The 44,178-nt window shown below is 71.7% G+C and carries 36 protein-coding genes and 1 pseudogene (1 of these 37 cut by a window edge); 17 read left to right on the top strand and 20 right to left on the bottom strand.

The annotated features are described in order from the left end of the window. Window positions 1-174, top strand: a 174-nt coding sequence (locus GA0115234_RS41530; protein WP_141718485.1) for a transposase, incomplete at its 5' end; no start/stop codon positions are given. Between the two features lie 117 nt (window positions 175-291). Here GA0115234_RS41530 and GA0115234_RS27415 read toward each other — a convergent pair. From GA0115234_RS27415 to GA0115234_RS27385, 6 genes and pseudogenes are all read right to left on the bottom strand, one after another. Further along, window positions 292-840 (bottom strand): annotated as a pseudogene (locus tag GA0115234_RS27415) (IS630 family transposase); the annotation flags it as partial. A gap of 800 nt (window positions 841-1,640) precedes the next feature. Then, the gene (locus GA0115234_RS27405) at window positions 1,641-2,135 is read right to left on the bottom strand and encodes an FBP domain-containing protein (protein ID WP_093547026.1); all 495 of its coding nucleotides are present in this window, start codon (window positions 2,133-2,135) and stop codon (window positions 1,641-1,643) included. 55 nt (window positions 2,136-2,190) lie between these two features. Then, window positions 2,191-2,691 (bottom strand): nucleotide triphosphate diphosphatase NUDT15, encoded by a 501-nt coding sequence (locus GA0115234_RS27400; protein ID WP_093547023.1) that lies wholly within the window; start codon window positions 2,689-2,691, stop codon window positions 2,191-2,193. A gap of 144 nt (window positions 2,692-2,835) precedes the next feature. Continuing rightward, complete coding sequence (locus tag GA0115234_RS27395; protein WP_093547021.1) at window positions 2,836-3,735, bottom strand: hypothetical protein; 900 nt, start codon at window positions 3,733-3,735, stop codon at window positions 2,836-2,838. Next, window positions 3,732-4,745, bottom strand: coding sequence for an SPFH domain-containing protein (locus tag GA0115234_RS27390; RefSeq protein WP_093547018.1), 1,014 nt, complete (start codon window positions 4,743-4,745; stop codon window positions 3,732-3,734). Before GA0115234_RS27390 ends, GA0115234_RS27395 begins: the two co-directional genes overlap by 4 nt. A gap of 254 nt (window positions 4,746-4,999) precedes the next feature. Next, complete coding sequence (locus GA0115234_RS27385) at window positions 5,000-5,623, bottom strand: TetR/AcrR family transcriptional regulator (protein WP_093547015.1); 624 nt, start codon at window positions 5,621-5,623, stop codon at window positions 5,000-5,002. A 162-nt stretch (window positions 5,624-5,785) separates the two neighbouring features. On the opposite strand from GA0115234_RS27385, the gene GA0115234_RS27380 reads away from it, so the two are divergent. Together GA0115234_RS27380 and GA0115234_RS27375 are read left to right on the top strand one after the other, a co-directional pair. Beyond that, on the top strand, window positions 5,786-6,667 hold the full coding sequence (locus tag GA0115234_RS27380; protein WP_093547012.1) for a phosphatase PAP2 family protein: 882 nt from the start codon (window positions 5,786-5,788) through the stop codon (window positions 6,665-6,667). Further along, entirely contained in the window at window positions 6,664-7,629 is a 966-nt protein-coding gene (locus GA0115234_RS27375; RefSeq protein ID WP_237541780.1) for a hypothetical protein, read from the top strand. Before GA0115234_RS27380 ends, GA0115234_RS27375 begins: the two co-directional genes overlap by 4 nt. A 74-nt stretch (window positions 7,630-7,703) precedes the next feature. On the opposite strand, the gene GA0115234_RS27370 is transcribed toward GA0115234_RS27375, so the two are convergent. Both GA0115234_RS27370 and GA0115234_RS27365 read right to left on the bottom strand, forming a co-directional pair. Further along, window positions 7,704-8,252, bottom strand: a complete 549-nt coding sequence (locus tag GA0115234_RS27370; RefSeq protein ID WP_093547009.1) for a PadR family transcriptional regulator — start codon at window positions 8,250-8,252, stop codon at window positions 7,704-7,706. Window positions 8,253-8,325: 73 nt separating this feature from the next. Further along, window positions 8,326-10,341, bottom strand: coding sequence for an NADPH-dependent 2,4-dienoyl-CoA reductase (locus tag GA0115234_RS27365; protein ID WP_093547006.1), 2,016 nt, complete (start codon window positions 10,339-10,341; stop codon window positions 8,326-8,328). A 239-nt stretch (window positions 10,342-10,580) separates the two neighbouring features. Here GA0115234_RS27365 and GA0115234_RS27360 point away from each other — a divergent pair, with 239 nt between their 5' ends. Next, window positions 10,581-11,108 (top strand): DoxX family protein, encoded by a 528-nt coding sequence (locus tag GA0115234_RS27360; protein ID WP_093547003.1) that lies wholly within the window; start codon window positions 10,581-10,583, stop codon window positions 11,106-11,108. A gap of 62 nt (window positions 11,109-11,170) precedes the next feature. On the opposite strand, the gene GA0115234_RS27355 is transcribed toward GA0115234_RS27360, so the two are convergent. From GA0115234_RS27355 to GA0115234_RS43800, 8 genes are all read right to left on the bottom strand, one after another. Then, window positions 11,171-12,787, bottom strand: coding sequence for a chitobiase/beta-hexosaminidase C-terminal domain-containing protein (locus tag GA0115234_RS27355; RefSeq protein WP_176729289.1), 1,617 nt, complete (start codon window positions 12,785-12,787; stop codon window positions 11,171-11,173). 214 nt (window positions 12,788-13,001) lie between these two features. Then, a complete protein-coding gene (locus GA0115234_RS27350) occupies window positions 13,002-14,651 on the bottom strand; it encodes an FAD-dependent oxidoreductase (protein ID WP_093546997.1) in 1,650 nt (549 codons plus the stop codon). Between the two features lie 28 nt (window positions 14,652-14,679). Further along, window positions 14,680-15,594: an AurF N-oxygenase family protein gene (locus GA0115234_RS27345; RefSeq protein WP_093546994.1), complete on the bottom strand. Its 915-nt coding sequence runs from the start codon at window positions 15,592-15,594 to the stop codon at window positions 14,680-14,682. A gap of 409 nt (window positions 15,595-16,003) precedes the next feature. Next, complete coding sequence (locus tag GA0115234_RS27340; protein WP_093546991.1) at window positions 16,004-17,119, bottom strand: hypothetical protein; 1,116 nt, start codon at window positions 17,117-17,119, stop codon at window positions 16,004-16,006. A 156-nt stretch (window positions 17,120-17,275) separates the two neighbouring features. Further along, window positions 17,276-17,548 carry a DNA-binding protein gene (locus GA0115234_RS27335; protein ID WP_093546988.1) on the bottom strand — a complete coding sequence of 91 codons (273 nt, stop codon included), beginning with the start codon at window positions 17,546-17,548 and terminating at the stop codon, window positions 17,276-17,278. Then, window positions 17,545-18,267, bottom strand: a complete 723-nt coding sequence (locus GA0115234_RS27330) for a hypothetical protein (RefSeq protein ID WP_176729288.1) — start codon at window positions 18,265-18,267, stop codon at window positions 17,545-17,547. Before GA0115234_RS27330 ends, GA0115234_RS27335 begins: the two co-directional genes overlap by 4 nt. A gap of 14 nt (window positions 18,268-18,281) precedes the next feature. Further along, complete coding sequence (locus tag GA0115234_RS27325; protein WP_237541778.1) at window positions 18,282-20,324, bottom strand: hypothetical protein; 2,043 nt, start codon at window positions 20,322-20,324, stop codon at window positions 18,282-18,284. Further along, window positions 20,314-20,697 carry a hypothetical protein gene (locus tag GA0115234_RS43800; protein ID WP_093546985.1) on the bottom strand — a complete coding sequence of 128 codons (384 nt, stop codon included), beginning with the start codon at window positions 20,695-20,697 and terminating at the stop codon, window positions 20,314-20,316. The genes GA0115234_RS27325 and GA0115234_RS43800 overlap by 11 nt, the downstream gene beginning before the upstream one ends. Window positions 20,698-21,032: 335 nt before the next feature. Here GA0115234_RS43800 and GA0115234_RS27315 point away from each other — a divergent pair, with 335 nt between their 5' ends. The 5 genes from GA0115234_RS27315 (at window position 21,033) to GA0115234_RS27295 (ending at window position 27,954) form a co-directional block, all read left to right on the top strand. After that, window positions 21,033-21,689 (top strand): Crp/Fnr family transcriptional regulator, encoded by a 657-nt coding sequence (locus tag GA0115234_RS27315; RefSeq protein WP_093546982.1) that lies wholly within the window; start codon window positions 21,033-21,035, stop codon window positions 21,687-21,689. Window positions 21,690-21,842: 153 nt separating this feature from the next. Continuing rightward, window positions 21,843-22,697 (top strand): hypothetical protein, encoded by an 855-nt coding sequence (locus GA0115234_RS27310; protein WP_093546979.1) that lies wholly within the window; start codon window positions 21,843-21,845, stop codon window positions 22,695-22,697. Window positions 22,698-22,833: 136 nt separating this feature from the next. Next, complete coding sequence (locus GA0115234_RS27305; RefSeq protein ID WP_093546975.1) at window positions 22,834-25,053, top strand: DUF7507 domain-containing protein; 2,220 nt, start codon at window positions 22,834-22,836, stop codon at window positions 25,051-25,053. A 252-nt stretch (window positions 25,054-25,305) separates the two neighbouring features. Next, window positions 25,306-27,117, top strand: coding sequence for a choice-of-anchor A family protein (locus GA0115234_RS27300; RefSeq protein ID WP_093546972.1), 1,812 nt, complete (start codon window positions 25,306-25,308; stop codon window positions 27,115-27,117). A 138-nt stretch (window positions 27,118-27,255) separates the two neighbouring features. Next, complete coding sequence (locus tag GA0115234_RS27295) at window positions 27,256-27,954, top strand: L,D-transpeptidase family protein (RefSeq protein ID WP_093547050.1); 699 nt, start codon at window positions 27,256-27,258, stop codon at window positions 27,952-27,954. A gap of 129 nt (window positions 27,955-28,083) precedes the next feature. Here GA0115234_RS27295 and GA0115234_RS27290 read toward each other — a convergent pair whose 3' ends face one another. Beyond that, the gene (locus GA0115234_RS27290) at window positions 28,084-28,884 is read right to left on the bottom strand and encodes an SAM-dependent methyltransferase (protein ID WP_093546969.1); all 801 of its coding nucleotides are present in this window, start codon (window positions 28,882-28,884) and stop codon (window positions 28,084-28,086) included. Window positions 28,885-29,355: 471 nt separating this feature from the next. Here GA0115234_RS27290 and GA0115234_RS27285 point away from each other — a divergent pair, with 471 nt between their 5' ends. Both GA0115234_RS27285 and GA0115234_RS27280 read left to right on the top strand, forming a co-directional pair. Beyond that, entirely contained in the window at window positions 29,356-33,399 is a 4,044-nt protein-coding gene (locus tag GA0115234_RS27285; RefSeq protein WP_093546966.1) for a Pls/PosA family non-ribosomal peptide synthetase, read from the top strand. Window positions 33,400-33,410: 11 nt separating this feature from the next. Next, a complete protein-coding gene (locus tag GA0115234_RS27280) occupies window positions 33,411-34,094 on the top strand; it encodes a BPL-N domain-containing protein (protein ID WP_093546963.1) in 684 nt (227 codons plus the stop codon). Window positions 34,095-34,257: 163 nt separating this feature from the next. Here the strand turns inward: GA0115234_RS27280 and GA0115234_RS27275 are convergent, their stop codons facing one another. After that, a complete protein-coding gene (locus tag GA0115234_RS27275; RefSeq protein WP_093546960.1) occupies window positions 34,258-34,455 on the bottom strand; it encodes a hypothetical protein in 198 nt (65 codons plus the stop codon). A gap of 148 nt (window positions 34,456-34,603) precedes the next feature. On the opposite strand from GA0115234_RS27275, the gene GA0115234_RS27270 reads away from it, so the two are divergent. Continuing rightward, window positions 34,604-35,281 (top strand): response regulator transcription factor, encoded by a 678-nt coding sequence (locus tag GA0115234_RS27270; protein WP_093547048.1) that lies wholly within the window; start codon window positions 34,604-34,606, stop codon window positions 35,279-35,281. 3 nt (window positions 35,282-35,284) lie between these two features. Further along, window positions 35,285-36,661 carry a HAMP domain-containing sensor histidine kinase gene (locus GA0115234_RS27265; RefSeq protein ID WP_176729287.1) on the top strand — a complete coding sequence of 459 codons (1,377 nt, stop codon included), beginning with the start codon at window positions 35,285-35,287 and terminating at the stop codon, window positions 36,659-36,661. A 17-nt stretch (window positions 36,662-36,678) separates the two neighbouring features. Here GA0115234_RS27265 and GA0115234_RS27260 read toward each other — a convergent pair whose 3' ends face one another. Together GA0115234_RS27260 and GA0115234_RS27255 are read right to left on the bottom strand one after the other, a co-directional pair. Continuing rightward, window positions 36,679-37,230, bottom strand: coding sequence for a MarR family winged helix-turn-helix transcriptional regulator (locus tag GA0115234_RS27260; RefSeq protein ID WP_093547044.1), 552 nt, complete (start codon window positions 37,228-37,230; stop codon window positions 36,679-36,681). Continuing rightward, window positions 37,227-39,491, bottom strand: a complete 2,265-nt coding sequence (locus tag GA0115234_RS27255) for an MFS transporter (protein ID WP_176729286.1) — start codon at window positions 39,489-39,491, stop codon at window positions 37,227-37,229. The genes GA0115234_RS27260 and GA0115234_RS27255 overlap by 4 nt, the downstream gene beginning before the upstream one ends. 206 nt (window positions 39,492-39,697) lie before the next feature. Here GA0115234_RS27255 and GA0115234_RS27250 point away from each other — a divergent pair, with 206 nt between their 5' ends. The 4 genes from GA0115234_RS27250 to GA0115234_RS27235 all read left to right on the top strand — a co-directional run. Beyond that, the gene (locus tag GA0115234_RS27250) at window positions 39,698-40,537 is read left to right on the top strand and encodes a helix-turn-helix domain-containing protein (protein WP_093546957.1); all 840 of its coding nucleotides are present in this window, start codon (window positions 39,698-39,700) and stop codon (window positions 40,535-40,537) included. Between the two features lie 164 nt (window positions 40,538-40,701). Beyond that, window positions 40,702-41,586, top strand: coding sequence for an ABC transporter ATP-binding protein (locus GA0115234_RS27245; protein WP_093546954.1), 885 nt, complete (start codon window positions 40,702-40,704; stop codon window positions 41,584-41,586). An 84-nt stretch (window positions 41,587-41,670) separates the two neighbouring features. After that, the gene (locus GA0115234_RS27240; protein ID WP_093546951.1) at window positions 41,671-42,735 is read left to right on the top strand and encodes an iron-siderophore ABC transporter substrate-binding protein; all 1,065 of its coding nucleotides are present in this window, start codon (window positions 41,671-41,673) and stop codon (window positions 42,733-42,735) included. 137 nt (window positions 42,736-42,872) lie between these two features. Beyond that, window positions 42,873-44,178 carry the 5' portion of an iron ABC transporter permease gene (locus GA0115234_RS27235; protein WP_093547041.1) on the top strand. Its footprint extends 764 nt past the window's final position, so the window shows 1,306 of its 2,070 coding nt (coding positions 1-1,306); it begins with the start codon at window positions 42,873-42,875; its stop codon lies beyond the right edge, outside the window.

Below are 44,178 nucleotides of genomic sequence, written 5' to 3'. Positions count from 1 at the left end.
AAACTACGGTGGCGCATCGAACACGACTACCGCGAGCTGAAGACCACCCTCGGACTCGACCACTTCGAAGGCCGCTCATTCACCGGCTGGCACCGCCACGTCACCCTCGTCACCGCCGCCCACCTGTTCCTGACCGAACAGCGGACCTGCCCAAAAGTCCCTGCCAGGGCCTGACCCTCTACCAGGCCCTGGACCTCCTCCAACATCTGCTGGCCACCTGGACCGGAACCTGCCCCACCTGCCGACAACCCACCCCATGGCAGCCCTACGACACCACCTAACAAAGCCCTACTAGTGTCCTGCGCCGGAGATTCTTCGACAGAAGCGGGCGAGGGAGTCGAGGATCTCCTCGGCCGTCTTGGTCCAGACGAACGGTGTTGGGTTTTCGTTCCACTCCTTGACCCACGCACGGATGTCGGCTTCCAGGGAACGCACGCTTTTGTGGGAGCCGCGGCGGATCTTCTGGTCGGCAAGGAAGCCGAACCACCTCTCCACCTGGTTGATCCAGGACGAACCGGTGGGGGTGAAGTGCAGGTGGAATCGGGGGTGTTTGGCCAGCCATGCCTTGATGGCCGGCGTCTTGTGGGTGCCATAGTTGTCGCAGATCAGGTGGATCTGGAGATGCCCAGGAACCTCCTTTTCGATCTTGATGAGGAACTTCTTGAACTCCGCTGCCCGGTGTCGACGGTGCAGCGAGGTGATGACTTCGCCGGTCGCGACGTCGAAGGCCGCGAAGAGGGTGGTCAGACCGTTACGGATGTAGTCGTGGGTACGCCGCTCGGGCATGCCCGGCATCATCGGCAGCACCGGCTGAGACCGGTCCAGCGCCTGGATCGGGCTGGAGTTTGTGGAACGCTGCGAGGCGTTGCCCAGCTGTCCGCGGCGCATGTCCAGCCAGGCTAGTCCGTCACAGCGGCGCCGAGCGGAGGATGAGGCTGTCTGTGGGCAGAGGCCACCGACAGCTCGGGCAGAGCCGCGCCACGGCTTCGCCGAATGGGACGTCGATCTGGTTCACGGAGGCGGCTGACCGCAGCGTGCGGCACTCGGGGCTTCCGTGGAGCTTGCCCTTGCCTGTCGCCGAGACGTGGCAGGTGATGAGGATGTCCCGGGTCGATCCCAGGGGAACCTCAGGTGTGAAGGGGGAACCGAGCGTGACGTGGCGAAGCTCGTCGCGAGTCGAGGACATGTCGGCAGGCTATGTGCAGGCACTGACAGTCCGCCGGTCAACCTGCCCTCTCCACCCTGCAGTGACCAGAGACGCCAGAGCGATCCTCACCGCCAGGACAGCGATCCTGGGGACCAGTTGGGGACCACACGGTACGCGCGGTGGTGCACGATGCATGCCTACACGCACAACTCGCGCCCGGATTAGATCCGCTATATCCAGAAAATACCCTTGACCCTTACTCCTGGGGGTCAAGGGGTCGCAGGTTCAAATCCTGTCGTCCCGACTCGAAAGAGTCGCAGGCAAGAGGCCGTATCGGAGATATCCGGCACGGCCTCTTGGTCATTTCCGGGATCGGGGGACAATGCCCCGTCGTCGTACCGTCGGAGCGCAAGCCCTGTTCCCGCCTGCTGAGTTGCTTGTCTCCGTGTGGTCCGGCGCACCGCTCGCGGGCGCGGTGCGCCGGATATCCGGGTCAGCCGTAGAGCTTGCCCAGAAACGCGTCGAGGTTGGTCCTGGTCCGCTCCACCTGCTCCTCCAGCGTCAGGCTCTCCTTGAAGCGGCCGCCGGACGCCGGGACCTTCTTGCCCCGGACGTACAGCGAGCAGGCGAGGTCGGTGCAGATGTACAGACCGACCGAATTGCCCTCGCGCCCGGCGGCGCCGGTCTTGCGGGCGGTCATCAGCGAGACGCCGTTCCCCGGGTGCGTGGTGAGGCACAGGGAGCACATGCTCCGGTGGAGGAAGCCACGCTGCTGGGAAGGGAAGCGGAGCGTCACGCCGATGAGTTCGCCGGCGCGTTCGGTGACGATGTAGCTGCGTCCGGGGGCGGAGAGATCCCGCCACCCCAGGAAGTCCAGATCGTCCCAGGGCAGCTCGTCGAGATCGCGGGGCAGTGGCAGCCGCTTCGCCTCCCCCTTGGAGCAGTTGATGAACGATGTGCGGATGTCCTGCTCAGTCACGGCCTTCATGCGAGGGACGCTAACTCTGCCTACGATGCCTAGACAAACGGTTAATGGGGCAAGGTTATGCGCCGTCCACGGCGTCCGCGATCATCAGCCGGTGGGCGGGCGGATGCTCGATCGAGAGGTCCGGCCGCCAGGCCGCGAGCACCTGGGCGGAGGGGGCGAACAACGGTCCCGGCAGGGCGTCGAGCCCGGTCCACTGCCAGGTGCTGATCAGATGGGGCTCGGTCACCCGCGGGCTCGCCGAGGCGATGGTCACCGCGGCGCCCATCGACACCCGGTTGATCCCCCCGACCACGTCGTGGAGCATGGCGAAGACCCGTACGTTCTCCGCGCCGACCTCCAGCCCCGTCTCCTCCCGCAGCTCGCGCACGGCGGCCTCGGCGATGGACTCATGGGTGGGGTCGACCTTGCCGCCGGGCAGCTCCCACGTCCCGCCGTGGTGCCTGCCGAGGAGGACCCGTCCCTGGTCGTCCTGGACGACGACGCCCACGCCGAGCGCCGCCTGGGCCTGCGGCGGGCGGGTGTTGCGGGAAGAGGTGTCCGAGCGGGTGGCCTGCATGGTGCTCCCTGTGATGTGCGCAGGTGGGGAGTGCCACGGGCGTGGGGCCCGGCACTCCGGTCGTACCCGGCAGCCTACGGACAGCCGTGTCGCCGCCCTCCGCGCGGGTCGCTCGCCTGGGCCTCGGCGCCTCGGGCCGGGAGGTCAGACGGTCAGGCGCAGCGAGTTCGCCGAGATGGCGAGCCGTACCGTCTGCCCCCAGGTCAGTTCCAGTGCGTCACTCTCCATTCCGTCGCCGAAGACCATCACCCGGTCGGACTCGACGGTGAGCCTCAGTCCCTGCCCGCTCCCCAGTTCGCCCGCGACCAGCGAGGTGCCGGTCGCGGGGGACGGCCAGGCCTCCCTGACGAACCAGAGGAGGCGCGGGTCGGTGGGGGCGGGGAGGGGGAGTTCGCTGCGGCGTTCCTGCCACAGCGAGCGGAGCCAGCCGGTGGCGCCGGTGCCGGTGCCGACCAGGACGCCGGAGGACGCCTGCGGTTCGGCGGCGGCGCCGGGGGCGTCCGGGCCGAGCCGGTAGCGGGCGGTCTGATGGCCGGGCGGGCCGAGGTAGATCTCGTTGAGCGCGAGGAGGCGCTGGGTGTCGTCGGCCACCGCCTCGACCATGGTGAGCTCGTCCGCCGTTCCGCCGGGGGACGCGGCCGCCCGGAGCAGGGCGGCCGCGTCCTGGGGACGGTGGCGGACGAGCACGCCCGGATTGCGTCCGGGGTCGGTGTCGATGCCCACGACGGGCTGGCCGGAGAGGTACTTGGCGGCGTTGGCGACCAGTCCGTCCTGCCCGACGACGACCACCACGTCCTCCGGGCCGAACAGGAAGCGGTCGAGGTCCGCGCGCTCCACCCGCGACTGGCGCCACTGCAGCGGTACGGCCGCCGCCACATCGGCCAGCGCCTGCCGGGTCTGCCCGTGCCGCCGCGCCACCTCGTCGATGGACCGGCCCCGGCTGGAGAGGAAGAAGGCGGCCTGTCCGTGCGTGCCGTGGCGAGCCAGCAACTCCTCGTACTCGGTGGTGCGGTGGACCAGTACCGCGCGCGGGGCGAGGCTCATGCCCGGGGCTCCGCGCCGGTGGCGCCGAGCTTGCTGAGCAGGCCGGTGAGTACATCGGGGGAGAGGGTGAGGCTGTCGATGCGCGGCAGGTTCTCGGCGAGCCGGGTCGCCGCCAGCGCGTGCAGCGTCGTGGCGTCCACCTCTCCGTGCACCCGCAGCCAGGCCGCCTGGGACTCGGCCCGCGCGGCGCCGACCTCGCGGGCGGCTTCGGCCTCGGCACGGGCCAGCCGCACCTTGCGTGCCGCTTCGGCCTCGGCCCGCACCCCGTCGGCCGCCGCGTGCTCCTCGGCCTCGCGGCGGGTGTTGGTGCCGCGCTGCTCGACCAACTGCTCCTCCCTGCGGGCCAGTTCGATCTGGCTGGCGAGCTCGTTCTCGGCGATGGCCCGTTCCCGCTCCACGGCCACGGCGCGGCGTTCGTAGGTGGCCCGGTCGGCCTCCTGCTGGATCTGCTCACGGGCGGGGGTGCGCAGGGCGCGTTCCACCTCGGCCTCGGGGCGGATGGCGACCACCCGTACCGCGACCACGTCGATCCCGGTGGCGGGCAGCCGTGGTTCGGCGGCGAGCCCCGCGGCGACCCGGTCGCGCACCGAGGCGACACCGTCGACCAGCGCCTCGGCCAGCGCCGTCCTGGCCAGTACGTCGAGGGTGTGCTGCTGGGCGGTCTCGGTCAGCAGGGTGGCGATCTGCTCCAGCGGTGCGCCGCGCCAGTCCCCGGTGTCCGGGTCGATGGAGAAGTCCAGCCGGGCGGCGGCCTCGGCCGGGTCGCTGATCCGGTACGTCACGGTCGCCTGCACGGTGACGTCCTGGAAGTCGGACGTACGGGCGTGGAAGGCCATCGCCAACTCCCGGTCGTTCACCGGGACTTCCGAGAGTGCGGCGCTCAGGGAGCGGTACCAGAAGCTCAGCCCCGGCCCGTCGTGGGCGAGCCGGCCGCGCTTGTGGTGGCGGATGTGCGCGGTGGGCGCGGAGCGCAGATGGCGCCAGCCGAAGCGCCTCGTGATGTCGGCCATGTCGGGACCCCTTTGTTCTCGTCGGTGGGACGATAAAGGGGAAAGGTGATTATCGTCAAGGGGACGAGAAAGGTGGGGTGTGCGTTTCGGCCGGTGCGACTCCCCGGGCGGGGGGGCCGGGCACAACCGCGGGCGGCCGGTGACTCCCCAAGGGGTCACCGGCCGCCCGGATGTGTGCGCCGCCCCCGTCCCCACGGTGCGGCGCCCGGTGGGTCGTAATCATCCGCTCGGATGACGGCCCACGTCTGTCGGGACTAGGGCGTGGACGCGCCCAGTCCGAGTGAGGGAAGGACCGCGTTCTCCACGAAGCGGGTGAGATATGACTCGTCCGCGTACTTGCCCTCCAGCAGCGGCCGCACGCGCATCACGCCCAGGAGCTGGGCGGAGACGAACTCCGCCGCCGGGTTGTCCGCCGGGATCTCGCCGCGCTCCGCGCCGCGCCGGACCATCTCGTCGATCGCCGCCAGTGCGGGCAGGATCAGCGCCTCGCGCAGCGCGCACAGCAGCTCGGGGCTCTGCAGCGCGGCATGGCTGAGCGCGTGCATCAGTGGGGTGTCGCGTCCCGAGCCCTCGCCGATCGCCCGCACCGCCTCGCGCAGGTCCCCCGCGAGCGTGCCGGTGTCGATGTGCGGAAGCAGCGCCTGCCGGGTGCCGTGGAGCGCGGCCACGACCAGCTCGGGCTTGGAGCCCCACTGCCGGTAGAGCGTGGACTTGCCGCAACGGGTCCGCGAGGCGACCCCCTCCATGGTGAGTGCCTCGTAACCGGACTCCCTCAGCATGTCGAGCACGGCCGCGTAGAACTCCTGCGCCCGCTCCGGCGTGATCTTGGAACGGCGTGGTGTGTGTGCCGGTTCCGGTGCGACGTCCTGCGGCGACATGTGTCTTCCCTCTCGGCGAATCTGCGACGAGGTCCTTCGATACGCCAGTGTACCGATACGCGTGTGTACCGATACGTTCGCGTATCGGTACACTGGCGTATCGATACGGCATGGACTGGACCATGCCGCCGTAACACCGCTTCGTCAGCAAAGGGGCACCGGGTGATGTACGCCGGTAGCGAGCCAGCAGATCGGGAGCCGGACAGTTCTGCCCGACCGCCCCTCGTCCGCGAGCTGCTTCTGGTCGTGGGACTCTTCGTGATCTACAAGCTCGGCCGACAGGCCGCGAACGGTCACGTCGACGAGGCGTATCGCAACGCCGGACGCGTCTGGGACTTCGAGCGCACCGCGCACCTGCCCGGCGAGGGCGCGGTGCAGAACCTGCTGCTGCACGACGAGACGCTGATCCACCTCGCGAACACGTACTACGCGACCGTGCACTTCCCGGCCACGCTGCTCTTCCTCGGGTGGCTCTACTGGCGCCGCCCGCGCCACTACGTCTGGTCGCGCCGCATCCTCGCCGCACTCACCGGTGCCGCGCTCGCCCTCCACCTGCTCTTCCCGCTCGCCCCGCCGCGACTGCTGGCCGCCGCCGGACTGGTCGACACCGGCCAGGTGTACGGACCGACGGTGTACGGGGCGACGCCGGCGACCGACTCGATGGCGAACCAGTTCGCCGCGATGCCCTCGCTGCACTTCGGCTGGTCGGTGATGGTCGCCGTGGGGCTGATCGTCGCGACCCGGACGCGCTGGCGCTGGCTCTGGCTGCTGCACCCGCTCATCACCCTGCTGGTGATAGTCGGCACGGCCAACCACTACTGGCTCGACTCGATCGTGGTCTCCGCGCTGCTGGCGGTGGCCTTCGCGGCCCTGCGGCTGCCGCGGACGGACCCGGTACGGGTGCCCCTCCCGTGGCCGTCCGCAGCGGGCGAGCCCGTGCCTTCGACCGTGCCCAGGCCCGCCGAGCCCGCCGTTCCGGCCGCGTACGCCGGAGCGCAGCCGTACTCCGCGGCCCCCTACGCCTCGACCGGAGCGCGGCGATGAACGCCACCGTGACAGCTGTCGCGCTGTCCCTGGTCTCCGCCGCCGCCTACGCGTCGGCCGCGGTGGCACAGTCCCGGCTCGCCGGGCGGACCGAACCGGGCACCGGGGTGCTGCGGCTGCTCGGGCGGGGCGCCTGGTGGTCGGCGGTCGCCCTGAACGCCGGGGGCGCGCTGCTCCACGTCGCCGCCCTCAAGTACGGCCCGCTCACCCTCGTCCAGCCGCTCGGCGCCCTCACCCTGGTCGCCGCCGTCCCGCTGGGTGCCCGCGCCGCCGGACGGCGGGTCACCAGGATCGAATGGCGCGGCACGATCCTCACCCTGCTCGGCCTCGGCGCCCTGCTGCTGACCGCGGGCGGCAGCGCCCCGAGCGAGACGCTCACCCTGCCCGAGGCCCTGGCCGTCGGCGCCGGAACCATGGCGGTCGTCGCCGGACTGAGCAGGCCCGGAGCGCGCCCCGGGCTGCGGCACGCCGCCGCGTCCGGCATCACGTCCGGCGTCGCCTCAGCACTCACCCAGACCCTGACCGTCTCGGTCACCGACCACACAGGTCCGCTGCTCAGCTGGCGTCTGGTCGTCGTCGCGCTGCTGGTCTCCGCCTTCGCGACGGGCGGGCTGCTGCTCTCCCAGACCGCCTACCGGGGCGGCCTGGGCGCACCGCTGGCGGTCGTCACGCTCGCCAATCCGGTGGCGGCGGCGGCCATCGGCCTGGCGCTGCTCGGCGAACGCCTCCAGGGCGGGACGGTCAGTCTGCTCCTGGCCCTGCTCGGAACGGCGGCCGCGGTACGCGGTGTGATTCTGCTCAGCCGCGCCCAGGCGCGGACCGGGGCCGTCGGCGACGGGGCCGTGGCGGCCGCCGAACCGACGGGCGGAGCGCCGTCGCGCGTGGTGATCGGGAGCCCGGGGCCGATGGGCGGCCCGGTGCTGCGGGCCGAACTCGACCGGGCGCCGGTGGGCGGACCGTAGCGGCAAGCGGCGTGCCTCGGTCTGTAGGTCCCACCGGACCGCAGCGGGCCGAGCACGCCCCCTCCGGGCCGTGCTCAGCCGGGAGTCGGGCCCGGTTCCCGGTCCTCGTCCAGCGCCCGGGTCAGCCAGCCGATCCAGAAGTTCTCCAGATCGATGCCGCCGCGCAGGACCAGATGGCGCAGCCGGTCCTCCTCGGAGTCGCGTCCGGGCGGGAAGTCCCGCTCCTCGATCTCCAGATACTCCGCCAGCTGCCGACGATGCAGCCCCAGGTGGCGGCGGAGTTCCGCGTCCAGACCGGGTGCCCCGACGACCGCCGCCGCCCGCATCCGCAGCAGCAGCGGATCCCGGACCTGCTTGGGATCCTCCGGGCGGGCCACCCAGGCGGCGAGCGCCTCGCGGCCGGCCGGCAGCACCTCGTACTCCTTCTTCTGCCCACGGGCGGGCTGTGCCGACGGCAGTGCGCGGATCTGTCCGGCCTGCTCCAGCTTCCCGAGCTCCCGGTAGATCTGCTGGTGCGTGGCGGACCAGAAGTAGCCGATCGACCGGTCGAACCTGCGGGTCAGCTCCAGCCCCGACGACGGCTTCTCCAGCAGGGCGGTGAGAATCGCATGGGGGAGTGACATGGGGTGCATCCTAGGGACGGTCGGCCGCGGCCCGGTGGCGCGGGGCGGCCTCCCGTGCCACCGGGCCCGTACGTCACAGCGAAGCCGCGAGCTCCGTGCCCTGGCGGATCGCCCGCTTGGCGTCCAGTTCGGCCGCCACGTCGGCGCCGCCGACGAGATGGGCCGTCCGTCCGGCGGCGAGCAGCTCCTCGTACAGGTCCCGGCGGGGCTCCTGGCCCGCGCAGAGCACGATCGTGTCGACGGGCAGGAGGTGCTGTTCGCCGTCGACGGTGAGGTGCAGGCCGTCGTCGTCGATCCGGTCGTAGGCGGCGCCCGCGATCGTCGTGACGCCCCGGTGCCGCAGCTCGGTGCGGTGGATCCAGCCGGTCGTCTTCCCCAGGCCCGCGCCGACCTTGCCGCTCCTGCGCTGGATCAGATGGAGGGTACGGGGGGCCTTCTGGCGCTCCGGGGCGCGCAGCCCGCCGCGGTCGCGGTAGTCGGTGTCGACGCCCCACTGCCGGAAGAACACCTCGGGGTCGCGGCTCGCCGCGTCGCCCGGGTCGGTGAGGAACTCGGCGACGTCGAAGCCGATTCCGCCCGCCCCGATGATCGCGACCCGTTCGCCGACCCGTGCCCCGTCGCGCAGGACGTCGAGGTACCCGACCACGCTGGGGTGGTCCTGGCCCGGGATCGCGGGGGAGCGCGGGGTGACCCCGGTGGCGAGGACGACCTCGTCGAAACCGTCGAGCGCACCGGCCGTGACCCGCGTACCGAGCCGCAGCTCGACCTTCTCCTCCCGGAGCCGGGTACGGAAGTAGCGCAGCGTCTCGTCGAACTCCTCCTTGCCGGGGACCCTGCGCGCCACGTTCAACTGGCCGCCGATCTCCTCGGCCGCGTCGAACAGCGTCACCTCGTGCCCGCGCTCGGACGCCGAGACGGCGCACGCGAGTCCGGCGGGCCCGGCGCCCACGACCGCCACCCGCTTCACGGTGCGGGTCGGCGACAGGGTGAGCTCGGTCTCGTGACAGGCGCGCGGATTGACCAGGCATGAGGTGACCTTGCCGCTGAAGATGTGGTCCAGGCAGGCCTGGTTGCAGCCGATGCAGGTGTTGATCGCGTCGGCGCGGCCCTCGGCCGCCTTGGTGACGAAGTCGGGGTCGGCGAGGAACGGGCGGGCCATCGACACCATGTCCGCCCGGCCCGAGGCGAGGATCTCCTCGGCGACCTCGGGCGTGTTGATGCGGTTGCTCGTCACCAGCGGTACGGAGACCGCTCCCCGCACCTTCTCCGTGACCCAGGTGTAGGCGCCACGCGGCACCGAGGTGGCGATGGTGGGGATCCGGGCCTCGTGCCAGCCGATCCCCGTGTTGATGATCGTCGCACCGGCCGACTCGATCGCGCGGGCGAGCCGCACGACCTCCTCCAGCGAGGAACCGCCCGGCACCAGGTCCAGCATCGACAGCCGGTAGATCAGGATGAAGTCCGGGCCGACCCGCTCACGGACCCGGCGCACGATCTCGACCGGGAACCGGACGCGGTTCTCGTACGAGCCGCCCCAGCGGTCGGTGCGGTGATTGGTGGCGGCGGCGATGAACTCATTGATGAGGTAGCCCTCGGAGCCCATAATCTCGACCCCGTCGTACCCGGCACGGCGTGCGAGTCCGGCCGCCCTGACGAAGTCCTCGATGGTCTCCTCGACCTCGTCGTCGGTGAGGGCGTGCGGGGTGAAGGCGCTGATCGGCGCCTGGATCGCGCTCGGTGCCACCAGATCGGGGTGGTGCGCGTAGCGGCCGAAATGCAGGATCTGCATGGCGATCCGGCCGCCCGCCGCGTGGACGGCCGCGGTGACCCGTGCGTGCTGCTCGGCCTCCGCCTCGGTGGTCATCTTGGCACCGCCGGGCAGGGAGCAGGCGCGGGCGTTGGGGGCGATGCCGCCGGTGACCATCAGGCCGACGCCGCCCCGGGCACGCTCCGCGTAGAAGGCGGCCATCCGCTCGAAGCCGTGCTCGACCTCTTCGAGACCTATGTGCATCGAGCCCATCAGCACACGGTTGGGAAGCGTGGTGAAGCCCAGGTCGAGCGGGCTCAGCAGATGCGGGTACGGGCTCATGCGGCGGCTCCTCGCGCAGTGTCGGTTGCGCCAGTTGTAGACCACCGGAACGCCATTGTGCAACAAGTTGCATAATGGCGTGGGTCTCAGTGCCGCGAACGGGGTCGTCCCCCGGACGGCCTAACACCGGGCCTCGTCGGCGCCCCGCGCCACGGAGAGTGGAAGCGTGGCATCCGCCCGGCATGGAGCAGGTGCCGCCCGCTCGTCCCGCCCGCCCCCGAACCCCTGCGGAGACACCCATGGCCTGCTTCGACCGGCGTGACCTCGGCCTGCTCGTCCTGCGTGTCGGTACCGGCGCGGTACTGGCCGCGCACGGCACCCAGAAGCTGGCCGGCTGGTTCGGCGGCGGGGGCATCGAAGGAACCACCGCCGCGATGGAGGCGATGGGCTTCCACCCGCCGAAGCACAGCGCGGTCGCCGCGGGGCTCGGTGAGGCGGGCGGCGGAGTGCTGCTGGCCCTCGGCCTCGCCACCCCGGCGGCCGGTGCGGCCGCGGCCGGGGCGATGGCGGGCGCCGTGGCCGTGCACGCGCCGGCCGGATTCTTCGCGCAGGGCGGCGGTTACGAGTACCCGGCGTTCCTCGGCTTCACCGCCGCCGCGATCGGCCTGACCGGGCCGGGCCGTTACTCCGTCGACCACGCCACCCGGCATGCCTTCAACCAGCCGTGGATGGTCGCCCTGGCCTTCGCGGGCAGTGCCGTCGCGGCGGCCGCCGTGGTCGGCAGGCGTGCCAGGGGACGCGTCGCGGTCGATCCCGACGCGACCTGACCGCCCGGCAGGACCGGGACCGGGCGGCACCCGGGGGAGGGAGCCGTCCGGTCCTGGAAGCCCTACTTCCGGAAGGTCAGGGACGCGGCCGGGGAGGCGTTCCCGTACGCGTCCACGGCGACGACGCGTGCCACGTACCGGCCGCCACGGACCGCGCCCGGCACCGGGATGTCGAGGGTGTTCGGGCGGGGCGTGAAGGTGAAGTCCGAGAGGACCTTGGACGAGACGACCGAGGCGCCGGTGGTGGCGTCGGTGATGTCGACGTCGTAGTGGTGGATCATCTGGTCGTCCTCGGCCTGCGCGATCCGCAGCGCCGTGCCGCCCTCGGCGTCACGCACGGGGGACAGCGGCCTGCGCGTGGTGAACCTCGGCGCCACGGTGTTGCGCGCGGTGTCCGTGTAGCGGAAGTTGTCCTTGATCTGCCGGCTCGTCGACCCCTTCAGCCGGACGGTCCAGGTGGAACCGGCGAGGGTGCCCGCGCTGGCGTAGGGCGGCTGCCAGTTCGCCGACCACTGGCCGCCGGTGTAGATGTCGTGCTTGTCCGCGGCCATGTTGACCCGCGCGATCTCCGTACGGTCCTTGTAGACCTCGACGAAGAGCGCCTGCGCGGTGGGCGTCTCGAAGCGGTCGGCCAGACCGTCCTCGGTGACCGCCTGGTAGCCGTGGTCGACCTCGACGTACGACATCGAGCCGTCGTTGACCGAGGTGAAGTCCCGCTGGTGGATCGAGCGGTCGTCGTTGATGTTCAGGTGCGAGTGGCCGGAGAAGAGGATGGCCTGCGGGAAGGCGCTCAGATCCTCGGCGAGCCGGGGGTTGGAGGCCTGCTGGCCGTCCATCGTCGTACCGGTGGTGGGCCGGTGGCCCTGGACCAGGACCGGCTTGCCCTTGTAGGTCCGGTCGGCGGTGATCTCGGCGAGCCGCTTCTTGAGCCAGGTGCGCTGGGCCGTGTCGGAGTCGTACGTCTCGGTGTTGACCGTGAGGACGTGCAGGCCCTTCACGTCGGACTCGTAGTAGCCGCCGCCCGAGTCGGGGAACCAGGCCCTGGGGTAGCCGGCCCGTATCGCCGCGAGGCTCGCGTCGTGGTTGCCGTTGGAGATCAGCAGCTGCGTGCCCGTCATGCCCTTGCGGGCCAGTTCCGTCCGGAAGATCTCGGAGACGATCCGGTGATCGGGTCCCTTGCCGTCACCGTTGTCGTTGATCATGTCGCCGTTGGACAGGATCGCGTCGGGCCGGGGGAAGATCGACCCGATGGTGTCGAAGAAGCTCTCGTACTTCTTGTCGGCGGTGGCGTGGCTGCCGACATGCACATCGGACATCACGACGAGCCGGGCGAGTGGCTTCTCCCGCGACTTGATCAGATAGCCGCGGGCGACCGGGACGCTGCTCCGGTCGCCCCGGAAGGCCGCCGCGGTGACATTGGTGTCCTTCTTGATCCGCAGCGGACGGCCGGGGGAGTAGACGTGGCTGTCGCGGGTCGGGGTCGTCCCGTCCAGCGTGTAACGGACGGTGGTTCCGCGCTCGGCCCGGAACTTCAGCTCGACCGCGTGCTCGTACCGCCCGCCCGGGACGCTGACGCCGGGTGCGGCCGGGGTGCGTGTGGCGGGGGAGTGAGCCTGTGCGGCGGTCGGGGCGACCAGTGCGACGGACGTCGCGGCGATCACGAGAGGGGTGAGTCTCACGGGGGTCCCTGTTCTCCGGCCCGGGAAGTCCCTGCGGGCTTCCCGGCCTGGTTGCATAACGGATGGATAACCGGTCTGAACCAGAGACGCTAGAGGGCACGTGCCAGGCCGCGGTGCGGCCCGGTCGACTTCCGGGTGAAGCGATCATGAACGTATCGCGGGGAGGGTGGGGGCGAGCCCGGCGGACGGGGCCGGGCAGGCCCCGTCCGGGCTGTCAGCTCGACGGCCTCCAGCGGCCGCCCTTCGCCGCCGCGACCATCTCCGGCACCGTGCCGAACTTGACCCGAGGGCGTCCGCCGTCGCGGCCGCGTGCCAGCTCGGCCCGGTCGATCGCGGCCAGTCCCCTGGCGTCGACGACATGGCGGCTACGGCTCCGGACCAGGCGGTGGAACGCCTTGGGCGCGGGCGCCGGTGCGGGCAGGGCGCCCGCGACGGCATCGTCCAGGAGTGTGCCGACGGTCTCGGCCGCGCAGGCGCGATTGGCCCCGATGCCGCCGGAGGGCCCGCGCTTGATCCAGCCGACGACATACGTCCCCGGCAGCCCCGTCACACGACCGCCCCGGTGCGGGACGGTGCCGGTCGCCTCGTCGAAGGGCAGCCCCGGGACGGGGAGGCCGCGATAGCCGACCGCCCGCAGCAGGGTGCCGGCCGGAAGGTCCAGCTCGCCCTGGTTCCCGGTCACGCGCACGGCCCGCACGGTGTCGTCGCCGAGCACCCGGACGGGAGCCGAGTGGAACCGGAAGACGATGCGGCGTCCCGGCGCCGGTGGGCGCGGCCAGTCCACCGTCTCGCGCGCCAGGCCCCGCAGCAGGGCGGCCTTCCCGTTCTCGGTGGAGCCGTCGATCGTCGCGCCGGTCCGCGGATCGCGGTCGTCGACGACCAGGTCCACGCCCGGCAGATGGTTGAGGGCGAGCAGCTCGGCGGCGCTGTACGCCGCATGCTCCGGGCCGCGTCGGCCGAGCAGGACCACCTCGCGCACCTTCGAGGCGCGCAGGGCCGCGAGTGCGTGATCCGCGATGTCCGTACCGGCCAGGGCCGACGGGTCCGCGACCAGGATGCGGGCGACGTCGAGGGCGACGTTCCCGTTGCCCGCCACCACCACCCGCTCCGAGGAGAGGCCGACGGCGTCCGGCGCGACCTCGGGGTGGGCGTTGTACCAGGCGACGAACGAGGTCGCCGAGATGCTGCCCGGCAGGTCCTCGCCCGGGATGCCGATGCGGCGGTCGGTGGAGGCGCCCACCGCGTAGATCACCGCGTCGTGGTGGGCGGCGAGCTCCGCCGCGGTGATGTCCTTGCCGATCTCGACCCCCAGGTGCATCCGTACCCGGGGGTGGGTGTGGAAGCGTGCGAAGGTGTCGCCCACCTTCTTGGTCGCGGGGTGGTCGGGCGCCACGCCGTACCGGACGAGCCCACCCGCCACCGGCAGCCGGTCGACCAGTGTCACCTCGGCGTTGGTGTGCAGCAGCAGATCCTCGGCGGCGTACATGCCGGCCGGGCCCGTGCCGACGACCGCGACGCGGATCGGTGCGAAGTCGGAGGGGAGGCCGCGCTCGAACGACGGCGCGCTCCACCGGTGGAAGTTCGGTCCCGTGTCGCCCTGTTCGGGCTCCTGCCCGGCGAAGTGCGCCGCGTTGATCGCGGCGTACTCCTGCTGCGCGGCCGGCAGGGCGTCCACCGGGAAGACGGCGTCGACCGGGCAGGCATCGGCGCAGGCGCCGCAGTCGATGCAGGACCTCGGGTCGACGTACAGCATCTCCGTGCTGCCGAACGCCCGCTCCTGCGGTGTCGGGTGGATGCAGTTGACGGGGCATACGGCGACACAGGTGGCGTCGTTGCAGCAGGTCTGGGTGATGGCGTAGGTCATCTCGTCAGCTCGGGTCGCTCGGCTCGGATCAGATCAGGTGGGCGCGCTTGTAGAGGGCCAGTGCGGGCCTGGTGAGGAGGCGGGCCGAGGCCAGGAACTCCATCAGGCCCGAACAGCTGGACCGCATGAGGGACTTGTGGTGCTCGTTCGCAGCGGCCTCGGCGAGTGCCCGCCGGGTGTCGAGACCGGCGTTCGCGTAGACCTCCCGGTTCACCATGCTGGTGACGATGTAGTAGGACGCGACGGCGATCACGAACGCGTTGATCTGTCGGCGCAGCGGGCCCGCGTTCCGGAGCCGCTTGCGGGTCTCGTCGCGGGCGAACTTCATGTGCCGTGACTCCTCGACGACATGAATGTTGTTGATGGTGCGTACGAAGGGCGCGACCCGCTCGTCCCGCATCCAGTCCCGCTGCATGACGTCGAGCACTTCCTCGGCGACCAGGATCGCCGCGTACGCCGCCTCGCCGAAGGCGAGGGTCTTGAACGCCCTGCCCAGCTCTACCACCGCGCGGCGCGGCCGATACGCCGGGGCGCCCAGCTTCGCCGCCCCGCGGGCGAACATGATGGAGTGCCGGCACTCGTCGGCTATCTCGGTGAGGGCCCACTGGAACCGCGGATCGGTCGCGTCCGTCGTGTAGATGTCGCGCAGCACCATCTGCTGAAGGATCATCTCGAACCAGATGCCGGTGCTGGCCACCGAAGCGGCCTCCTGTCGCGTCAGCTCCTTGCGCTGGGCATCGGTCAGCTCGTTCCAGTACGCCGTGCCGTAGAGCGTGCTCCACTCGGGGCTCGCGCCGTGGAAGTCCTTGTCCAGCGGGGTGTCCCAGTCCACCTCGGTGACCGGGTCGTACGACAGCTTCGCCGACGAGTCGAGCAGTCGCCGGGCGACGTCGTGCTCGTCGATCCGGTCCTGGTCCTCCGGCCGAACGGTGCTGCTTGCCATGGTGCGGCTCCTCGATTCGACAGATCGACTCGACGCCGGCCGGCCGCGATCCCCTGGTGTGCCCGCTCGATGGGATCCCTGGCTGCCGAGCGCCTTCCTCGCTTGTTAGACGCCACGTCTAGCAAGCTGTTAGACGGAACGTATAGCAAGAGTGCTGTGCGGGCCTACCCCTCGTGGCGAATCCGCTCGATCGATCTCCGGTCCGCACGCCGGGGACGCCGTGCTGTACTGGTCCCTGCCCGACCCACTCGACCTGCTCGAACCGCCTTCACCGGGGCCCCGGGCCGCACGCAGACGAGGGCCGGCCGGTTCTCCCGGGGTTCCCGCCCGGGAGCGAGACGGGAGCCGGACGCGCGGACCGGCCGCCGGACCGTGAATGTGGTTCCGGCGGCCGGTCCGCGCGAACCGTTCAGCTCCGCTTCAGCTCACGGGCCGTGCTCTCCCACTCGTCGAACATGGCCAGGCTCGTGAACATGGCCCGGAGGGAGGCGCCGATCTTCCGGCTCGGCCTGCGCAGCCGTCGACTGGCCATGCCGAGCATCTCGATCACGGGCTCGACCCCCTGCACGTCGGCCGCCGACTCCCGTACGTCCCGGGCCATCCCGATGACCTGGCCGAGCAGTTCGTCCACCTCGTCGGGCCACTCCTCGCGAGGAGTGACGCGAGCCCACTGAAGGAACGCGCTCAGGGCGTCGGCGGTGATCCTCATCCGCTCGACGAAGCGCCCCGATGCCGCCTCCAGTTCGTCGGCAGGGCCCTCGATGGCCTTGGCGAAGCGGTTGAGCACGGCCATCCGGGCACTCATCGGGGTTCCCGGCAGACCGGCCCGGACCATGTCCTCGTTGAGCAACTCGCCCATGGCCGCGAGATCCACGAGCGCCGCGTCCACCTCGGCCATGTCGTCCACGATCGCCTCCATCGCGGTCTCGGCGGCGACCACCCGGTCCCAGAGCCCGGGATCGTCCTCCTCCGCCGAGGCCGAGGCGGGGGCCAGGGCCGTGGCCGGGTCTTCACCGCCCGCCGCGCCGGGGAGTGGCACACGCGCGGCCGGCAGCAGGGGACTTCCCCCGAGGGGCCCTCCCCCGAGAAGCCCTTCCCCGAGGGGTCCCTCCGAGAGAGTCGTCATCAGCGCCTGCCGTGCCTCGGCCGAGCCGAGCGGCAGTGCCGGGTACTCGATGGTCGGGAGTACGCCCGCCGCGAAGGGCGCGGTGCCGGCCTCGCAGAGGTGCACGGTGCGGCGTCCCGTGGTGTGCCGGACACCGAGGCCGTAGACGACCTCGGGGCCGACCCGGGTGAGGTCGGCGATGACGAGGTCGTCGTCGATGAGATGGCGGATCGAGCGGTCGGACAACGGGCCCGCGCCGGACTCGTATTCGGCCCGGACCAAGGTCATGCCGAGCCGTTCGCAGACGGGTCGCACGACCTCCTCGTAGAAGACGGTGGAGCGCTGTTCGATGTCGTGGGCCGGGCCGTCGGCGGCGGCAGGGGCGTCGCCGTTCGGGCCGATCGCGAAGCAGATGGGCATGGTGGAGGTCCTCCAGGGATGGTTGAACTGCCGGAATCAGGGGCTGTTGAACTGCCGTTGAATCGGGGGCTGTCGAACTGCCGGGATCAGGGGGCGTCGAACTGCCGGAATGCCGAGGGCCGGCCGGCCGGAACCGGCCGGCCCGGTGCGGACGCCTCAGTCGAAGAGCGTCAGTGCCACGCCGTCCGCGATGTCGTCGGCGTAGACGGGCCTCTCGTCGATGCCCAGGGCCCGCATCAGGTTCACCGTGGCAATCCGGTGGCGGTGGCCGACGCGGACGGTCTCGCACGGGAAGGTCCCGTTGCCGACCAGCCGGTACGCGGTACTCATGCACATCCCGAAGGCGCGGGCCGCCGTTCTCAGGTCCACGCTCACCGGAAGGTCGAAGATCTCGCGGAAGGTCAGGGGTGTCTGGTCACGCTCGCTCATCCGCGCCTCCCCGGGCTGCGCAGGGACAGGGTTCCGACCTGGCGCCCGCGCCGCAGGCGGCGGGTGTCGCCGACGGTGTCGACCAGGCCCCACTCCTGGGCCAGGGCCCCGACCCGTACGCCCTCGGCCCGGTCGGCCGGAACGGTGATCCGCAGGGGTGCGGCGAGGCCCGCCGGCCGTTCGGCACGCTCGAACTCCACCTGCCAGCGGCCGCCCGTCCCCTGGCGCGCCCCGGCGACCGCGTCGATGTCCTCCACCGCCGTCTCGGCGCGGGCGCGGCGTGCCGTGTTCCACGCCCGGGTGCACGCGGAGCGCAGCAGTACGGACCCGGGCTCGGCGGTCTCGGGCCCCATCGCGCGCAGCGCTTCGAGGCAGGCCGTGGCCAGCTCGGCCTCGACGTCCTCGCGAGGGGTGCCGAACCGGTCCGAGATCCGGAACACGGTGCGGCGCAGTCCGGGCAGGGCCAGCCACACCACGCAGAGCGGCCAGCCGGACCGGTCCGTATCGGCCTGCGCCAGCGCAACGGCCTGCCGCCACAGGGTGGTTCGCACGGCGGGGTCCGCCGAGCGGTCGTACAGGACGGGGCGTGCCTCGGCCGGGGAGAGCGGGGCTCCCGCCGTGCCGGAGCCGTCGTCGAGCCGGAGCCCGGGTGCCGGTGCCCGGTCCGTGAACTCCCGCTCGATGGAGTCGAACAGTCCGGGTCCAAGGGGTGATGTCATGGTCGTCCTCCTGATCAATCGGTCTGCTGGGGCTGGTTCCTGCTGCGCCACTCGGCGAGGCAGCGCTCCGCGAGGGCCTTGCCGGGCATGGCGTCGCCGCCCCGCTCGATCAGCAGGAGCAGGCGCAGGAAGCCGTGCTCCCGGGAATCGACGAGCCGGGCGAACAACTCCTCCACGGCCCGGTCCGGTCGCGACGCCTCGTCCGGACCGTGGCACCAGGCGAGCAGCGCGTCCCGCATCGACGGGTACGACGCGGCCTCGTTGAGCGTCCGCCGGACCAGCTCCACGATGTCCGCGGCCGTCCTCGGACCGGCGAGCATCCGGTCGCTGAACCAGGCGCGGTCGAAGTCGACCAGGACGGGGAACGTGAGGGCGGCCACCAGGCCCGCGGTGTCCTCGGCCCGTGCCCAGTCGACCAGGCGGTGTGTGATCGTCTCCCTGGTGTCCGGGTCCCCCGCCGCGAAGCGCTGCATCAGCGTCTCCGCGACGGCCAGGGCCACCGAGGTGTCCTCGGGGCCGTCGCCTCCCCTGTTCGCGACACCGTGCAGCAACGCCAGTGCGGTGTCCGCCTCGACCCCGCCCGGGTCGGAGCGGCAGGCGTACGCGACGGCGGTGCGCAACACCGTTTCGGGCGCCTCGCTCCACTCCTGGAGCAGGTCGTGGACCCGATGGGTGACCACGGGATCGAGCGCCGCCGTTCCCAACGACCGGGCAGCGGCCTCGAAGGCCGCGAGGCCGCCGGAGAGGGCGAGCTCCCGGACGAGTCCGAGGGTGCGTCCTGCGGTGCGCACGGCCATCCCCGCCATCGCCCGGCCGGCCCGTTCGATCTCCTCCGGGGTGGTTCCGGTCCGGCCCAGCCAGTGGTGCAGGAGCGGCAGCAGATCGATGTGCTCCCGACACACCACGTCCCACACGGACTCCCCGACCCCCGGCCAGAGGAACGCGACGGTCCCCGGCCCGCCGCCGTCGCCGGGTACGCGGCGTGCTCCGATGCCGCGCAGGACGTCCCCGAGGGGGCGTTGCCGGACGAGGCCCAACCCCTGGTGGGCCGGCGGCTCCCGGAGGCCGCGCCCCGCGGACCCCGGTTCCGGCTCCGGACCTGACAGGGCTGCCAGATCCGCGGCCCTGTCGACGACGGTGCCGCGGTCCAGGCCTCCGTACACGCAGACCGAGAACAGGTGGGTCAGCAGCTCCGGATCGCGCTCCGCCCGGCCCAGGAGCTCCTGGGCCTCCGCCTGGGCGAGGCCGGACAGCACCTCGGCACGGCGGATCTCGCCCCCGGCACCGGGCCGGCACACGGCTTCCGCCGCCCGCGCCGCGTACCCGGGCGGCAGCCCCGGGGGCAGGAGCGCGGGCAGGAAGTCCGGCCCGAGCGACTCCAGCAGGCGGGCACGGTCGCGCGCGTCGGGGCGGATGTCCGCGACATGGGCGGCGAAGACCTCGGCCGGGTCGGACGGCCGGTGGCGTACGACCTGGGCACCGAAGTCCCGCTCCAGGAACCGGGTCAGGCCCGGCACCTCCGGAACCACGATGACCAGGCGCGCTTCGGCTTCCGCCAGGGCGGCTTCCAGATTGGCCAGGTCCCAGGGCCTGAGCGCGAACGGGTCGCCCGGCTCCATGACCAGGTAGCCGTGCACCCCGCGCGGCCGGGGACGCCAGCGCGTCAGGTCCACCGCTCCGTCGACCTGGACGAGTGCGGGGTCCGCGCATCGATGGGCCAGCAGATTGAGCGCCAGTGTCAGCCGGCCCGTACCCGGCTCACCGATCAGGAAGAGGATGCCCGATTCGAGCGCGGCGAGACCCGCCTCGAAGGCCGGGGGCGGGACGAAGCGGCGCCGGGCGAGCCGGAAGTCCTTCGCCCGCACGGGCCCCTGACGCACCGGTGCCACGGGACCGTCGGCCGTCTCCGGGAAGCCGGACACATTCCGCTGGTCGCCCTGCACCACACCGGTGTTGACCGTGCCGTGGGGGGCCAGCACCACCATCTGCCGGTTCCTGTCCAGCTCGGGGAGCACGGCCCGGAGGGCACCGTCGACGGAGCCGGTGTCAGTGGTCATCGTCGGCTCCCCGGGCGCGGTCACCGGAGGCCGCGATGTCGGTGACGTGCTGTCCGCCGTGGACGAGACCGGTGTTGATGATGCCTCGCGGGGCGTTCAGCGCGGTGTACGACCGTGCGGGCGCCACCGGCTCGTCGGCGGTGGACCCGGCACGCCGCAGGGAGCGGAGTAGATGGTTCAGCCGGCCGAGCTCCTCGGGGGCGGGCGTGTATCCCGCGCCGAGCAGCGCGTCGAGGACCGCTTCCTCGCCGCGGGTGTCCCGCTCCGGCTCGCAGGTCCGGCCGGGCAGCGGGTGGGTGATGCCGAAGTCCGCGGGCACCTCGGCTCGCCGCGTACGAGGGGCGCCGCCCACGTTCTTGTCGTGTTCTCGCATGGCTCCTCCGGGAGTGGGCCGGGCGGGCCGAATGGCCGCCGGCGTTTTCCTTGGCGATTCGAGAATTCCGTGCCGCCGGACCGGCCACCGCTCCGGCAGTGCAGAAGAGATATGTCGGCCGTCACATTCCGAACATTCGATCTTTCGGGGGCGGTTGCGTGCCCCGAAGTGAGGGGTGATTGGCTTTGTGCGGCAAATAAAGTCCGGAATGTCACGGGTAATCCGGGGCGAAAAAAGGGGGGCGTTCTTTTGTGGTGGCGGATTCGGCGATTCGGAGAGAAGAGGAACTCTTCATTCCGCACCGGAGTGGAACGGAAGTCGTCTAGCGTGATCGCATGAGCGAACTGACTCGCATTTCGCCGGCACGTGTGCTGCGTGAGCTCGTACCGGAATCGGCATGGGAAGGCCTGGCGGGCTTCCCGCGATGGTCGCGTCCGGCGGGCGCGGTCCTCTTACGCCAGGGGGAGTCCGGGAAGTGCGTCCTTGCGCTGATCCGTGGCGTCGTCAAGGTGGTGCGCGGAGATCTCGAAGGCAGGGACCGGCTGCTCGCCTTCCGCGGGCCGGGGGAGGTGCTGGGCGAAGTGGCGGTACAGGACGGCGGAGGGCGGCTTGCCCATGTCCTGGCCGTTAGCAGGTGTGAAGTGGCCGTGATCCCCGCGGACGCATTCCAGGACTTCGTCGAACGGCACGACCTGGCACCTCAGCTGGCCCGGCATGCGCACAGCCGACTGCGCGAGCAGACCGAGGCGTGCGAAGGCGACATCGACCAGCGGCTCGCGGCGGCACTCCTCCATCTGACCGAGATCTCCGGAGCGCACTCCCTTTCCCTCACCAGAGTGGAGTTGGCGCAGCATCTCGGGGTCGGCCGGAATTCCATCAGTGAGGCGTTGGAACGGTTCGGATCCCATCGCGTGCGGTTCGGAAGGACGCGCATCGAAGTGCTCGACGCGACGTACCTGCGTCGCCTGGCCGGTCGTCGGGCCACCGTGTGACCGGAGATATGGCGTGGATCACCGGTCTTCCGCACTGCGGGGGCGGAAGGCTCCCCCGAGCCCTGTGACGCTCACAGGGCGCCGAGAAGACGCACCACCCCCGTCCCCGTCCGGCCGGCACACGCCCGGACGGGGCCGCGCAGAGGAGTCACGATGCACGAACAGGAAAACGGACTGCCCCGGGCCACCGCGGCCCCCTACACCCGCAGCCGCCCGCTGCCCCCGTCCCGGGGGATCATCGCCGTGGACGCCAAGGACTTCACCGGCCTCCCCGCCATCGAGCACGAGGTCGTCAGCCGTACGGTGCCCGACCTGATCAGGACCTCACTGGACCGGGCGGGACTGGCCGAGCTGTGGAACGACCGCAGGTTCCCCGCCTCCACCGGTGACGGATACGTCCTCGGATTCGACCCGTCGTTGATGCCCTTCGTCATCCATCCCTGGCTGTTCACGCTTCAGGAGGTACTGACCGAGTTCAACATCCACGCGCTCGGAGCCCTGCCGATCAGGCTCCGCGTCAGCCTGCACATCGGTCCGCTGCCGGACACCGGCGACGCGTTCGGCGGCAACGGAACGGCACGCAACGACACCCACCGGCTGCTCGACTCCCGCCCGGTCAAGGCCGTGTTGGCCTCCTCCAGGGAGAACGTCACCCAGGTGGCGGCCATCCTCTCGGACCGCTGCTACCAGGACGCGGTCGCCAGTGGGTACACGGGACGCCATCCGGACCACTTCATCGAGGTACCGGCGACGGTCGAGGGCAAGCAGTTCGCCCAGCGCGCCTGGATCCACGTGCCGCTGCCCTCCGGCCCACTGCCCGGCCCGCACACGCCCGGCGACGCCGCACACGAGGGCCGGGACACGGACGGTGCCCCGGAAGAAGGGGGAAGGCGTGACCCGTCCGGGGGCATCCGGGTGACGAACAGGGCCCCGCACGGAAACATCAACACCGGTACGGTGCACGGCGGTCAGCGGGTGACGGTGACCCGGCGCCGAACGGACAGCTGACCTCCGCTCCTTCCCACGGACGGCCGCCCCCGCCGTCGAGTCGGCACCGCCGATCGGGGTCTGGCACACGGCCATCGGACGCACTCACGGCTTGTCATGGCGCCGATGACACGGAGCGATGCCCGTAGATGGGGGAATGAAGCGAAGACTGCATCCATGGCACTCCGGAGAGGCGCGGACCCGGACCGCCCGGCTGGCCGCGGCGGCGCTGACCGTCGCCGTCGGCGCCGGCGTCATGCCTCTGGCATTCGACAGCAGCGTCCAGGCGCAGCCGCGCGCCGCGGGCTCCCCGCTGCTCGATGAGACATTCACGCAGGCCACGGCGTCGGAGTTCACCGGCGTCGGGTCGGCCTGTCTCACGGGCGCCCCGGCGGCCGCCGCACCGGGGCCGGGGGACCACCCGCTGGGCGGCTGCCCGGAGGGCGTCGGTCCGGTGCCACCCCCGGACGGTGCGCCCCACGGATACCTCCGGCTGACGGACGCGTCCAACGACCAGTCCGGGGCCGTGCTCTACAACCACGCCCTGCCCGCCAACCAGGGCCTCGACGTCACCTTCGACCAGTGGCAGTACGGCAGCACGACCCCGGCCACCCCCGCCGACGGCATCTCGTTCTTCCTGGTGAACGGCGACGGCGCACTCACCCACCCGGGAGCCTTCGGCGGAAGCCTCGGGTACGCGCAGAAGCTCCCCGACGACGACCCCGCCGCCACCTTCCTGCCCGGTGTGGACCGCGGCTACCTGGGTGTGGGGCTCGATGTCCTGGGGAACTACTTCGGCGACTGGGAGCACCGCGGGAACGGCTGTGCCGACCGGTCGCCCGCCGGGACGCAGTTCCGCGTTCCGGCGCCCGGGGCCAACATGGTCACGGTCCGCGGTCCCGGCGACGGCACCGAGGGGTACTGCTTCCTCACCGCCACCACCAACAACCTCACCACCACCGGGCCCTGGCCCACGACGCTCCCCGGAAACCTGCAGGGGACGCTGACCGCGCTGCCCCCCGGAGCGACCCCCGCGCAGGCCGAGACCGCGCTCGAACCCTCGCGCCGCCGGGTCCACGTACAGCTCACCCCCGCGCCCAGCCCCGTGCTGAACGTGTCGGTCGACTTCAACGACGGGACCGGCTTCCACCATGTCCTCAGCACACCTGCCCCGCAGCCGGTGCCGACCACGTACAAGTTCGGTTTCGCGGCGTCCACCGGGCTGTTCACCGATGTCCATCTCATCCGCAACGTGCTCGTCAGCAGCGACCAGCCGCTGCCCGCGCTGAACCTCGTCAAGCAGGTCAGGCAGCCGCTCCCCGGTGACCTGGTGGCGGGATCGAGGGTCCCGTACGACTTCGTGGTCACCAACGCCGGTGGGGCGGACATCACCGGGCTCACCGTCGACGACCCGAAGACCGGCCCGGTGTCCTGTCCCGCGACGACGCTCGCACCCGGCCGGACCATCACCTGTACCGCCACGTACACCGTCACGGCCGCCGATGTGACCCACGGTTCCATCGACAACACGGCCATCGCCAGGGGCACCTCGAACGGCGCACCGGTCGACTCGCCGCCCTCCTCCCAGAGCGTGCCGCTCGAACGACCGGCCGGCCTCGTCGTGGAGAAGAAGGCGCAGACGCCCGGCCCCTACTCGGTCGGACAGACGGTCACCTTCACCTACGACGTCCGGAACACGGGCGGCACGGAGCTGACCGACGTCGCGGTGCACGATGACCACGTCAGCCCGATCACCTGTGCCGCCACGACCCTCGCCCCCGCGGAGAGCACGGGAGACGAGACCACCTGCAGCGGTACGTACACGATCACCACCGAGGACGGCACGGCCGGATCCGTCACCAACACCGCCACGGCGACCGGAACGTCGGACGGCACCACCGTCACCTCCCCGGAGACCCAGCAGACCCTGCAGGTCGGGGCGCCGCACATCACCCTGAAGAAGCGTGTGGTGACGCCCGCGCCCTACGGCGTCGGTGACGAGGTGGAGTACTCCTACACCGTCACCAACACCGGGAGCACAGAGCTCCGCTCCGTGCTCGTCAGCGACGACCGTGTCTACGACGTCACCTGCGACGCGACGACGCTGGCGCCCGGGGCCACGACCACGTGCCACGGCACGTACACGATCGCCCAGGCCGACAAGGACCGGTGCGAGAAGCCCGGCAAGACCAAGGGCGGCGGAGACGGGGAGAAGACCTGCCCCGTCACCAACGTGGCGGTAGCGGCGGGTACCGACCCGCAGGGCAACCAGATCGTCAGCCTGCCCGCCCAGGTCACCATCGAGGTCGGCAGCACCCCGCACCACAAGCCTCCGCACAAGCCCCCGCACCACAAGGTCGTCGACCGGAAGGCCTAGGATCCCGACCCGTCGGCCCTCCGCGTCCGCGCAGCTCGTCCGCGTGGGACGACACTGCCGGACGACGCGCGCCGCACCCGTCGATGACGGGTGCGGCGCCGTCATGAGCGGGTGCGGCGCAGGCTTTGACACCGCCGTCACCCGCGCAGGCCCGCCCGCGTACGCCGTTCGCATGAGATAGGTCGCGAGATCCGATCACTGCCACGTGTCATGGGGGTGGTCGGAGCAGGGCGGGCACCGACCATTCCCCTCATGAGACGTATCTCCCAGCACTTCGGTGCGCTGCGCGCCCGAGTCGGCGTCACCGGGACGGCCCTGGCCGTGGCGGCGGCGACCGTACCGGCCTTCGCCCTCGGACTCGGAACGGTCCCCGCCTACGCCGCCCCGCTTCCCGGCGGCCTCGGCCCGTGCGTTCCCGGCTCCTGTCCGGACCCGTTCCCCGGAATCAACAACGGGCCGATCGCCGGCCGCGACAACGCCATCAACATCTTCGTCGGCGACGACTTCCTGGTGCGGGGCCGGGCGGCCGAGGCCGAGGGCCGCGTGGTCGTGCTCGACGACTTCGACCAGAACAAGCAAGCGGGCGTCAGCGGCCTGTACAACCTCGGGATCGTCGGCGTGGGCTCGCGCGTGCCGCCGCCCAACGGGTCGGACTTCCTGACCACCGGCGGGAACGTGACGATCGCGAGCGGCCAGCGCCTGGACACCACCGGCGGTCTGATCGGCGAACAGGGCATCGTACGGTACGCGGGAACCGAGTCCGGAACGGTCAACGGACAGCTCGTCCACGACCCGGACGCCGCCCAGCCCTACACCGCGCTGCGGGACCAGCTGACCACCGCCAGCCGCTGCTACGCCCGGGTCGACGGGCGGCCCCGGCACGCCACGGGCACGGCGGTCAACGAGGGCACCCGGACCGTGTTCCGCGGCGACGGGACCTCCTCGCTCCAGGTCTTCAACGTGGACTTCGACCTGACCGCACCGGGCGGCGGCCAGCAGGGAATCGTCTTCGAGAACATCCCCGCCGACGCCACGGTCCTGGTCAACATCCTGGGAGCCAATCGCACCATCAACACCTTCAGCGGCGGCATCGACGACAGCACCGACCCGCTCAACTCCTACCGCGAGCGACTGCTGTGGAACATCCCCGACGCGGCCTCCGTCCACCTGGAGGGCACCGGACAGATGCAGGGCAGCTTCCTGATGGGTGACCAGTCGTCCATGACGACCGTGACCCTGCCCGGCATCAACGGCCGCTTCTTCACCACCGGCTCGCTGACCCACACCAGCCCCGCCGCGGGCGGCGGCGGCCAGGAGTTCCACGCCTACCCCTTCAACGGCGACCTGCCCGACTGCTCGGGGACGACCCCCGTCACCGGCGAGGTACGGGTCCTCAAGACCGACGCCGACAGCGGGGACGCCCTCCCGGGCGCCGGGTTCGAACTGTGGCGCGAGACCAACGACATCCCGGGGCTGCAGACCAACGGGGTGAACCCCGACACCCGTGTGACCACCTGCGTCACCGCCGCCGACGGGCGCTGCGCCGTCACCACCACGACGGGCACCTACTACTGGCGCGAGACCTCGGCGCCCGCCGGATACGACCTGCCCACCCCCGATGTGTTCGGACCGCTGATCCTCACCGACGGCAACGCGGAGGGCGGCGTGGAGGCCGTGGCCCGCGACACCCGCAGCTCCGTACCGCCCACGACCGGCTCCATCCACCTGACCAAGACCGACCGGAAGAACGGCCGGCCCCTGGCGGGAGCCGTCTTCGAGACCTGGCGCGAGACCAACGGCATCGCCGGGCTGCAGACCGCGGGAGCCAACCCCGACACCCGGGTCGGACCCGGCTGCGCCACCGACACCGCCGGGCGGTGCACCTTCGACGACCTGCCGCTCGGCGCGTACTACCTGCGGGAGACGGCGGTGCCGGAGGGGTATGTCCTGCCCGACAACCCGGTCACCGGGCTCTACGACGTGACCGAGGACAACAGCTCCACCGGAGTGGACGTCACGCTCTCCAACGAGCGCGGTGAGCCCTGCAAGGGCAAGAGCTGCTAGGACGAGTGATCCGGCGTACGACCCGCCCCGGTTCCGGGGCAGTCACCGGTTCGGCCACCCACAACTGGGCGGCCGGACCGGCACGCTGATTCACTGGCAGGGACGCTCTCCCCCCCCGTGTACCTGGAGGTTCACGTCGTGCGCCCTGCCCTCATATCCGGTGCCGTGGCCGCTTCCGCGGCAGCGGCCCTCGTGTCCACGGCGCTCGCCGCCCCGAACGCCGGCGCCGCCCCGGCCCGCGCCGGCTGCACCGCACCGACCGGCCCCTACCAGCGGCCGATGGAGGAGTACCTCGGCCTGCCGGTCGACGGGATCCAGTCGGAGGCGGACTGCGAGGCCGTCCGCGCCTTCCAGACGAAGAATCACGTGCCCCGCACCGACGGGTATCCGGACCTGGCCACCTACCGCTTCATGCTCGCGGTGAAGGCCGCCGACGACCCGAACGCCGCCGGGCACTGCCCGGCCCGCACCTACCGCGTCACCTGCGTCGACATGGACCGCCAACTGCTGTGGGTGCAGACCGGCAAGCGGATCGACTTCCGCCCGGTGCCGATCCGCACCGGCCGCGAAGCGCAGGAGACCAGGCCCGGCTGGCACGCCGTCTACTGGCGCGACAAGGACCACGTCTCCTCGCTGTACGACGACGCCCCCATGCCGTACTCGCAGTTCTTCGACGGCGGCCAGGCCCTGCACGGGCACCCGGGCAACCTCTTCGACGGCGGCGGCTCCGCCGGCTGCGTCAACCTCACCGTCCACGACGCCGCCGCCCTGTGGGACCTCCTGGCCATCGACGACGCCGTCTACGTATGGGGGACGAAGCCCGGCACGGGGTCCTGAGACCGCGGTCGCCGGTGGGCACGCGGAACCGTCACCCCGTACGGGCTCCCGGCAGGCGCGCGCCCGGTGTGCCGCCGACCCGGGGACGCGCTGTCGGCGGGGCGGCGGCGCACCGGGGACGTCACCCGGTCAGGGCTTGCGGGCGACGGCGCACCACATGGGCAGGCTGTCGTCCGGGACGTCGGACGGTCCGGGACGCCAGCGGGTCAGGGTGACCACGCCCGGTTCCAGGATCTCCAGGCCGTCGAAGAACCGTCGCACCTCCGCCTGGGTGCGCGGCGTGGCGGAAGCGTGGCTGGCGGCACGCTCGTTGTAGATCCGCATGGATGCGGCGACCTCGGGAGCGGTGACGTCCACGGCCGGATGGGACAGGACGAGATGACTGCCCGGGGCCAGGCGGTCCAGCAGCCGACGGGTGATGTCCCACGGGTCCTCGACGTCCTTGATGTACTGGAGGATCGCCACCAGCATCAGGCCCACCGGCTGGTCCAGATCCAGGGTGCGGGAAGCCGCGTCGAGGATCGTGTCCACGTCCCGCGCATCGGCCTGCACATAGTCGGTCTGCCCCTCGGGGCCGCTGACCAGCAGCGCCCGCGCGTGGGAGAGGACGATCGGATCGTTGTCGACGTAGACGACCCGCGACTCGGGGGCGGCCCCCTGGGCCACCTCGTGGGTGTTCTCGGCGGCGGGTATGCCCGTACCGATGTCGAGGTACTGCCGGACGCCGGACTCCGCGAGGTGACGTACGGCGCGGCCCAGGAAGGCCCGGTTGGCCCGGACCGACGGCACGATCGTCGGGTTTGCCGAAGCGGCCAGCTCGGCCGCCTCCTGATCCACCGGATAGTGGTCCTTGCCGCCCAGCCAGACGTTGTAGACGCGGGCGGGATGCGCGTTCGTCGGATGCGTCGTGGAGAGCGCGTTGTCGTTCATCGTGTGTCACCTCGTGCGGCGAAAGGGCCAGGTCGGGCCCGGGTTCCGGACACGGTACCCCCATGATCCGAACCGTGCCGCCGATCGGTGGAAGTACCCCGGTGAACGTTCCGCACCGGAGAAGCAAATCGGCGGCCTCGACATCGCGGGTGAGCTGGTGGGGCCGCGCCGGGAAACGCCGGTGGGAACGGCTTCACCCCGCGCGGGCCGGGTGCGTAGCGTACGACCGGCCCGGGAGCCGTGCGCGCCGGACCGCCCCGACCGCGCGACGACGCGCCCGCGGGGCCGAGAACCGGGGGTGGCGCGGATGACGGACGTGGAGCGTGTGAACGAGGCGGGGGAGGGCGGCGGCCGGCCGGCACCGCTGGCCGGGCGGCCCGTCCGTCGCCGGACGGACTCAGCTTCCTCTCAGCCGGTGTTGCCGAAGCTTGAGGTGACCGAGCACCTTCCGCATCGGACTAGGGGGAGTTCATGGCCTCCCGTACCACTGCGCTGCGCGTTCCTCCGGCCGGTGAACGCACCGGACCGGAGAGAACGACCGGCGCGGACCGGCTGAACCAGTTCTTCGAGGCCGCCTGCGACCGCACACCGTCCGCCATCGCGCTCGAATGCGGCGCACAGCGGCTGACCTACGCCGACCTCGACCGCCGGGCCAATCAGGTCGCCCGCCATCTGCGCCGGACCGGCATCGGACCCGGCAGTGTCGTGGCCCTGCTGCTGCCGCAGTCCGTGGAGACGTACGTGTGCCTGCTGGGCATCTGCAAGGCGGAGGCGGCGTTCGTTCCGATCGACCCCGCGGCCCCGCCCGACCGGGTCGCCTTCATCCTGCGTGACGTGGGCGCCTCCGCGGTGCTGACCACGTCCGCTCTCGCCTCCGGCACCGCATGGGCGGGGCCGCACCCGGCCTGCCCGGTGGTCGAGGTCGACACGTGCGCCGGGGAATTCGGTCTGTTGCCGTCCTCGCGCCCGCCCACCGAGGACCGGGGCGAGGACGACCCGCTCGCGTACGTCATCTATACCTCCGGGTCCAGCGGCAGGCCCAAGGGCGTGCAGATCGCCCGGTCGAGCATCTGCAACTTCCTGCGCGTCGTCGCACCTGTCTACGGTGTCCGGCCGCAGGACCGGGTCTACCAGGGCATGTCGATCTCGTTCGACTTCTCCATCGAGGAGATCTGGCCGACCTGGGCGGCCGGAGCGACACTCGTCGCCGGACCGGCCGGTCCCGGACGGCTCGGTGCCGAACTCGCCGACTTCCTCCAACTGCACGGGATAACCGTCCTGTACTGCGTACCGACGCTGCTGGCGACGATTCCGCAGGACCTCCCGCGGCTCCGCAGCATCGTGGTGGGCGGTGAGGCGTGCCCCGCCGCACTCGTCGAACGATGGAGCAGGCCGGGACGGCGCATGCTCAACACGTACGGACCGACCGAGGCCACCGTGACGGCGACCTGGCAGGAACTCCTGCCGGGGCGGCCGGTCACCATCGGCCGGCCCCTGCCGACGTACTCGGCCGTCCTCCTCGACGAGCGGCGACGCCCCGTACCACCGGGCGCCGTCGGCGAGATCTGCCTGGGCGGCCCCGGCCTCGCCCGCGGTTACGTGGGACGGCCGGACCTGACCGCCGACCGCTTCGTCGCACACCCCCTCGCACCCGGAGGCGGCACGCTGTACCGCACCGGAGACCTCGGCAGGATGACCCCCGACGGGGAGATCGAGTACCTCGGCCGGGCCGACGCGGAGGTGAAGATCCGCGGGTACCGCGTGTCACTGGAGGAGATCGACAGCGTACTGATGGAGGACCCCGGGGTCGCCCAGGCGGGCACCGCCCTCAGGAGTGCGCGCGACGGCGACGGCTTCCTCGCCGCCTACGTCGTACGCGCCGAGGACCGCGAGGTCTCCGACGGCGATCTCACCGCCCGGCTGCACGAGCGCCTGAGCCGCTCGCTGCCCGTCTACATGGTGCCCTCGACCCTGGACTTCCTCGACCGACTGCCGGTCATGCCCAGCGGCAAGACCGACCGCAGACGACTGCCCCCACCGGCCGGCCATCGCTTCGCCGGTACCGGACACGTGGTGCCGGTCCGCGGGGAGCTGGAGACCAGGGTGCGTGACGCCTGGGCACAGGTGCTCGGCATCGCCCCCGCGGAGCTGTCGGCCGAGGCCGATTTCTTCACCGACCTCGGCGGTCACTCCCTGCTCGCCGCCCGTGCCGTGTCGTCGCTGCGCGACCAGGCCGGTGCGGCCGGTGCCACCCTGCGTGACCTGTACGAGAACCCCACCGTGCGGAAGCTCGCGGCGCACCTGGGGTCCCCGGCCGGCCCTCCCGGCCCGGCGGAACAGCCCCGTCCCGCCCCCCTCCGGCACGGCCGAAGGCGGATCGCGCGTGCCGGGGTGGCCCAGCTGGTGGCGATGTACGGGCTGCTCCTGCTGCTCACCGGGCCGGTGGCGCTCTCCTACTCGATCCACCACGGCCAGGTGTCGGGCTGGGGCGCGGTGTGGTCGACCCTCACCGTGCTGGCCGGCTATGTCGCCGTGCGCTGGATCGTTCCCGTCGCCGTCGCCCGGCCACTGGCGGCGGGCATCAGGCCGGGCCGCTATCCGCTGTGGGGAGCGACCTATCTGCGGCTGTGGGTGCTGGACGTGCTCGTGCACGGCATCAGTCCCCTGCGGGTCCTCAGCGGATCCCCCCTGATGGGCCCCTACCTACGGCTCCTGGGCGCACACGTCGGCCCCGACACCACCATCGCCACCAGCCTGGTCGGCCTGCCCGCGCTGCTGCGCATCGACCGCGACGCCGCGATCGGCTACGGCGCGGTACTGCGGCCCTGGCAGGTCTCCGACGGGTGGGTCACGGTCGCCCCGATCACCATCGGCGAGCGGGCCTTCGTGGGCGCCAACGCGGTCTGTGAACCCGGCGCGTGCCTGGGACCCGGGTCCGCGCTCGGCGAGCAGTCCGTGGCCGGCCCGGACGACCCCGTACCCGCCGGTGCCCGCCGCGCCGGCTCGCCCGCACGTCCGGTCACCTCCCTGTCCCCGTCCGTCGAGGCGATGCTGGGAACCCCGGGCGGGACGGACCGCTGGCAGCCGCGGCACCTGGCAGCCGTCCTGCTCGGTCTGGTCCTGCTGGAGGCGGCCGCGGTCGCCGCGGCCCTGCCGAGCGTCACCCTGCTCTGGTGGGCCTGGCTGTACGTCGGCCCGGTCGCCGGAATCGCCGCCGCCGTGCTGGCCGGCCCGGTCTTCGTGATCACGGTCTGCCTGACCGTCGCGGTCGGCAAGCGCATGGTCCTGCCGAGGACACCCCCGGGAACCCACCCGGCGCGCTCGGCACTCGGCGTACGCAAGTGGATCGCGGACAAGCTGCTGGAACACAGCCTCATGTTCACCAACTCGCTGTACGCCACGCTCTACACGGCCCCGTGGCTGCGCCTGCTCGGCGCCCGCATCGGCCGCCGCGCCGAGGTGTCCACCGTGTCGCACATCGACCCGGACCTGCTCACGCTCGGTGACGGCAGTTTCGTCGCCGACATGGCCGGCATCGGCGTCGCCTCCTTCGCCGCCGGCCGCATGACCTTTGAACCGACCGAGGTCGGCGCACGTTCCTTCGTCGGCAACGCGGCGCTCGTCCCGGCCGGGACGCGGCTCGGACCGGGCTGCCTGATCGGCGTGGGCACGGTCCCGCCCATGGACCGTGTGCCCGCCGACAGCACCTGGCTGGGCTCGCCCGCCCTGCGGCTTCCGGTACGCCAGGACAGCGGGACGTATCCCGAGAGGCTGACGTTCTCGCCCTCCCGCAAGGCCGTGCTCGGCCGTCTGGCCATCGAGTTCCTCCGCATCACCATGCCCGCCTCGGTACTCGCCGTCAGCGGCTGCCTGTACCTGCTGGCCCTGTCCGTCACCGCCCACCGCACCGGGCCGCTCGTGCCCCTGCTGGTCTCCCCACTGCTCGCCATGGGCGCCGCGCTGGCCGTCATCGCGTACTGCGTGCTCGCCAAGTGGGTGGTCGCGGGTAAGTACCGGCCGCGCGTCGAGCCCCTGTGGAGCCTGTTCGTGCGCCGCACGGAGTTCGTCACCGGACTGTTCGAGGCGGCCGCGATCCCGGTCGGTGTGGCCCTCCTGGTGGGGACACCGTTCCTGCCGCCGGTGCTGCGCCGGTTCGGCGCCCGCATCGGACGGCGTACCTGGATCGGTACCACGTTCCTCACCGAGTTCGACCTGGTGGAGGTGGGCGACGACGCCGAGATCGGCATGAACGTCTCGCTGCAGAGCCACCTCTTCGAGGACCGCGTGATGAAGATGTCGACGGTGAACATCGGCCCCGGGGCGAGCATCGGCACGCGGACCGTCGTGCTCTACGACACCATGGTCGGCGCCGACGTCCGCCTTGGGGCGCTGTCGCTGGTCATGAAGGGCGAGCGGCTGACCTCGGGAACGAACTGGCAGGGGCTCCCGGCCGAAGGGACCACCGTGGCATCCGCCGCACCCGCGCCCCGCGACCCGGCCCCGGCCGGGCGCTGAGGGAGGCCGTCATGACACACGACGGAGCCGCCACCGGGCAGCGCCTCCTGGCCCTCGTCTACCGGGGACCGGCCTCGCAGCCCGGCTGCCCCGAGGCGGTCGCGGGACTCCTCGCCGCCACACCATGGAATCTGGACGTCCGCTTCACCGGGCCCGACGAGGTGCTCCCCCTGACGGCTCGGACCCTGTCCCACGCCACGCTGTACGCCCAGCCCGGCGGCGGCACACTCGACTCCGCCTACCGGAGACTGCGCTGGCAGCGCCGGGCCGTGCGGGACTTCGTCCAGCACGGCGGGCGCTATCTGGGCTTCTGCCTGGGCGGCTACCTCGCCGGAGCCACTCCGGGCTTCGGCCTGCTGCCCGGCGACACCGACCAGTACATCTCCTCCCCGGGCGCCACGGTCCACGACGAGCGCGACACGGTGGTCCCGGTGACATGGCGCGGCAGCCGGCGCACCGTGTACTTCCAGGACGGCCCCCTCTTCGAGCTCGACGAGGGCGCCGACGCGAGGATCCTCGCCACCTACGACAACGGGACCGTCGCCGCCCTCGTGACCGGGTACGGCAACGGCCGCGTGGCGGTCACCGGGCCGCACCCCGAGGCGACCGCGGACTGGTACACCGACCACGGCCTGCCGGTTCAGCACACCCTGGACCTGGCCGAGGACCTGGTCGAAGCCGTGATGCGGGAGTGAGACCGGGGGTGGGACACGGAGTGCCCCGTCACCCATGACGTGGGTGACGGGGCACTCCGTGTCCCACGGGCCTTCCGACGTCGTCGGGAGACGCACCCGGCCGGCCCGTCTTCCGGGCCGGCCGGGTGCGTCTCCCGATGTCCGCGGTCGATCGCACCGCCGTTCAGCGCAGTGGCTGATCAGCGACACGCGCGGCCCGGGTCAGACGCTCCCGTTCCTCGGCGTCCGTCTCCCGCCGTCCTTCGGGCCGCCTGCCGTCCCGCCGTTCGTCGGTGGTCCGGCGGTCGCGACGCCCGTCGTACCGCGTACGCTCCGGGACGCTCTCGTGCCTGTTCCGGCGTTCGTCTCTGAGGTCGCTCATCGTCCGTCTCCTCGTTCGTTCTTCCCTGATGAACACCTCCAGCCTGTGACCGGGGCACTGAGAAGAGGCTGAGGACCGGCGCCTTCCTCAGCGTCCTTTCAGGGAACGGCGCATTCCGCCCGGGGCTATGGTGGAGCGTGAGGTCACCATGAGGATGCTGATCACCGAGGACGAGCCCGCACTCGCCGACGCGATCGCCGACGGACTGGCTGCCGAGGGTTTCGTCGCCGACATCGCGCTCGACGGAGCCGACGGACTGTGGCGGGCCCTGCACCAGCCCTACGACGTCATCGTGCTGGACATCATGCTGCCCGAACTGTCCGGATACGAAGTCCTCAAGCGGCTGAGGGCGGCCAGGATCTGGACACCGGTCCTGATGCTCACGGCGAAGGACGGCGAGTACGACGAGGCGGACGCCCTCGACCTCGGCGCCGACGACTATCTGAGCAAACCCTTCTCCTACGTGGTGCTCGTCGCCCACCTGAGAGCCCTGCTGCGCCGTGGCGCACCCGCCCGGCCCGCCGTGCTCACCGCCGGCGACCTCGCCGTGGATCCCGCCGGCCACCACTGCCGCCGCGGAGACCACGACATCAACCTGACGGCGAGGGAGTTCGCACTCCTGGAGTACCTGCTCAGGCATGCCGACGAGGTGATCAGCAAGACCGACATCCTCACCCACGTCTGGGACGAGCACTTCGACGGCGACACCAACATCGTCGAGGTGTACGTCGGCTATCTCAGACGGAAGATCGACGACCCGTTCGGGCGCCGGACCATCGAAACCGTCCGCGGCGCCGGCTACCGGCTCCACAGCACCGCGGGGTGAGCGATGGCCGCAGACGTCCGATCCTGGTGGGCCCGCCGGTCGCTGCGGCTGAGACTGACCGCCGCCGCGGCCCTGGTCATGGCCGCCGGACTGGCCGGAGCCGCCTTCCTGCTCGTCGCCTGGCTGCACACCAGCCTCATCAACGGCCTCGACCAGACCGTTCTGCAACGCGCCCAGGTCGTGGCCGCGGACGAGGACAGCAACCGGATCACCGCGGAAGTACCGGCCACCTCCCACGCGGAAGCCGCCGTGCAGATCGTCGACAGCAAGGGAAAGGTGCTCGCCAGCTCGCCCAACCTGCGCGGCCGGTCACGAGCGTTCACCTTTCCGGCCGGCCGGTCCGGGAACCCGCGCGTCCACACCGTCCACGACATCCCCGAGCACGACTACGGGACCTGGCGCGCCGTCGGCATCCCCGCGGGCACGTCCCACGACCCCGTGACCGTGTACGTGGCCCTGCCCACCGAGAGCGTCGACCGCGGGCTGGCACAACTCACCGTGGCCCTGGCCACCGGCGTCCCCGCGGTCGTCGCCCTGCTCACCGGCATGGTGTGGCTGTTCACCGGGCGCGCGCTGCGCCCCGTGGACGCCATGCGCGCCCAGACCGCCGAGATCAGCGCCTCCGACCTGAGCCGCCGCCTCGACGTACCCCCCGCCAAGGACGCGCTCGGCCGGCTGGCCACGACCTTCAACGACCTGCTCGGCCGCCTGGACGCCGCCACCCGTCGACAGCGACGATTCATCGCGGACGCCGCCCATGAACTGCGCAGCCCCCTCAGCACGCTGCACACCCGTCTCGAAGTCGCCGACCACCACCCGGAATCCGTCCACTGGCCGACCCTCGCCCCGGAGCTCCTCCGGGAGACCGAACGGCTCAACCATCTCGTCGACGACCTCCTCCAGCTCGCCCGGCTCGACGCCCGGCCCCGGCTACGGGCCCGGCCCGTGGACCTGGACGAGATCGTCTTCACCGAGGTACGCGAGGCCCGTAGCCGCACCCGTCTCGTCATCGACCAGCACGCCGTCGGCGCGGCACGTCTGACGGGCGACGAGGACGCTCTCGCGCGCGTCGTACGCAACCTCCTCGACAACGCGCTGCGCCATGCCGCCACCCGTATCGACATCAGTCTCCGTACGGCGCACGACACCGCTCGGCTGGTGGTCGCCGACGACGGTCCCGGTATTCCGGAGGCCGACCGTGAGCGCGTCTTCGGCCGGTTCACCCGCCTGGACGACGCCAGGGCACGGGACACCGGTGGCAGCGGTCTCGGCCTCGCCATCGTCCGCGACATCGTCACCGCCCACCACGGCAGCACCCATGTCGAGGACAACCGTCCCGGGACCCGGATGGTCGTCCTGCTGCCGACGCAAGCACCGTAGCCGTCGGCCGGAGAGGTTCAGCGAGGCCCGTCGCCGCCCGCTCGGGGACGCGGCCGGTTCGTGGGGCGCGTGGCGAGTTCAGGGGCCGGCAGGTCACCGGGGGCCAGCTGCCGGGCCAGTGAGTCCAGCAGGGGCACGGCGGCGGCGAGCACATCCAGCTGGTCGTCGGGCAGCGCGGCGATGTGGGCGGTCAGGTCCTGGAGGCTCTCGCGGCGGACGCTGTCCAGGACGGCGGTGCCGGCCGGGGTGAGGGCGAGGAGACAGGCGCGCTGGTCGTGCGGGTCGGGGCGGCGGTCCACGTACCCGGCGGCCACCAGGATGTCGACCAGCCGGGAGGCGGTGGGCATGCTGATGCCCATGCCGCGGGCCAGGTCGCCGACCCGTAGCGGCTCGTGGGTGGACAGCACGCCCAGGGCGGTCAGACGGCTCGGCGTCAGGTCGTGCCGTTCGGCCGGTGCGCGCAGCCCGTGGGCCAGGCGCAGGACCGCCGTCCGCAGTCGGGCCGGGGTCCCGTCGCCGCCCGACGACCAAGGCGGGCCGCCGGGCATCTCCGGCTGCGGAGCGTTCATGACGGTGTGCCGTCCAGCTTGAGATGCAGGGCCGCACCGTCCGGCCGGGCCTGGACACCCCGCGGGGACCGCGGGGCTTCGTCCGAGGGTGCGGGGGAGAGGCCGTGCGGCAGGCCGGGCAGCTGGAACCGGCCGTCGTCGCCGGTGAGGGCGTAGGCCACCACCGTGCCCTGCGGCCCGACGGCCCGCAGGGCCGCTCCGGGCAGTGGGCTGTCCGGACCGGGGCCGTAGACCAGCCCGGTGACCCGCCCGTTGGTCCGGGGACCGGCGTCCGCGGCGGCGGACGGGCGGTTGCCGTCGGCCGTCATCGCGTACATGGCCGGGCGGTAGCCGGGCGCGGTGACGAGCAGGGCGTACGCACCGAGCGCCGCGTCCGGGGCGGGGCGGGGCCGTCCGTCGACGGGCGGCCCGGCCCGGGTGGCAGCCGGAGCGGCCGGTGGCGGGGCGGAGGCCACGACGACGGGTCCCGGGCGGGCGGCGACGGGCACGGCCACCGGCTTTGGTGCTCCGGGGGCGGAGGCGGTGCCACCGGCAGCCGTCGGCAGATCGGTGTGTACATACTTGCCGCCGCGCAGCCAGGAGGCGACGGCGGCGATGAGACAGGCGACGATGGCGAACGCGAACGCGGTGGTCAGGCCCGTCGAGAACGGCCCGGAGATCAGGGCGGGGAAGAAACCGCGGCCGGTGAGGTAGGCGGCGTGGCCGGCCGGCAGATGGGCCAGCGCGGCGGGGCCCAGCAGCGTCTGGAGCGGGTTGTAGCCCAGCAGCGAGGCGAACAGCACCGAGACCGGTGGCAGGGCCGCGAGCCGGTCCGCGTCCGCGGCGGAGACACCCTGGGCGACCAGACCGCTGGACAGGGCGTGCGGCAGGCTGGAGGCCAGACCGAGGATCATCAGGCTGAAGAAGACCCCGATCGACAGCACCATCGCCGAGTTCTGGAAGGTGGTGCTCATACCGCCACCGACGCCGCGCTGGTCGGCGGGCAGGCTGTTCATGATCCCCGCCCGGTTGGGCGAGGCGAACAATCCCATCCCGATCCCGTTGAGCAGCAGGATCGCCGCGAAGGTCCCGTAGTGGAAATCGACCGGCAGGAGCGCCAGGAGCACAAAGCTGCCCGCGGCGACGAGCATGCCGCCGGTCGCGAACGGCCGCGCCCCGAAGCGGTCGGACAGCCAGCCCGAGACCGGCCCGGCGACGAGGAAGCCCACGGTGAGCGGCAGCATGTAGATGCCCGCCCACAGCGGGGTCTGCTCGAAGCTGTACCCGTGCCGAGGCAGCCAGATGCCCTGCAACCAGATGATCAGGATGAACATCAGCCCGCCGCGCCCCATCCCGGACAGCAGGCTCGCGAGGTTCCCGGCGGTGAACGCCCGGATACGGAACAGACTCATCCGGAACATCGGCTCGGCGACCCTGGTCTCCACGATGCCGAAGACCACCAGCACGGCCACGCCGCCGATCAGGGCGGCCAGCACCACGGGGTTGGTCCAGCCCATGGTGTGCCCCCGGTAGGGCTGGATGCCGTAGGTGATGCCCACGAGCACCGAGATCAGCCCGACGGCGAAGGTGAGATTGCCCCACCAGTCCAGCCGGGCGGGCCGCCGGATGCCGGTGTCGTGCAGTTTCCGGTACGCCCAGAACGTACCGAACACCCCGAACGGCACCGACACCAGGAACACCAGCCGCCACTCGACCGGAGCGAGCAGCCCGCCGAGCACCAGCCCCATGAACGAACCCGCGATCCCCGCGACCTGGTTCAGGCCCAGGGCGAGTCCTCGCTGGTCCGCCGGGAACGCGTCGGTGATGATCGCGTTGGAGTTGGCCATCAGCATCGCGCCGCCGACGCCCTGGCCCACCCGCATCAGGATCAGCCACAGCGCGGCCGCCGTGCCGTGCATCCACGTCACCGACAACAGCACCGAGAACACACTGAAGACCGCGAAGCCCGCGTTGTACATGCGGACCCGGCCGTAGATGTCTCCCATCCGGCCGAAGCTGACCACGAGCACGGCGGTGACCACCAGGTACCCCATGATCAGCCAGAGCAACAGGCTGGTGTTCCCCGGCTGCAGCGGGTCGATCCCGATGCCGCGGAAGATGTCGGGCAACGCGATCAGCATGATCGACCCGTTGACCGTGGCCATCAGCACACCGAGCGTGGTGTTGGACAGCACGATCCACTTGTACTGCGGGCTGGATGTATCGGCCGCGGCGCGGGCCTGCCGTCGGGCCGAACGGGATGGCGCGGACTTCGCGATCATGGGCACCTCGACGAGGAGGAGCAGTTTTGGTTGCTTGTCCCAAACTAACTCTCCGGCCCGGCTTTCTCGACTCCTGGGCGTCCAAGACGTCGTAACGAGCGGTGCTTGACCCGTGGGTCCGGCCACGGGGACGTACGGCGTCGGCCAGGGCCCTGGATACACTCGCCCGTATGGTCGAATCGTCCCGTAATGGCGCGAGCCCCGGGATGTGGCGTCGCGAATCGAGCACCGTGGTGCGCCGGGCCGCGGCACTTCCGGGGCAGGCGGCGGGCCCCTTCGTCATCCTCGCCGAATCGCAGATCCCTCCCGTTCCCACGGAGTGGGCCCCGCACTCGCACCACCTGCACGAGCTCGTCTGGGTACGCGGGGGAACGCTGACGTCCCGTGTGGAGGACCGTGTCTTCACCGTCTCCGAGGGGCACGGGCTGTGGATGCCGGCCGGAGTGGTGCACCGGGGGCGGACGACGGCGGGTGTGCGGTTCCATGACGCCTTCTTCGCTCCCGACCGCACGCCGTTCGCCTTCGAGGGGCCGACGGCGATCACGATGACACCGGTGCTGGAGTCCCTGCTGACCCATCTGGCCCGTACGGATCTCGACGCCGGGGCCAGGGCGCGGGCGGAGGCCGTGGTCTTCGACGTGCTCCAGCCGTCGGAGCGGCAGTTCGCGTTGCAGCTGCCCGGCGACACCCGGATCGACGCGATCGCCGAAGCCCTGCTGGACGATCCCGCCGACTGCCGCTCGCTGGACGAGTGGGCGCGCACGCTGGGGATCAGCGACCGCACGATCGCCCGTGCTTTCCGCCAGACGACGGGACTCTCCTTCGTGCAGTGGCGGCAGATGCTGCGCACCCATCGAGCGCTGACGCTGCTCTCCGAGGGCCTCGATGTGCAGACCGTCTCGGAGACACTCGGCTACGCGCAGCCCAGTACGTTCATCGCCGCCTTCCGCCGGGTCATGGGGACCACGCCGGGTGCGTTCTTCGCCGCGGCCGACGGCACCCCGGACGGTGTCCGGAATCCCGTATCGGGTGTCCAGAACTCCTGATTGCCGACACGGCAAACGGAGGATAGCCTTCCCTTAGTTAGGTAACCCTTGGTTGTTGCTCGACGCGTACGGTCGTTCCGTACGCCGGGAGTCCGCGGCCCGGTCGGCGACGTCCGGACGGAGGGTGCCGCAGTCGTTGCCCCTCCAGTCACCCGGACCCCTCGATGTTCACAAGCTCTGCTCGGCGTGCCGCCGAACCCGCCGCACCGGCCGCCGCTCTCCACGGTCATGATCTGGTGCTGCGGTACAACCGGACGCCCGTCGTCCATGGCGTCTCGCTGACCCTGGAGCCCGGTCGCGCGACCGCTCTGGTGGGACCCAACGGCAGCGGGAAGTCCACGCTGCTGCGCGCGCTGGCCCGACTGCACCCGGTGGTCGACGGCCGGGTGACGCTCGGGGCCGGGGACGGACATCCCGAGCGTGCGGCGGCCCTGCTCAGCGCACGCCGGTTCGCCCGCGAGGTCACCCTGTTCTCCCAGTCGAGGCCCGCACCGCAGGGGCTGACGGTTGCGGAGGTCGTGGCATTCGGACGCCACCCGTACCGGCGCGGCTTCGGCGGCCTGTCCGCCGATGACCGGAGCGCCGTCGACCACGCCATGGATGTCACCGGCGTGCGGGACATGGCCGACAGGCCGGCCGGAGAACTCTCCGGCGGGGAGATGCAACGCGTCTGGCTCGCCGCCTGCCTGGCCCAGGACACCGGCGTCGTGCTGCTGGACGAACCGACGAACCACCTGGACCTGCGCTATCAGATCGAGACGCTCGACCTGGTGCGCGACCTCGTCGAGGAGCACGGCGTCGCGGTGGGCATCGTCCTGCACGACCTCGACCACGCCTCCCGCGTCGCGGACACGCTGGTCCTCATGGGCTCCGGCCGGGTCCACGCGGCGGGCGCACCCGTCGACGTCCTCACCGCGGAGAACATCGGCGAGGTCTACGACATCCGCGTCGAGGTCGCGGTCGACCCCCGCACCGGCCGCGTACGCATCGATCCGATCGGGCGGCACTCCGCCCGGAGCAGCGCATCGGCTGCCCCGACGCATCGCTAGAAACCGCTAGGAACTGCTGGAAACGGCTGGAAACAGTCGGAATCCGCTCCACCGAACCATCGGAAATCAGAAAGAGGATCTGCAATGAACCGTGCCCGTCGCCTGGCGGCAGCAGCCGCCACAGGGCTGGTCGTCGTCCTCACCGCAACGGCCTGCGGCACGACCAGCGTCGAGAAGACGACAGCCGCAGGCGGTGGCGCGAAGCCCTCGTCCAAGAGCTGCGCCGGGGACACCACGACGACATCGACGAAGCCGGTGTCCTTCAAGGACGGCGTCGGCCGACAGGTGAAGCTCGACAAGCCCGCCAAGCGGATCGCGGTCCTCGAATGGCAGCAGATCGAGGACGCGCTCACCCTGTGCGTGACCCCCACCGCGGTCTCCGACGCCAAGGGGTACCGCACCTGGGTGAGCGCGGAGAAGCTGCCGGACGGGGTGACGGACATCGGCACCCGTGAGGAGCCCGACCTCGACACCCTCTTCGCGACGAAGCCCGACCTCGTCGTCGTGGAGGCGTTCAAGGCCGACGACGAGATCATCAAGAAGCTGGAGAAGCGGGGCGTGCCGGTGCTGGCCACGCTGGGGGCGGATCCGGCCGACCCGATCAAGAACATGCAGAACGTGTTCAGCATGATCGGCAAGGCGACGGGACGCACCGAGCGGGCCGACCAGGTGCTCCAGGAGTTCGACGAGCACCTCGCCACGGCCAAGAAGCAGGTGACCGCCGCCGGGCTGCCGACGAAGGACTTCCTGTTCTTCGACGGATGGCTCCAGGGCGGCAACCTCACCGTCCGTCCCTATGGCGAGGGCGCCCTGTTCACCGCGATAGGCGAAGAGCTCGGCATGACCCCCGCGTGGACCGACGACATCAACAAGGCCCACGGAAACGGGGGAGTCGACCCCTCCTACGGCCTCGCGCAGACCGATGCCGAGGGACTCACCGCCGTGGGGAAGGCCAACCTCTTCTACGCCAACGACGAAGGGGCGGGCGGATACGTCGCGGCGCTGGAGAAGAACCCGATCTGGAAGTCGCTCCCGGCCGTGAAGGAAGGCCGTGCGCACGCGTTCCCGGCGCGGGTGTGGGGCGCGGGCGGTCCGCGCTCCTGCGAGCAGGCGATCGACGCGTACGTCGACGTGCTCGACAAGAAGTGAACACGCCGCACGAGGTGAGCACACCGCGGACACCGGCTGCCCCCGGCCGGAACCCGGCGGAGCCGCGTACCGATCACGGGAGCGGTTCCGCCGGGGTGGCCGTGCCGGGTACCGATTACGGCTGCGGCTCGGCCGGGGTGGCCGTGCCGCGCACCGATCACGGCCGGGGCTCCGCCGGGGCGGCCGTGCTGGCGGTCCTCCTCGTCGGGGTCGCCGTGGTCGGCATGTGGCACCTGACGCAAGGGACGTCGGGCGTGGGCGTCTGGGACCTGGCGCGGTATCTCGCCGGGGACCGGGAGAACACCGCCGGGGCGCCGGTCGGCGAGATCTTCACCGGCTCGCGCCTGCCACGCCTGCTCGCGGGCGTGGCCGTGGGCTTCGCCCTCGGCGCCGCCGGATCGCTGTTGCAGTCCGTCACCCGCAACGCGCTCGCCTCCCCCGACACCCTCGCGGTCACGGCCGGTGCCTACTTCACGCTCACGCTCGTCGCGGCCTTCGGCCTCACCGTCCCGCTGTGGGCGTCGGGCGCCGTCGCCTTCGCCGGCGGCCTGCTCGCGGCGGCGCTCGTGCTGGCCCTCGCGGGCCGGGCCGCCGGCACCATGGGCACGCGGCTCATCCTCGCCGGATCGGCGATGGCGATGGCCCTGGACTCGGCGACCGCGATGCTGCTCATCCTGTTCCAACAGAACACGACCGGCCTGTTCGCCTGGGGCAGCGGCTCGCTCGCGCAACTGAACATCGACGCGTCGGTACGCGCCTTCCCCCTCGTGGCCGTCGTGCTGTGCGTCGCCCTGGCGCTGTCCCGGAAGCTGGACGTGATGGGCCTCGGCGACGACGCCGCGTCCTCCCTCGGCGTCCCGATCCGCGCCACCCGGGTGACCGCGGTGCTCTGCGCGGTGATCCTGACCAGCACGTCGGTGACGCTCGCGGGCCCGATCGCCTTCGTCGGACTCGGCGCCCCCGTCCTGGCCCGCCTGCTCGCGGGACGGGTCCGGGCGCTGCGCAGGCACCTGTTCATGGTGCCGGTGTCCGGGTTGCTCGGCGCGTTGCTCATCCTGCTCGCGGACGCGTCGCTGCGCGCGGTGCAGGGGGCCGGGGAGGCCGCCGCCATTCCCACGGGCGTGCCGACCGCGCTGCTCGGCGCCGTCGTGATCGTGGTCCTCGCACTCCGCCTCCGCGATACGGGCGGGCTCCGGCAACCGCCGCACGCGCGGGTCGCCACCCGGTCGCGCCGGTCGTTCCTCCTCGTCCTGCTAGGCGCGCTGGTGCTCCTGGTCGCGGCGGTCCTCGTGGCGACCCTCGCGGGCAGCCTCTGGCTGCGGACGGGGGACATCGCGCTCTGGGTACGGGGAGCCGCCCCGGACCTGATCGGCCAGGCGCTCGACGACCGGGTCCCGCGCGTGGTCGCCGCGGTGCTCGCCGGCGCGGCGCTCGGACTGTCCG

It is taken from the genome of Streptomyces sp. DvalAA-43 (assembly GCF_900091725.1).
Taxonomy (GTDB): domain Bacteria; phylum Actinomycetota; class Actinomycetes; order Streptomycetales; family Streptomycetaceae; genus Streptomyces; species Streptomyces pulveraceus.
The sequence above is the reverse complement of the archived record's forward strand: the minus strand, read 5'-3'. Positions and strand labels throughout refer to the sequence as shown.

Coding starts and splice junctions, on each gene's coding strand:
- GA0115234_RS27405 (WP_093547026.1), bottom strand. CDS start 2,135: ATGAAGGCCGTGACTGAGCAGGACATCCGCACATCGTTCATCAACTGC.
- GA0115234_RS27400 (WP_093547023.1), bottom strand. CDS start 2,691: ATGCAGGCCACCCGCTCGGACACCTCTTCCCGCAACACCCGCCCGCCG.
- GA0115234_RS27395 (WP_093547021.1), bottom strand. CDS start 3,735: ATGAGCCTCGCCCCGCGCGCGGTACTGGTCCACCGCACCACCGAGTAC.
- GA0115234_RS27390 (WP_093547018.1), bottom strand. CDS start 4,745: ATGGCCGACATCACGAGGCGCTTCGGCTGGCGCCATCTGCGCTCCGCG.
- GA0115234_RS27385 (WP_093547015.1), bottom strand. CDS start 5,623: ATGTCGCCGCAGGACGTCGCACCGGAACCGGCACACACACCACGCCGT.
- GA0115234_RS27375 (WP_237541780.1), top strand. CDS start 6,664: ATGAACGCCACCGTGACAGCTGTCGCGCTGTCCCTGGTCTCCGCCGCC.
- GA0115234_RS27370 (WP_093547009.1), bottom strand. CDS start 8,252: ATGTCACTCCCCCATGCGATTCTCACCGCCCTGCTGGAGAAGCCGTCG.
- GA0115234_RS27365 (WP_093547006.1), bottom strand. CDS start 10,341: ATGAGCCCGTACCCGCATCTGCTGAGCCCGCTCGACCTGGGCTTCACC.
- GA0115234_RS27360 (WP_093547003.1), top strand. CDS start 10,581: ATGGCCTGCTTCGACCGGCGTGACCTCGGCCTGCTCGTCCTGCGTGTC.
- GA0115234_RS27350 (WP_093546997.1), bottom strand. CDS start 14,651: ATGACCTACGCCATCACCCAGACCTGCTGCAACGACGCCACCTGTGTC.
- GA0115234_RS27345 (WP_093546994.1), bottom strand. CDS start 15,594: ATGGCAAGCAGCACCGTTCGGCCGGAGGACCAGGACCGGATCGACGAG.
- GA0115234_RS27340 (WP_093546991.1), bottom strand. CDS start 17,119: ATGCCCATCTGCTTCGCGATCGGCCCGAACGGCGACGCCCCTGCCGCC.
- GA0115234_RS27335 (WP_093546988.1), bottom strand. CDS start 17,548: ATGAGCGAGCGTGACCAGACACCCCTGACCTTCCGCGAGATCTTCGAC.
- GA0115234_RS27330 (WP_176729288.1), bottom strand. CDS start 18,267: ATGACATCACCCCTTGGACCCGGACTGTTCGACTCCATCGAGCGGGAG.
- GA0115234_RS27325 (WP_237541778.1), bottom strand. CDS start 20,324: ATGACCACTGACACCGGCTCCGTCGACGGTGCCCTCCGGGCCGTGCTC.
- GA0115234_RS43800 (WP_093546985.1), bottom strand. CDS start 20,697: ATGCGAGAACACGACAAGAACGTGGGCGGCGCCCCTCGTACGCGGCGA.
- GA0115234_RS27315 (WP_093546982.1), top strand. CDS start 21,033: ATGAGCGAACTGACTCGCATTTCGCCGGCACGTGTGCTGCGTGAGCTC.
- GA0115234_RS27310 (WP_093546979.1), top strand. CDS start 21,843: ATGCACGAACAGGAAAACGGACTGCCCCGGGCCACCGCGGCCCCCTAC.
- GA0115234_RS27305 (WP_093546975.1), top strand. CDS start 22,834: ATGAAGCGAAGACTGCATCCATGGCACTCCGGAGAGGCGCGGACCCGG.
- GA0115234_RS27300 (WP_093546972.1), top strand. CDS start 25,306: ATGAGACGTATCTCCCAGCACTTCGGTGCGCTGCGCGCCCGAGTCGGC.
- GA0115234_RS27290 (WP_093546969.1), bottom strand. CDS start 28,884: ATGAACGACAACGCGCTCTCCACGACGCATCCGACGAACGCGCATCCC.
- GA0115234_RS27285 (WP_093546966.1), top strand. CDS start 29,356: ATGGCCTCCCGTACCACTGCGCTGCGCGTTCCTCCGGCCGGTGAACGC.
- GA0115234_RS27280 (WP_093546963.1), top strand. CDS start 33,411: ATGACACACGACGGAGCCGCCACCGGGCAGCGCCTCCTGGCCCTCGTC.
- GA0115234_RS27275 (WP_093546960.1), bottom strand. CDS start 34,455: ATGAGCGACCTCAGAGACGAACGCCGGAACAGGCACGAGAGCGTCCCG.
- GA0115234_RS27270 (WP_093547048.1), top strand. CDS start 34,604: ATGAGGATGCTGATCACCGAGGACGAGCCCGCACTCGCCGACGCGATC.
- GA0115234_RS27265 (WP_176729287.1), top strand. CDS start 35,285: ATGGCCGCAGACGTCCGATCCTGGTGGGCCCGCCGGTCGCTGCGGCTG.
- GA0115234_RS27260 (WP_093547044.1), bottom strand. CDS start 37,230: ATGAACGCTCCGCAGCCGGAGATGCCCGGCGGCCCGCCTTGGTCGTCG.
- GA0115234_RS27255 (WP_176729286.1), bottom strand. CDS start 39,491: ATGATCGCGAAGTCCGCGCCATCCCGTTCGGCCCGACGGCAGGCCCGC.
- GA0115234_RS27250 (WP_093546957.1), top strand. CDS start 39,698: ATGTGGCGTCGCGAATCGAGCACCGTGGTGCGCCGGGCCGCGGCACTT.
- GA0115234_RS27245 (WP_093546954.1), top strand. CDS start 40,702: ATGTTCACAAGCTCTGCTCGGCGTGCCGCCGAACCCGCCGCACCGGCC.
- GA0115234_RS27240 (WP_093546951.1), top strand. CDS start 41,671: ATGAACCGTGCCCGTCGCCTGGCGGCAGCAGCCGCCACAGGGCTGGTC.